Below are 54,664 nucleotides of genomic sequence, written 5' to 3'. Positions count from 1 at the left end.
AGCCGCCATGCGACTGGTCGATCTTCACGTCCTTGCCGGTGGTCTTCTTGTAGTTGGCCACGAACGCCGCGTTGTAGTCCTTGTAGAACTCGCGCGCCACGTCGTACGAGGCGTTCAGCAGCGTGGTGCCCTGGGCGAAGGCGCTGCTGCCGGCGAGTGCGGAAGACGCCAACGCGAGCACGGCGGCAAAGGTCTTGAATCTGGAAGTCATGTGGTTGCCAAGGTTTCTGAAAATTCACGGCCCGCTGGCCATGCAGCGGGCTCGTCGGTCAACGACTGGAGCAAGGCGAGGCCGAGCGGCCAGTCTCCATGTCCCGAATCGATGTTGATATGGCCCGCATTCTGCATGCGGACAAACTCACTGCCCCAGGCGCGGGAATAGGCGCCGGCCAGGCGGATCGGGCAATACGGGTCGTTGCTGCTCGCCACCACGATGCTGCGGTACGGCAGCGCCGCATACGGCACGGGCGCGAAGTCCGACAGCACGGCCCGGCGCTCCGGATCGGCCGGCGCCACCAGAAGCGCCCCGCGGATGCGTGCCGCCGCCTCCGCCGGCAGGTGCGCCGTGGCAATGCAGCCCAGGCTGTGCGCGGCAATCACCACCGGCCCGGGGCTTTCGAGCACCAGCCTGGCCAGCGTGGCCACCCAGGCCTCGCGCTTGGGCGATGCCCAGTCGTCCTGCACCACCCGCGCGGCACCCGGAATGCGCTCTTCCCACAGGCTCTGCCAATGGCCGGGCCCGGAGTCGCGCCAGCCGGGCACGATGATCACGCGAGTCTGCATGGCGACGCTGCCCTGCCCGCTTCTTACCTGTTCGGCTGCGGCGTGATGCGCAGGTAGGGCTTCACGGCCTTGAAGCCCTTGGGGAAGCGCTCGGCGAGCTCGGCCGGGTCCTGGATGCTCGGGATGATGACCACGTCGTCGCCGTCCTTCCAGTTCACGGGCGTGGCCACCTTGTGGCTGTCGGTGAGCTGCAGCGAGTCGATCACGCGCAGGATCTCGTCGAAATTGCGGCCGGTCGACGCCGGGTAAGTGATGGTCGCGCGGATCGCCTTCTTCGGATCGATGATGAAGACGCTGCGCACCGTGGCCGTGGCCGACGCGTTCGGGTGGATCAGGTCGTACAGGTCGGCCACCTTGCGGTCGTGGTCCGCAATGATCGGAAAGTTGACGGTGGTGTTCTGCGTCTCGTTGATGTCGCCGATCCACTCCTTGTGCCTGGTGGCCGGGTCGACGCTCAGCGCGATGGGCTTCACGCCGCGCTTGGCGAATTCGCCCGACAGCGCCGCCGTCTTGCCGAGCTCGGTGGTGCATACGGGCGTGAAATCGGCCGGGTGCGAGAAGAACACCACCCATGAATCGCCGGCCCATTGGTAGAAGTCGAGGGGACCTTCGCTGGAGTCCTGGGTGAAATTGGGGGCAGTGTCGCCGAGTCGCAGGGTCGCCATGGTCGCTCCTTGAATGGATGAGAGCCTGGGATTGTGCGAAGTGCGACTTCAATGCCAAACGAATATCTACTTGTTTGGTTATGGCATTTTTCGCATAAGGAGCAGCCAATCCATCCAGTCAGTACATGCCCGATTGGCTCCCGCTCATGTGCTCGGCCAGGAAGTCGATCAGCTGGCGAACCGCCGGCACCAGGGCGCGGCGCTGCGGAAAGACCATGTGCGCGATCACCGGCGCCGGCCCCCAGCCGGGCAGCACCTGCACGAGTCGGCCCGCCTCCACGTCGGCGCGGCACATGTAGCCCGGCAGCAGCGTCACGCCCACGCCCTCGAGCGCGACCAGCTGCAGCGTCGCCAGGTCGTCCGCCACGCAGCGCGGCGTGTGGACATGCACGTGGATCTCGCCGTTCGGCCCCTCGAGCCGCCATTCGCTGCGGCCTTCGCCGTTGGCCGACATGGCCGTCGTCGGCAGCCGCTCGAGGTCGGCCGGCGTGCGGACCGGGCCCAGGCGCTGCAGCAGTTCCGGCCGGGCCACGAGCACGGCGCGGCTGGTGCCCAGCACCTTGGCCACCAGCGTGGTGCTGTCCTCGATGGCGGGCCGCACGCGCAGCGCGATGTCGATCCCCTCTTCGATCAGGTCCACGGGCCGGTTCATGACGCGCAGGTCGACGCGCACCGCCGGGTAGCGCTCCATGAAGCGCGGCAGCAACTGCGCGAGCCCGCTGTGGGCGATGGTGATCGGGCAGCTCAGGCGGACCGTGCCGCAGGGATCGGTGTGCACCTGAGCCACCGCCTCGGTCGCAGCCTGGGCCGCGTCGCGCACGGCGGCCGAATGCCGCAGGAAGATCTCGCCCGCCGGCGTGAGCGACAGGCGCCGCGTGCTGCGCTGCATCAGCTGCACGCCGAGCCGCTCCTCCAGTTCGGCCACCCGGCGCGACAGGCGCGACTTGGGAATGCCGAGCGCGCGGCTGGCCGCGGCAAAGCCGCCGCGCTCTGCCACTTCGGCGAAGAAAACCATGTCGTTGAGGTCTTGCATGCGGCGATTGTCCCGCACATGGAACGATGTAGTCAAAATTTGGCTACTTATCGCTCACTCGCATCAAAAATAGAATTACGCCATCGCCGGCCACCTTTGAGCGCCGACCTCCACACGAAAGTGATCGACCATGAAGCTGCTCCACATCGACTCCAGCATCCTGAGTGCCAATTCGACCTCGCGCCTCCTCACGGCCGAGATCGTGGCGGCCTGGAAGGCCGCGCATCCCGACACCACGGTCGAGTACCTCGACCTCGCCGCCAACGCCCCGTCGCACTTCGGCGCCGATGCCCTGGGCATCAAGACCGGCGTGCAGGCCCAGCCGACCGAAGCCCAGCAGCGCGAAAACGCGCTCTCGGAAGCGCTCGTGAGCCAGTTCCTCGCTGCCGACGTCGTCGTGGTGGGCGCGCCGCTGTACAACTTCTCGGTCCCGACCCAGCTGAAGGCCTGGATCGACCGGCTCGCGCAGATCGGCCGCACCTTCAAGTACACCGACAAGGGCCCCGTGGGTCTGGCCGGCGGCAAGACCGTGATCGTGGCGTCCAGCCGCGGCGGCATCTACTCGACCACCGAAGGCGGCCAGGCCGCGGAACATCAGGAGAGCTACCTGAAGGTGGTTTTCGGCTTCTTCGGCATCACCGACGTGCGCTTCGTGCGTGCGGAAGGCCTTGCCATGGGCGACGCGCCCAAGGCCGCCGCGCTGGCCACGGCACGCGCCGACATCCGGGCGGCAACGGCCGAAGCCGCCAACCAGCAGGACGTGGCCCGGGCCGCCTGAGCCTCGGTTTCAGCCAAAAGAAATGCCGCCCCCCAGGGCGGCATTTTTCATGGGATTCGGCAGCCCCCCGGCGCGTCAGGCGGCCGCGTGGCTCTTGACCCAAGCCACGTACTTGTCCATCCACCCCTGCAGGAACTTCTTCGTGCCTTCAATGCCGATGTGGCCCTTGTCGTCGAACAGGCCATCCTTGGCCTGAAGGAACGCCTCCGGCTGCCCGAGCGTGGGGACATCGAGATACGCCAGCACAGTGCGCAGATGCTGCTGCGCCACCGCGGTACCGATGGCGCCCACCGAAATGCCCAGCACGCCCGCCGGCTTGCCAGCCCAGGCGTTCTGGCCATAGGGACGCGAAGCGTGATCGATGGCATTCTTCAGTACGCCGGGGAACGAACGGTTGTATTCGGGCGTGACGAACAACAAACCCTGGGCGGCCGCGATCTCGGTCTTGAGCCGCTTCACCGAAGGCGCCTGGTTGCCGTCGTCGTCCTGGTTGTACAGGGGCAGATCGTCGATGCGCAAATGCTCGAACGTGAAGTCCGACGGCGCGAGGTGGGCCAGCGCAAGGGCCAGCTTCTGGTTGTACGAATCCTTGCGAAGGCTGCCGACGATCACGGCAATTCGGGTCTGGCTCATGGGTGAAGCTCCTTTGAAGTAGGGAAACATGAACGGAAAGGAATGACCGGGACGATTATGCGAAGCGACCAAGACCTTTTCCCCAAAAGCTCTTCCGCCCCGCCCGCATTTTCGGCACGCCCAGCAGGTCAGCGCAATCGCGGGCATCATCGCCCGAGTCCTTTAGTCTCAGGAGCAATTCACAATGCGATTTCTGATGGTGGGTGCCGGTGCACTCGGTGGTTATTTCGGCGGTCGGCTGCTGGAGGCGGGACGCGACGTGACCTTTCTGCTGCGAGCGCGGCGCGCGGCACAGATCGCGACGACCGGACTGGTGGTGCAGAGCCCGTTCGGCAACCTGCAGCTGCCCTCGCCGCCCCACGTGCTGGCCGAGGACATCCAGGCGCCCTTCGACGTGGTCGTGGTCGGCAGCAAGGCCTACGACCTCGACTCGACCATGGATTCGTTCGCGCCGGCCGTCGGCCCGGACACGGTCATTCTTCCCCTGCTCAACGGCATGAAGCACATCGACCGCCTGGTCGATCGCTTTGGCAGCGAATGCGTTCTGGGCGGCCTGTGCATGATCTCCGCCACGCTGGACGACGAAGGCCGCGTGCTGCGCCTCAACGACATGCACGGCCTGAGCTTCGGCGAGCGCGCGGGCGGACGCTCGGCACGCGTCGATGCCATTGCCGCCCAGTTCGCCGGTGCAAAGTTCGACGCCACGCAGAGCGAGAACATCTCGCAGGACATGTGGGAGAAGTGGGTCTTCATCGCCTCGGCGGCGGGCCTCACGAGCCTGATGCGCGCGTCCATCGGCGACATCGCAAGCGCGGGCGGACAGGACGTGGCGCTCGCGATCTTCGACGAATGCTGCGCCATTGCCGCGCACAACGGCTTCGCGCCGCGACCGGCAGCCGTCGAGCGTGGCCGCGCCATCATGACGGCCGCAGGCTCCACGATGACGGCCTCCATGTACAAGGACATCGTGCGCGGGGCGCCGGTCGAGGCCGACCACATCGTCGGCGACCTGCTGGGCCGCGCGCCCACCGCCCCTTCGCCCGTGCCTTCGGTGCTGCGCACGGCCTACGTCCACCTGAAGGCCTACGAGGCGCGGCGCGCCCGCGAAGCGGCCTGAGGCCTTCTTCTCGATGACTGACGCCATCGCCTTCCTCCACACGGCGCAGGTTCATGTGCCGACCTTCGAGCGCCTCACCCGCGAGATCGCGCCGGAACTGGAGGTGCGCCACCTGGTGATGGAGGAACTGCTGCACGAAGCCCGCGCCGTGGGCATCGACAACCCGATGTTTGCAGCGCGTGTGCACGAGGCCATGCGCGAGGCCGCATCCGACGGTGCCGCCGTGGTGGCGTGCACCTGCTCGACCATCGGCGGCATCGCGGAAAAAACCGCCACGGGTGGCGCCTTCACGGCCCAGCGCATCGACCGCGCGATGGCCGACCGCGCCGTGCGCGCCGGCCCGCGCGTGCGGATTGCAGCGGCGCTCGAAAGCACGCTGGAGCCGACCACCGCGCTGGTTCTTTCGGCCGCCGCGCAGGCCGGCGTCGGTGTCAGGCCGAGCGTGCTTCTGGTCGCCGAGGCCTGGGCGCACTTCGAGGCCGGCGACACCGACCGCTACATCGAGATGCTGGCAAGCGCGATTCGCAGCGCCGCCATCGGGGCCGACGTGGTGGTTCTGGCACAGGCCTCGATGGCACCTGTTGCGGGCGAACTGGCGGACCTTGGCATCGAGGTGCTCGGCAGTCCGGGCCCGGGCGTTGCGCATGCCGTGGCCACGCTGCGCGCCTCGCGCTCGGCGTGGGGCCCGCGGGCGGCTACTCCGACTTGAGGACCGTCTCGCCCTTCAATGCACCCATGTCGCGGATGTTGAAGCGGTGCCGCTTCCAGCCGGCCCACGTGCGGCGCATGTGGGTGATGGAGATGAAGTAGTAGAGAAACTTGAACATGCCGAGCGCCCGCCACATCGGCGTGCCCCGGTAGATGTCGCCGGCCAGCAGCGACATCAGCCCTTCCTTCACGCGGAACGGATTGCCCGGGTGCATGAACATGTCGCGGATCGTCGGATTGGTCACGCGGTAGATGAACCACGAATACTCCCGCGGTCCCTTGCGCATCATGGCCTCGAAGCTCTCGCGCACGGGCGCCAGTTCGGCCGGCCGGTCGAGCGCGGTGGCCACCAGCGCGGCGCCGTCGAAGGCGCTGTGCATCGCAAGGTAAACGCCCGACGAGAACATCGGGTCGATGAAGGTGAAGGCGTCGCCCAGCATCAGGTAGCGGTCGCCCGTCGCGTGGGTGCTCGAATACGAGAAATTGCCGGTGGCGTGCACCGCGTCGTCGACCAGCGTGGCGTGCTTCAGGCGGTCCACCAGCACCGGACAGAGCGCGATGGTGTCGTGGAAGAAGTCCTTCAGCGGCTTCTCGCGCGTCTTCAGGTAGTACGGCCAGCAGACCGCGCCCACACTGGTGGTTCCGTCCGCCAGCGGAATGAACCAGAACCAGCCGTGCGCAAACCAGCAGATGCTGATGTTGCCTTCCTTCTTGCCCTCGAGCCGCTCGGCGTTGGTGAAGTGACCGAACAGCGCGGTGCTGTTGTGGTCGGGGTTCTTTTCCTTGCAGCGGAATTTGTTGGCCAGCAGCGTGTCGCGCCCCGTGGCATCGACCACGAAGCGGGCGCGCCAGCTGCGCCTGGCTCCGTCGTCCATCTCGGCCCGCACCGTGGCACCGTCGGCATCGAAGGCCACGTCGCGCACCTTGCAGCCTTCGAGCGTCTGCGCGCCGCGCGTGGCGGCATTGCGGAACAACAGCTCGTCGAGTTCCGAGCGGCGCACCTGCCAGGCGGAATCGAGCGACTTGTCCCAGCCCTCGGCAAAGTCCACGTAGCTGCGGTGCTCGTGTTCCGGCGAGACGAACTCGATGCCGAACTTGGGCATGCCGATCTTCTCGACCTGGTCGCGCACGCCAAGCTTGTCGAAGAGTTCCACGTTGGCCGGCAGCAGCGATTCGCCGATGTGAAAGCGCGGGTGATGCTCCTTTTCGAGCAGCACCACCTTGCGGCCCTGCTGCGCGAGCAGCGCCGAGATCGTGGAGCCCGCAGGTCCGCCGCCGATCACGAGTACGTCGCAGGAATCGTCGGCCGCGGGGGGCATGGAAGAAGCGGAGGAAGTGGCTTGAGGCAAGGACATGCGGAGGCAAGCTACAGAGTTGACAACGGGGAAGCATAGCGCGGCCGCCGATGCCCGGCCTCCGGGGGATTCCTATGGCGCGCTGGCCTTGGGCGCGTTCTGCAGGCTGGCCTGCGTCACGCTCGCGCCCGCGGGCACGTCGTCGGTGATCCACACGTTGCCGCCGATGACTGCGCCCTTGCCCAGCGTCACGCGCCCGAGGATGGTGGCGCCGGCATAGATCACCACGTCGTCCTCCACCACCGGGTGGCGCGGCAGGCCCTTCTGCAGATTGCCCTCGGCATCGGTCGGAAAGCGCTTGGCACCCAGCGTCACGGCCTGGTACAGGCGCACGCGCTTGCCGATGACCGCCGTCTCGCCGATCACCACGCCCGTGCCATGGTCCATGAAGAAGCCCGCATCGATCTGCGCACCGGGGTGGATGTCGATGCCGGTCTGCGCATGCGCGAGCTCGGCCACGATGCGTGCCAACAGCGGCAGCCCGAGCTTGTAGAGCTCGTGCGCCAGCCGGTGGTGGATCATCGCGAGCACGCCCGGGTAGCACAGCAGCACCTCGTCCACGCTGCGTGCCGCCGGGTCGCCCTGGTAGGCGGCGAGCACGTCGGTGTCGAGCAGGCGGCGCAGCTGCGGCAGCGCGCTCGCGAACCGGCGGATGGCCTCGGCGGCAACACCGTCGATCTCGCTCGAGGGGCGTGGCTCGTGGCGGGCGTTGTAGCCGAGCTCCAGCCGCGCCTGCACCAGCAGCGCCTGCAAGGCAGTGTTCAGTGAGTGGCCGACGTAGAAATCCTCGCTCTCATGGCGCAGTTCCGGCGGCCCGAGCCGCATCGGAAAGAGCGCGCCCTTGAGCGACTCCACGATTTGCGCAAGCGCGTCGCGCGACGGAAACTCGCGCGTGCCGGGCTCGCGCGAGCGGCGCTGGGAGTCGCGCCACTCTTCGCGCGCGGCATGCAGCGCGCGCACGATGTCGCCTACTTCGAAATTGGCCATGGCTTTCTCTCCGGGCGTTTTGTACACCACACTGTAGAAGCCCGCGGCTGATGTGCCAAGAACTGAAAACCCGGCTCCTGCAACTGGAAAAAAACCCGGCGCCAACGCGGCGCCGGGTTGTTCGCGAGCCCGAGGGTCCGTCAGAGCTTGGCGATCGAAACCTCCGTGGACTTCACGAGCGCGACCACGTCGGAGCCCACCTTGAGCTGCAGCTCGTCGACCGAGCGCGTGGTGATGACCGAGGTCACGATGCCCCAGGCGGTTTCGACATCGACCTCGGAGACGACGTCGCCGCGGATGATCTCGCGGACCTTGCCCTTGAACTGGTTGCGGACGTTGATGGCTTGAATGGACATGATGTTTCTTTCTCTTTGGGGTTGAAGGAAGGGTTCGGGCAGGAGAAACAAGGGCAAGGCGGTCATCCGGCGGCGGCAGCCAGCGCCTGGTCGAGGTCGGCGACCAGGTCGTCGATGTGCTCGATGCCGACCGACAGGCGCACGGTGTCTTCCGTGACGCCGGCCCGAGCCAGCTCTTCGGGCGAGAGCTGCCGGTGCGTGGTGGAGGCCGGGTGCGTCGCCAGCGAGCGCACGTCGCCGATGTTCACGAGCCGCGTGAAGAGCTTCAGCGCATCGAGGAACTTCGCCCCGCCCTCGCGGCCGCTTCCGATGCCGAAGGTCAGCACGCCGCTGGACCTGCCGCCGAAGTACTTCTTCGCCAATGCATGGTCGGGATGGTCTTCGAGCGCCGCGTAGTTGACCCAGTTGACGGCCTTGTGCGTCTTCAAGTGCTGGGCCACAGAGAGCGCATTGCTGCTGATGCGGTCCATGCGCAGTGCCAGCGTCTCGATGCCCTGCAGGATCAGGAAGGCGTTGAACGGCGAGATGGCCGCTCCCGTGTTGCGCAGCGGCACCACGCGCGCGCGGCCGATGTAGGCGGCAGGGCCCAGCGCTTCGGTGTAGACCACACCGTGGTAGCTCACGTCGGGTTCGTTCAGGCGCCTGAAGCGCTCCTTGTGCCGGGCCCACGGGAACTTGCCCGAATCGACGATGGCGCCGCCAATGCTGGTGCCGTGGCCACCCAGGTACTTGGTGAGCGAATGCACCACGATGTCGGCGCCATGTTCGATGGGCCGGCTCAGGTACGGCGAAGGCACGGTGTTGTCCACGATCAGCGGCACGCCGTGGCGGTGCGCGATGTCGGCGATGGCCGCGATGTCGGTCACGTTGCCGGCCGGGTTGCCGAGGGATTCGACGAACACCGCCTTGGTCTTCTCGTCGAACAGCTTCTCGAAGCTGCCCGGGTCGCGGTGGTCCGCGAAGCGCGTGGTGATGCCGAACTGCGGCAGCGTGTGCGCGAACAGGTTGTAGGTGCCGCCATACAGCGCGGTGCTGCTGACGATGTTGTCGCCCGCCTCGGCGATGGTCTGGATCGCATAGGTCACTGCCGCCTGGCCCGATGCCAGCGCGAGCGCCGCGATGCCGCCTTCGAGCGCCGCCACGCGCTGCTCGAGCACGTCCTGCGTCGGGTTGTTGATGCGGGTGTAGATGTTGCCCTGCACCTTTAGGTCGAACAGGTCGGCGCCGTGCTGCGCGCTGTCGAACGCATAGGCCACCGTTTGATAGATGGGCGGCGCCACGGCGCGCGTGGTCGGCTCGGGCGAGTAGCCGGCGTGCACCGACAGAGTCTCGAATTTCCAGTTCTGCGACATGCAACTGCCTTTCTTTTCTGTGGATGAACGACGGGTTCAGATCGCCCAGCGCAGCGTGTGCGCCGAGGGCTGCAGCCAGCTTGCGTCCGTGCCGGCGGGCTCGGCCTCGCCGGCCTTCTGCAGCACGCGGTCGAGAATCCGCTTCTCGATGGCCGCGAACGCCGGGTCGCCCTGCGAGCGCGGCCTGGCGAGCGCAATGTTCTCGTCGAGCGCGATACGCCCGTCCTCGATCAGGATCACGCGGTCCGCGAGCGCCACGGCCTCCTGCACGTCATGCGTCACCAGCAGCGCGGTGAAGCGGTGTCGCTGCCAGAGGTTCTCGATGAGGCGATGCATCTCGATGTGCGTGAGCGCGTCGAGCGCGCCCAGCGGCTCGTCGAGCAGCAGCAGGCGCGGGTGATGCACCAGCGCCCTTGCGAGCGACACCCGCTGGCGCTGGCCGCCCGACAGGCGCGCTGGCCATTCGTTCTCGCGGTCGGCCAGGCCCACCTGCGCGAGCACCTCCTTGCCGCGCGCCCTGGCCTCGGCGGGCAAGCCGAGTGTCACGTTGTCGAGCACCCGGCGCCAGGGCAGGAGGCGCGCTTCCTGGAACATGATCCGGGTGTCGTCGTGCAGGCCGTCGATGGCCTTGCCGTCCGTGAAGAGCCCCCCGGACGTGGCCTTCTCGAGTCCGGCGATGAGCCGCAGCAGGGTGCTCTTGCCGCAGCCGCTGCGCCCGACGATGGCGATGAACTGCCCCGGCTCGATGGCGAGCTGGGTGTTGCGCAGCACCTCGCGCTCGCCATAGCGCATGTGCAGGCCGCGCGCCTCCAGGCGCACGCCGCCCGAGATGGCCAGCGGCCGTGTGTCTTTCAGAACGGCATTCATGATGTTTGTGTCCTCCTCACTTCGACGTCTTCTTCTGGTAGCCGGGGTGCCAGCGAAGCCACCATTGCTCCAGGCCGCGCGCGAACAGGTCGGCCAGCTTGCCGAGCAGCGCATACAGCAGGATGCCCACGAGCACGATGTCGGTCTGCAGGAATTCGCGGGCGTTCATCGTGAGATAGCCGATGCCGGCCTGTGCCGAGATGGTTTCGGCCACGATCAGGATCACCCACATCAGCCCCAGCGAAAAGCGCAGGCCCACGAGGATGGACGACAGCGCGCCGGGCAGGATCACCTCGCGGTACAGCTGCCAGCGCGAGAGTCCATAGGTGCGCCCCATCTCGATCAGCTGCGGATCGACGTTGCGGATGCCGTGGAAGGTGTTCAGGTAGATCGGAAAGAACACCGACACCGAGATCAGGAACAGCTTGGCCGACTCGTCGATGCCGAACCACAGGATGACGAGCGGAATGAGCGCCAGCGCGGGAATGTTGCGCACCATCTGGATGGTCGAATCGAGCAGCGTCTCGAAGAACTTCACCGAGCCGGTCAAGAGGCCCAGCACCAGCCCCGTTCCCCCGCCGATGGCGAGGCCCGCCAGCGCACGGCCCGCGCTCACCTTGACGTGCGTCCAGAGTTCGCCCGACACGGCGAGCGCCCAGGCGGCCTTGACCACGTCCACGGGTGCCGGCAGCACCCGCGTGGAGAGCCAGCCCAGCGATGAAGCGATCTGCCAGAAGACGATCAGCCCCACCGGCACCAGCCACGGCACCAGCCGCCCCGCCACGTTGGCGCCGAAGGCCTTGAGCGCGCCGCCGGCGTTTTCTTCCGAAGGCGCGACCGCCGGCAGTTCCTGCACTTGTTCCGTCATGGGAGATCCTTCTTAGCTTTGGGAAATGATGCGCGAAGGCGCGTCGAGATTGGCCACGACTTCGCCGAACGGCCCACTCAGCGATCCGCCCGCGAGCCGTGCCTGCGCCTTGCACGAGAGCAGCGGGAACACCAGCTCGGCGAAGCGGTAGGCCTCTTCGAGATGCGGGTAGCCCGAGAGAATGAACTTGTCGAGGCCGAGCGCCGCGTATTCCTCGATGCGCGCCGCCACGGTCTTGGGGTCGCCGACCAGCGCCGTGCCCGCGCCGCCGCGCACCAGGCCGACTCCGGCCCAGAGGTTGGGCGAAATCTCCAGCTCGGCGCGCGATCGCCTGGCGCCGCCCGCATGCAGCGCAGCCATGCGGCGCTGGCCTTCGGAGTCCATGCGGGCAAATGCGGCCTGGGCGCGGATCACGGTCTCGTCGTCGACACGGCTGATCAGTTCCTCCGCGGCTTTCCATGCGGCGTCTTCGGTCTCGCGCACGATCACGTGCAGCCGGATCCCGAACTCCACCGTGCGGCCTTTGCGCGCGGCGCGGTTGCGCACGTCGGCGATCTTCCTGGCCACCTCGGCGGGCGGTTCGCCCCATGTGAGGTAGGCATCGACCTGCTCGGCCGCAAGCTCGTGCGCGGCGGCCGACGAGCCGCCGAACCACACCGGCGGATAGGGGTCCTGCACCGGCGGATAGAGCAGCTTCGCGCCCTTCACGCTCAAGTGCCGGCCCTCGTAGTCGAAGGCCTGGCCGCCATGGCTGCGCGCAAGAATCTCGCGCCAGATGCGGATGAACTCGGCCGATTGCTCGTAGCGCGCCGCATGGTCGAGATACACGCCGTCGCCTTCGAGTTCGGCCTGGTCGCCGCCGGTGACCAGGTTCACCAGCAGGCGGCCGCCCGACAGGCGATCGAAGGTCGCGGCCATGCGCGCGGCCAGGCTGGGCTGGTGGAGGCCGGGCCGCACCGCCACCAGGAACTTGAGCTTCTTCGTCGCGCCGATCAGGCTCGAGGCGATCACCCACGGGTCTTCGCACGAGCGGCCGGTGGGAATCAGCACGCCTTCGTAGCCAAGGCTGTCGGCCGCGCCCGCGATCTGCTGCAGGTAGGCCAGGTCGATCGGTCGCGCGCCTTCGCTCGTGCCGAGATAGCGGCTGTCGCCATGGGTGGGGAGAAACCAGAATATCTGCATGTCGTCCTTCCGTCGGTGGGGCCTGGCGTCAGATGGCAAAGAAGAAGCCGCGCACGCGGGGCGGCGCGCAGCGCGCGCGCGGCAATGCGGCCCGCAAGCGCCGCGGCTGGGGAATGCCCCAGGCGCGCGTGGTCGTGGCAAGCACGCAGGCGGCACGATGGCGCAAGGCTTCGTGCATCACGCGATGCCCGCCGCGGCGGCCTCGAGCACGCTGATCCTTCGGGGGATCAGCTTCAGGTCGAAGAAGGTGTCGGCGATCTTCTGCTGCTCGGCGAGCACAGCCTTGCTGATGGGACCGGTGCCGTAGGCCGCGCGCGCCACCGTCAGGTCGGCCACCGGCTTCGGCAGGCCCCACAGGGCAGCAAACTCGGCGGCAAGATCGTTCCTGTGGGCGGCACCCCAGACGTCGACCTTGTTGATCTCCTCGATCGCGATGGCCAGCACGTCGGCGTTCTTTGCCGCATAGCCGAGCGACGAGAAGTAGTAGCCGCGGTTGCCCACCACGCCGGTCGCGTCGGCCAGGACGCGGGCTTCGAGCGATTTTTCAGCCGCGGCAAGGAACGGATCCCAGATCACCCATGCATCGACCGAGCCCTTTTCGAACGCCGCGCGTGCGTCGGCCGGCGGCAGGTAGACGAGGTTCAGGTCGGTGTACGGCAAGCCGTGCTTCTCGAACAGCTTGACGATGAGGTAGTGGACGTTCGAGCCCTTGTTGAGCGCAATCTTCTTTCCCTTCAGCTCGGCCACGGTCTTGATGGCCGAGCCCCTGGGCACCAGCACGGCTTCGGACTGCGGGCGCTGCAGCGTGGCCGCCACGTAGGCCAGCGGCGCGCCGGCGGCCTGCGCGAAGATCGGTGGCGCCTCGCCCACGTCGCCGAAGTCGATGGAGCCGACGTTCAGTGCTTCGAGCTGCACCGGGCCGGCGGTGAACTCGGTCCACTTCACGGCCACGCCGAGCGGCGCCAGCCGCTTCTCGAGCGTGCCGCGGCCCTTGAGGATGCTCAGCGCGCCCTTCTGGTGGCCGATGCGCAGCTGCCGTGCCGGCGCCTGGGCCAGTGCGGCGAAGGAAGGCAATGCGATTGCGGCGGCAGCGGCGCCCTGCAGCAGGCGGCGGCGTGGAATGGAGATGGAAGTCATGGGCTCGTCCTTTTCGAATGCGGATGCAGGTGGCCTCAGGCCGAGATGAAGCCGACGATGAGCGCGATGGCGGTTACCACGATCGTGCTGATGGCCAGGTCCCGCAACGCCTTCCAGATGGAGCGGGGCTGCGCGTCGAGTGCGGAGTCTTCGGTGGCAACGGGGTTCATGCGTGGATTCCTTGTGCAAAAACTTCAGGCAAAGCTGTGCCCTCGCCGCGCAGCGGCGACTTCAAAAAACGGGAACAGGAATGGGGCTGGCTGGACTCGGGTTCGAGGAAGAACCCGTTCTAGACGCTACATCGCACCTTGGAGAACGGCACCGGTTCGAAGCCGTGTGTTGCCGGCAGCTTCAGCCCTTCGGTCGCGAGCACCTCGACGGCCTCGTTGAGCCGCTCGGCCAGGTCGGGATGCACCTGGTAGGCGTTCTCGGGCGTGAGCGTGATCTGCGAATCGGTCGCGTAGACGCCCGGCAGGATGTGGCGCGCCGAGAGCGCATGCAGCACCGGCCGCAATGCGTAGTCGAGCGCGAGCATGTGGTGCGGGCTGCCACCGGTGGCCAGCGGCAGCACGGTCTTGCCCTTGAGCGCGTTCTGCGCCAGCAGGTCGAGAAAAACCTTCAGCACGCCGCTGTAGGCGGCCTTGTAGACCGGCGTCGCCACCACGACCACGCGCGCATGCGCCACCTGCGCAATCGCGCGCTCGATGGCCGGATGGCTCCAGTCGGCCAGCAGCAGCGCCTGGGCCGGCAGGTCGCGGATCGCGAGCCGCTCGATGTGGGCGCTGCGGCCGGCCAGCCGCTCGCCCACGGCCTCGAGCAAGGCGGTGGAACGCGAAGGTGCCGAGGGGCTGCCGGCAATCAGGAGAACGGACACAGGGGACTTTCTTTCGGTTTTCTTCGGGCGTTCGAGGCGGCCTACTTCTGCTTTGCCGTGTAGATCTGGTCGAAGGAAGCGCCATCCGCAAAGTGCGCCTTGTCGGCCTTCGCCCAGCCGCCGAAGGCCTGGTCGATGGTCACCAGCGTGAGCTTGGGGAACTGCTTGTCGTACTTGGCCCTGGCTTTTTCCGAGGTCGGGCGGTAGAAGTTGCGGCCCGCAATGTCCTGGCCTTCGTCCGAATACAGGTACTTGAGGTATTCCTCGGCCACCGCGCGGGAGCCCTTCTTGTCGACCACCTTGTCGACCACCGCCACCGTGGGCTCGGCCAGGATCGAGATCGACGGCACCACGATCTCGAACTTCTCGGCGCCGAATTCCTTGAGGGCCAGGAAGGCTTCGTTCTCCCAGGCCAGCAGCACGTCGCCCACGCCGCGCTGCACGAAGGTGATGGTCGCGCCGCGCGCGCCAGCGTCGAGTACGGGCACGTTCCTGAACAGGTTGCCGATGTATTCCCTGGCCTTGGCGTCGCTGCCGTACTTGCGCTTGGCAAACTCCCAGGCGGCCAGGTAGTTCCAGCGCGCGCCGCCGGAGGTCTTGGGGTTGGGCGTGATCACCTGCACGCCGGGCTTGACGAGGTCGTCCCAGTCCTTCAGGCCCTTGGGGTTGCCCTTCTTCACCAGGAACACGATGGTCGAGGTGTAGGGCGCCGAGTTCTGCGGCAGGCGTTTCTGCCAGTCGGCCTTGACGAGGCCGCCGTGCGTGGCGAGCGCGTCGATGTCGCCGCCGAGCGCCAGCGTGGCGACGTCGGCATCGATGCCGTCGATGATCGAGCGGGCCTGCTTGCCCGAACCGCCGTGCGACTGCTTGACGGTCACGTCCTGGCCGGTCTTGCCCTTCCAGTATTTCGCGAACGCGCGGTTGTAGTCGACGTAGAGCTCGCGCGTCGGGTCGTACGACACGTTGAGCAGCGTCACGGGAGCCGCGCCCTGCGCGAACGACGGCAATGCCGTCAGGGCCATGGCACCGGCCACGCCGGCACCCAGGGAAAGCTTGATAAAGTCGCGGCGAAGGCTCATGGTGTCTTGCTCAAAAAGGCATATCAATGAAGCCGCGTATTCTCAATACGACATATAGAAACTGGAACGACCGAGTTTTCAGTTCTAAATAGCCAAATCAACTAAGCAACCGCTTTCCCCACCAGAGGCAATCAAAAATGGCACGCATGGTTCAGTGCATCAAGCTCGGCAAAGAAGCCGAAGGGCTCGACTTCCCGCCCTACCCCGGGGAACTGGGCAAGCGCCTGTGGGAGAACGTCAGCAAGGAAGCCTGGGCCGCCTGGCTCAAGCAGCAGACCATGCTGGTCAACGAGAACCGGCTGAATCTGGCCGATCTGCGCGCCCGCCAATACCTGGCCCGGCAGATGGAAAAGCACTTTTTCGGCGAAGGCGCCGACGTGGCCCAGGGCTACGTGCCTCCTCCGGGCACCTGAACACCACCGCCGGCCGTGACCGCTGAGCCGGTGGCCTGGCGCGCCGACGGCGTGCCGCACAGCGAACGCTTCGACGACATCTATCACACCGAAACCGGGGCGCTGGCGCAGTCGCGCCATGTGTTCCTGGGCGGCTGCGGCCTGCCTGGGGCCTGGTCCGGACGGCCGCAATGGCGGATTCTCGAAACCGGATTCGGGCTGGGGCTCAATTTCCTGACAAGCTGGCAGGCGTGGCGTGCGGACGCGAACCGGCCGCGAATGCTGCACTTCGTCTCGGTGGAGGCGCACCCGGTCGGGCCTGGCGACCTGCTGCGCGCCGCCGAAGCCTACCCCGAGCTGATGCCGCTGGCCCGGGAACTGGCCGCGCAGTGGCACGGGCTGCTGCCGGGCTTTCACCGTCTGGCCTTCGACGCCGGCCGCGTGCTGCTCACCCTGTGCATCGGCGACGTGCAGCCGATGCTGCGCGCGCAGCGCTTCGAGGCCGACAGCATCTTTCTCGACGGCTTCAGCCCGCAGCAGAACCCCGCCATGTGGTCGCCCGACACGCTGAAGGCCGTGTCGCGCTTTGCGCGCCAAGGCACCGGCCTTGCCACCTGGACCTATGCCCGTGCGGTGCGCGATGCGCTCGCGCAGAACGGCTTCCAGCTCGAAAGGCGCCCAGGCCTGCCGCCCAAGCGCGACTGCCTGGGCGGGGTGTTCGCGCCGGCCTGGACGGTTCGCCGCCGCGGCCCCGCGCCCGAGCGGATCGACACCCCGGGCCGCTGCGCCGTGATCGGCGCCGGGCTGGCCGGTGCGGCGGTGGCCGCCAGCCTGGCGCGCCGCGGATGGCAGGTCACGGTGCTCGATGCGGCCGACCGCTTCGCCGCCGGTGCTTCCGGCCTGCCCTTCGGCCTGATGGCGCCGCATGTCTCGCCCGACGACGCCCTGCTCTCGCGGCTCACGCGCGCCGGCATCCGCGCGACGTGGCATGAACTGGAACGCCTGCTGGAAGAAGGCCGCGACTGGCGCGCCAGCGGCGTGCTGGAGCGCCGGCCCGAGGGCGACACACGCGTCCCCGACGGGTGGAGCGATGGCGGCCCCAACGAGTCGTGGCCCGCAAGCGCCGCGCAATTGGCGCAGGCCCGCTTGCCGGCCGATGCGCCGGCCCTCTGGCACGCGCGCGCGGGCTGGGTCCGGCCGCAGCGGCTGATCACGGCCTGGCTGCGCGGGCCGGGCATCGAGTTCCGCGGCAACGCACCGGTGGCACGCACGGTGCACGGCGACGGCGCATGGCAGCTGTTCGATGCGGCGGACCGGCTGCTGGCCGAGGCGGAGCGCGTGGTGGTCGCCGCGGGCTTCGAATCCGGCCGCTTCGCTCCGGGGCTTCCGCTGCAGCCCGTGCGCGGCCAGGTCATGTGGGGCGCCATGGCGGCCGATCCCGGGCTTCCCGCGACACCCGTCAATGGCGACGGCCACCTGATCGCGCATGTACCCGCCGACGACGGCACCCAACTCTGGCTGGCCGGCGCCACCTTCGACCGCGACAGCACCGACCTGGAGCCGAGCGATGCCGATGCCGCCGCCAACCGCGAGCGCCTGGAGCGTCTGCTTCCCGCCGCCGCCGCCGCACTGGCCGCGAGCTTCGATCGCGGCCAGGTCAACGCCTGGGTCGGCGTGCGCTGCGCATCGGGCGATCGCCGGCCGCTGGTCGGCCCGCTCGATGCCGATGCGGCCGGCCTCTGGGCCTGCACCGCGCTGGGCTCGCGCGGTCTCAGCTTCGCGGCCCTGTGCGCGGAACTGCTGGCCGCGCAATGGCACGGCGAGCCGCTGCCGTTGCCGGCCAACCTGGCCAAGGCGCTTGCCACTCAGCGAACGCAAGCGTAGGCGCCAGCCCGCCAAGGGCCGAGAATGCACCGCATGGCCATCCAATACGACATCATCCACACCACCGTCTACCGCTACAGGAAGCCGGTCACCTTCGGTCTGCACCGGGTGATGTTCCGCCCGCGCGACAGCCATGACCTGCGCGTGCTCGCCACCGACCTGCAGGTGAGCCCCCAGTCGTTCACGCGGCTGATCCAGGACCCGCATTCGAACTCGGTCGCGCTGGTGCAGCCCATGGGCGAGGCCACGGAGCTGCGCATCGTGTGCTCCTTCACCATCGAGCACGTGCCGGCGCAGCAGGACCAGCTTGCGCTCGATCCGGCCGCCGAGTTCCTGCCCTTTGCCTACTCGGTGCAGGAGCGCCTCGATCTCGAGCACTACCTGCGCCCGCATCACGACGATGATGCGAGTGGAACGCTGATCCGCTGGGCCCACCAGTTCCTGCACACCGACCAGCCCAACAGCACGCGCGAAGTGCTCGCGCGCATGAACGCGCACATCGGCCAGAGCCTCGAATACAGGGCGCGCGACGAGGAAGGCACGCAGACGCCGCTGCAGACGCTGGCGCTCGGCAGCGGCAGCTGCCGCGACTACGCACTGCTGATGATGGAGGCCGCGCGGCGGCTGGGCATTGCCACCCGTTTCGTCTCCGGCTACCTCTACGACGCCGCGCTCGACCGCGCGGCCCAGGAGCCTGGCGAATCGATGACCGGCGCCGGCACCACGCACGCCTGGCTGCAGGCCTACCTGCCGGGCATCGGCTGGCTTGCCTTCGACCCCACCAACAACCTCATGGGCAGCGGCCAGCTGATCCGCGTCGGCGTCACGCGCGACCCGGCGCAGGCCGCGCCGATCTCGGGCAGCTGGTACGGCGATGCCGAGGCCTACGAGGGCCTCGAAGCCACGGTGGTCGTCACCAAGCGACGCGAAGGATCCGGCGGGTCGTGACGGCGCCCAGCTCGGCGCCCGTCGAGCCTGCACGGTCGAAGCCTCGGGCGAGGAGCAGGCTGTGCCGTGATCGCGCCGCCACCGCCAGGTGCAGGCGCGATCTGGGCCCTGGATCACCGGTGGGTGGTTCCGCGCCGCATGGGCAGCGGCCGCAGCTGCAGATCACGACCGGCTGACCTGTACCGCCGCCCGCGCCGCTGCGAGCTTCGCCTCGAGTTCCGCGACCAACGCCCTCGCCTCGTCGCCTTCCGGGATGTTGCGGCCGCTGTCGCGCCATGCGACGGCGCTTTTGAAGCCCTCGGCTTCGGCCTGCTTGCGAAACCACATCCCTTCGGGGTTGTGGCGCGTGATGCCGTCGAACACCGTGGCGAACATCTGGCTCTGCTCCAGGCCCATCGAATGCCACACCTGGTTCACCACGAGCTTGTGCATCATCAGGTGCGAGCGCGGCACGCCCGCGATGCGCTGTGCGAGTTCCAGCGTCGCATCGTCGAGTTGTTCGGCCGGCACCGAGAAATTGGCGAGGCCCCATTCGGCGGCCCGCGTTCCGGGGATGGTGTCGCCCGTGAACATCAGCTGCTTCGCGCGCATCGCGCCGAGCCGGTAGGTCCACATCGCCGTCGTCGGGCAGCCCCACACGCGCGTGGGCATGTAGCCGATGCGCGCGTCGTCGGCCATGGTGAGCAGGTCGCAGCACAGCGCGATGTCGCTGCCGCCCGCCACCGCGTAGCCGTGCACCTTGGCGATGGTGGGCTTGGTGCAGCGCCACAGGGCCATGAAGTCCTCGGTGTTGCGCTTCATGGCGGCGTAGTCGAGCATCGGATCCCACGGCGCCTTTTCCTGCCGGCAGGGGTGGTCGCCCTGCCCTTCGCGGCCGTGCCCCTCCGCGTAGTCGCCCAGGTCGTAGCCGGCGCAGAAGGCGCGGCCCGCGCCTTCGACCACGATCACGTGCACCTCGTCGTCGGCTTCCGCCCACTCCACCGCGCGGCGGATCTCCGAGGGCGTGGTGTCGCCGATGGCGTTGAGTTTCTCGGGGCGATTGAGCACGAGACGCGCGATGCGCGGATGCTGTGGGTCCTTGTCGATCAGGAGAGTGTCGAAGGCGGGCATGGTCTTTTGTCTCCTTGGGTTGCGCCGTGCCGCTCTTGTAGCATCGCCCCCACCCTCAGGCAAACCACGAGCGCTGCACAATGACCGCGATATTCAGGATTTCCGAAGACGACTATGTAGACGCCATGAAGCTCTACGCGCGGTTGCCGCGCCTGGCGCGATGGATCATCACTGCCATCGCCGTGCTGCTCGTGCTGGGCACTGTCTTCGGCACGCCGCAGATCCAGCCGAGTGCGCTCGGCGGTCTGATCGGCGGCGCGAGCGTTCTGCTGGCCATGCGCCTCCTGGTCATGCCGATGACGGCCCGGCGCCACTATCGCAAGTACAAGGCAATCCAGGAAGAGTTTGCAGTGGAGCTGCTGGACGATGCGCTGCGCCTTCGCGCCCCGCACGGCGAGAGCAGGATCGTCTGGGCGAACGTGCTCAAGTGGCGCCAGGACGATCGCTTCGTGCTCCTCTACCTGATGCCGCGCCTCTTCCATGCACTGCCCAAGTCGGTGGCTGCGCAGGGCTTCGACCTGCCCGGGCTCATCGAACGGCTGAACCGGCACGTCGGCCCTGAGCATTGACGGCCGCGGGATTCAGTTGCAATGTCGCTCCCATCGGCTGGCACCCAAGCCTCCCTCAAGGACTGCACATGAGATTCCCCGCACTCACCGCCGGCATGCTCGCCGCCGCGGCGCTGGCCTGGCATGCCGCGCCTTCGTTCGCAGAGCCGGCCCGGCGCGTGCCGGCGCCCGCGGTCGACCTGCCGGCCTCGCCCACCACCAAATACGACATCGCCGTGTTCGCCGGCGGTTGCTTCTGGGGCGTGCAAGGCGTGTTCCAGCGCGTCAAGGGCGTGAACAACGCCGTGTCCGGCTATGCCGGCGGCGAAGCGAAGACAGCACGCTACGACGACGTGGGCTCGGGCCGCACTGGCCATGCCGAATCGGTGCGCATCACCTACGACCCGCGGCAGATCAGCTACGGCAAGCTGCTGCAGATCTATTTCTCGGTGGCGCACGACCCGACCCAGCTGAACCGGCAAGGGCCGGACACAGGCCCTCAATACCGCTCCACCGTGTTTGCCGAGAACGCCGAACAGGCCCACATCGCGAAGGCATACATCGTGCAGCTGAACCAGGCCAGGACCTTCGGCAAGCCGCTGGCGACCACCATCGAAATGGCGAAGCCGTTCTATGCGGCCGAGCCCTATCACCAGGATTTCCTTACGCGCCATCCGAGACACGGATACATCGTGTTCAACGACCTGCCGAAGATCGAGGAACTGAAGAAGCTGTTTCCGGAGAGCTACCGGTCGACGCCCGTGCTGGTGAATCCGGCAAAGGGCGGCTGATGCTCAGCCGGATTTCGGCGCGTCCGCCAGCACGTCGTAGGCGCCGCGGCGCGCGGCCTGGTTGCAGCGGGCTCGGTGCACCAGCGCCTGCTGCGCCACGGCAACGTTGGCGGCGTCTCCCTTCCAGGCGTCCAGCGCCGGTTGCTGCACGGCGCGCGAGTATGAAAACGCCAGCGCCCACGGCAGGCGCGACCCGGCTCTCGCGTTCATGGCATTCAACCGGGCCGAAGCGAGCTGCGCCGATTGGCCGCCCGACAAAAAGGCGATGCCCGGCACGGCCGCGGGCACGGTACGCCGCAGGCACGACACCGTGGCGTCGGCGACTTCTTCCACGCTCTCCTGCTTCGGGCAGTCCTGCCCGGGCAGCACCATGTTCGGCTTCAGCAGCATGCCTTCGAGCAGCACGCCCTGCAGGCGCAGTTGAACGAACACCGCATGCAGGGTTTCCTCGGTGATTTCCGCGCAGCGTGCGAGGGAATGGTCGCCCTCCATCAGCACCTCGGGCTCGACGACCGGAACGAGTCCGGCCTCCTGGCACAAGGCCGCGTAGCGGGCCAGTGCGTGGGCGTTGACCTCGATGCACGCACGGCTGGGCAGGCCGGCACCGGGCGTGATGACGCCGCGCCATTTGGCGAAGCGCGCGCCCATGACTGCATATTCGGCCAACCGCTCGCGCAGGCCGTCCAGGCCTTCGGTGACCGTTTCCCCGGGATGGCCCGCCAGCGGCTTGGCGCCGGTGTCGACCTTGATACCGGGAATGATGCCCGCGCCGCTGAGCACCGAGACGAAGGACGCGCCCGAGTTCGTTCGCTGGCGGATGGTTTCATCGAAGAGGATCGCGCCGCTGATGGACGCGCCGAGGTTCGGCGCGGTGACGATCAGCTCGCGCCAGTCGCGCCGCGCGTCCTCGGTCTGGGGAATGCCCAGTTTCGCGAAGCGCTTGTGACAGGTGGCGTTGCTCTCGTCCATCGCGAGCAATCCCTTGTCGCCGGCGACCAGCGCCTGTGCGGTATCGATCAATGCCTGTGCAGTCATGATGCTGAGACCCTCGCTTGCGAGCGATCGTACGCCTCCACCGGGGCCGCGGCTAGATCACGTTCTTCTCGATCAGCGGCCGGTTCTCGAGAATCCGCGCGAATGACACCGGCGACAGGTCGAGGCTGCGGTATTCGCCATACCGGACGAGCTCCGCCACGCCGCGCCCCGCCGCCGGGCATTGCTGAAGCCCGTGCCCGGAGAATCCGTTGGCAAAGAACAGGTTGTCGCAGTCCGGATGCAGGCCGAGGATCGCGTTGTGGTCGAACAGGTTCATCTCGTAGTAGCCGGCCCATGCGCCGGTCATGCGGATGGCCTCGAAGGCGGGCACGCGCCTGGCCAATGCGGGCCAGATGAAATCGTCGAAGACGCGGTAGTCGACTTCGAGCGGCGCGTCGTCGCGGTCCCGGTCCTGGGGCGGCGCAAAGCCGCAGATGAAGCGGCGGCCTTCGGGGCGCAGCCAGATGCCCGAGGTGTCGATCACCAATGGGCAGCCCGGCAAGGTGTCGGGGCACGAAAAGCTGAACACCATGCGGCGGCGGCCCCGCACCGGCAGGTCGATGCCGGCCCAGCCCGCGACCCTCGCGGCCCAGGCGCCGGCGGCGTTGACCACCACGTCGGCCTGGAGCACGTTGCCGATGTCGAGCTCGACGCCCGCCACCACGCGACCGTTGCGCTGCAATCCCGTGGCCTGCGCCTGCACATAGCGCGCCCCCTGCGATATGGCTTTCTTGCGAAAGGCTTGCAACAGGCTGTAGCCGTCGTACCAGCCCTCGCCCGAGAGCCCCAGCGAGGCCAGCGCGATGCCCTCGGCCGACATCCATGGAAAGCGCGCCTGCAGCGCGTCGGGCGCCATCAGGATCACGTCGACGCCATGCGCCTTCTGCAGCGCATGGTTCTCGCGCAGCACGTCGGCGCCGTCCGGCGACGCCAGGTACAGATACCCGGGCTCGACCAGGCCGATGTCGGGCACGTTGTCGCCGACACGCAAGGTTTCGCCAAGGCCGCGGAAGAACTCGATGCCGTAGAGCGACATCTCGATGTTGATGGCGCTCGAAAACTGCTGCCGGATCGAACTGGCCGACAAGGCCGACGAGGCCTGCGTGTACGAGAAATCGCGCTCGACCACGGTGACGTCGAACGGTTCCTCCTGCGGGTCCCGGTTCAGGAAATAGGCGATGGCGGAGCCGATGGCGCCGCCGCCGATGATCACCACACGACGCATGAAATTCCTTTCTTGCTGTTCGCCGACAGGTCCAATCCACGCAAGCCGCCGCGAAAACCCGCGGGCCCGGCACGCAGAATAGCAATGATGAGAAAAGACATTCCCAACCTGGGTGCCTTGCAGGCCTTCGAGGCCTCGGCGCGCCTGGGGAGCTTCACCCGCGCGGCGGCCGAACTCGCGCTCACGCAAAGCGCCGTCGGGCGGCAGGTGGCCACGCTCGAGCAGCGGCTGGGCGTGGCGCTGTTCTCGCGCGTGCGAAGGCGCCTCACGCTCACCGACACCGGCCGCGAATATGCGGCGCGCATCCGCCGCCACCTCGACCAGATCCGGCGCGACACGCTGGAGATCAGCGCCGGCCACGACATGGGCTTTGTGCTCGAAGTCGCCGTGGTGCCCACCTTCGCCACGCAATGGCTGATCCCGCGGCTGCCCGATTTCAGCCGGCGGCACCCCAACATCACGGTCAATCTCTCGGCGCGCTCGCAGCCCTTCTCGTTCCAGGAGAACGCCTACGACGCGGCCATCTATTTCGGCGACCAGTTCTGGCCCGGCACCCAGGGCGGGTTGATCTTTTCCGAAGGCGAGATGGTGCCGGTCTGCAGCCCCGCGTTCCGCGACGCCCACGGCCCGTGGGACGAATCGGCCTTCGAGCGCTGCCGCCACGTGCACCTGGGCACGCGCGCGCATGCGTGGCGCGACTGGTATGCGCAGCAGGGCTGGGACTACACGGTGCACGCCTCGCGCGGGCCGCGCTACGAGCTCTTCACCATGGTGACCGCCGCTGCGGCCGCCGGCATGGGCGTGGGCCTGGCGCCGCGCATCCTGATCGAGCGCGAGCTGCGAACCGGCGAGCTCGTGATCCCGATCGACCGGCACCTGGACGTGCGCCAGGGCTACTACTTCGCCTACCCCGAGGGCCGCCTGGCTTCCGGGGCGCTGGAGCACTTCGAGCGCTGGGTGCTCGGGCTCGCGCCGTCCTAGACCGGATTGGGATTGCGCTCCAGAAAGCCCTGCTGGTGCCAGTACGGATAGGCCCGCGTCGTCGCGCTGGCCGCATCGAGTTCGGCCACCTGCGCGGGCGTGAGCTTCCAGCCCGTGGCGCCCAGGTTCTGGCGAAGCTGCGCCTCGTCGCGCGCGCCGATGACCACGCTCGACACGGTCGGCCGCTGCAGCAGCCAGTTCAGTGCCACCTGCGGCACGGTCTTGCCGACTTCGGCCCCGACCTTCTCGAGCGCATCGACCACGCGAAAAAGCAGCTCGTCAGGCACCGGCGGTCCCATGTCGGCCGTCACGTGCAGGCGGCTCGTGGCCGGCAGCGGCTGACCGCGGCGGATCTTGCCGGTGAGCCGGCCCCAGCCCAGCGGGCTCCAGACCACGGCGCCCACGCCCTGGTCCTGCGCGAGCGGCATCAGCTCCCATTCATAGTCGCGCCCGACCAGCGAGTAGTAGGCCTGGTGCGCCACGTAGCGCGCGTAGCCGTAGCGCTCGGCCACCGCCAGCGACTTCATCAGGTGCCAGCCCGAGAAGTTCGACGCGCCCACATAGCGCAGCTTGCCCGCGCGCACCAGGTCGTCGAGCGTGGACAGCGTTTCCTCCACCGGCGTGCTCGCGTCGAAGCCATGCAGCTGGAACAGGTCGATGTAGTCGGTGCCCAGCCGCTTGAGTGCGCCATCGACCGCGCGCACCAGGTGGTAGCGCGACGAACCCACCTCGTTCGGCCCTTCCCCGCTGCGAAAGGTGGCCTTGGTCGAGATGAGGAGCTGGTCGCGCGGGCGGCCCTTGATCGCCTCGCCGAGCACCGACTCGGCCGCGCCGGCCGAATAGATGTCCGCGCTGTCGAACATGTTGACGCCCGCCTCCAGGCAGATGTCGATCAGCTTGCGGGCCTCGGCCACGTCGGTCTGGCCCCAGGCGCTGAAAAGCTCGCCTTTGCCGCCGAAAGTGCCGGTGCCGAAACTCAATACGGGGACCTTGAGGCCAGATTTGCCGAGGTGACGGTATTCCAAGGTGCTGCTCCTTCAGTCGAATGAACCAACGAACAAGATGAATGACGCATCCATTGTTGGCCGCTGCATGGAACCACGTCGCGCGCCGGGCTTTGCGCCCCATCGGCTCGATACGATCGAGCGATGCAGATCGCGATCGAAAACCCCGACCAACCCGACGTCATCCAGCTCATCGCCGACCTCGATGCGTACCAGAAGCCGCTGTACCCGCCCGAGAGCCACTACGGCATCGGCATTGCGGCGCTGTCGGCGGCTCACGTGCTGTTCGCGGTCGCGCGCGACGAGGCGGGCACGGCCATCGGCTGTGGTGCCCTGGTCATGAGCCCCGGCTACGGCGAACTCAAGCGCATGTACGTGCGGCCGCAGAACCGCGGGCGAGGCGTCGCCGCGAAGGTGCTGGGTTTTCTCGAGGGCGAAGCGGCGGCGCGCGGATGCGCCGTGTTCCGGCTGGAGACGGGCGTGAGCCAGCCCGAGGCGCTCGCGTTCTATGCGCGCGCGGGGTACGCCCGGCGCGAGCGGTTCGGCGACTACCCCGACGATCCGTTGAGCGTTTTCATGCAGAAGGAAAAGGCGGCGCCGTAGACCTACCCACGCCGCGCTTCGCAGCCGGCGAACCCCTCAAGCCCGACCAGCTCATCCAGGATGGGACATTCCGGGCGATCGTCACCCTCGCAGCAATGGGCCAGGCGCTCCAGCAGGCGCTTCATGTGCGCGAACTCCTCGATCCGCTGGGCCAGGTCGTCGGCCCGTTCGAGTGCGACGCGCTTCACGTCGAAGCTCGCGCGATGCCCGTCGCGCCACAGTGCGTGCAGCTCGACGACTTCCGGTGTTTCGAAACCCATCGCGTGCGCCCTTCGCACGAAGCGCAGCGTCGACACGGCGCGTTCGTCATAGCGACAGCCGTCCTCTTCGGTGCACGCCATGCCGTCGAGCAGCCCGAGCGACTCGCAATCGCGCAGCAATTGCGCGGATGCGCCAGACCGCGCAACAACGTCGGCAAGGGACAAGCGCGACGCAGCAGCCGGTGCCGTGGGATGTTCCATGGAGTTCTCCTTTCAGCCAAAGAACAAAGTCTCGGCCTTCACACCATGGGAGAGTCAAGCCGGCAGCGCCTACTTGTAGGTTCGCACGACCGCGTCTTCGAACGCGAGCACGTCGGCACCCACGTGCGTGGTGCTGAACTCCGTGTTGAGCAGCAGCAGCCCCGCGTAGTTTCGCGCGGCCATCCGCTGGTACAGCTGCTTCACGTAGGGTTGATTGCAGCCGTCGGAGCAGCTGGCCAGTATCAACGTGACAGGCAGCGGCCTGCCCGCCAGCGCATCGAACATCTTCTGTTCCAGATCGTTGTTCTGGGCTTCCTGTTGCCAGAAAGCGCCTTCGATGGACACGAAGGTGGAAAACACCAGGTTGTCCGGCGCCTCGAGAAAGAGTGCCGTGGCCGCCAGGTTGCCACTGGTCGACAAGCCCGCGAGCATCCGGTTCCTGGGATTGGTCCTGTACTTCGAATCGATGAAAGGAATCAGCTCCTTTGCGAGGAAATCCGTGGTATTTGAAGGCACCGGGAAAGTTGCAGTCTTCCTGGCGCCGCGCGGTGTTGCCGATGCCGACGAAGATGGCTTTCGTTCCGCGTTTCACCAGGATGTCCTTGAGATTCGCGAACCGCGTTTGCGGCAGGCCGTTGGTGGCATCTCCGTCGAGGGCATAGATGACGGGGTAAGCGTCGATGCCCTGGTCGCAGCCGCCGGGCAGGTAGATGGCAAGGGGGTAAGGCGCGCCGGTAGACGCCGATTGGATGGATTCGGACACCACGCGATCGGTGGGTGTCGGCGTCGGTGCCGGCTGCTGGGGCGTTGGTCCCGCGGTCGGCGGGAGTATCGGCAGGCCACCGCCACCTCCGCCCCCTCCGCCACCGCAGGCGGACACACCCGCGAACATCACGCAGCAGCCCATCACCGCGAGCGCGCGGCGAAGCCATTCCAGCCTCGTGTTGTGGTTCCTCGTTCCCCGGCGCAAGACACGCCGCCCGGGATACTCACCGCGCGCGGCAAGGCCGTCAATGTCGCGATGCGATTGGGGCACTGCGGTTAATTCGTTCGGCTTCATTGCGCCCGGTTTCGTGGGGCCGCAGCGACCATTCCCCGAAATTCCCCGTCTGCGGGAATGAAAAGACAACATCAGGGTAATCCCTGAAAGCCGCGCATCGACGGACCCGAACCCGCTGCCCCGCAAGGGAAACACGCCCCGCCTCCCCATGCCAAAGCCGCTCACTCCTGGCCCGCTACTTGCAATATTGTTCGAAAATGACAGAAAATTTTCTTATCTGTCATATATTTGTAAATCTATTTTCATGACCTGTACCCATCCAGGTGCATCGCCCGCCCCATGAGCACCCACGTCGACACCCCAGGCACCACCGTGGCCCAGCGCATTGCGCAGGCGCTGCCGCGGCTGACGCGCTCGCACCGCCAGGTGGCCGACTTCGTGCTGGAGCACCCGCTGCAGGTCGCCACGCTGCCCATCGACGAGCTCGCGGCCGCGGTGGGCGTATCGGTGGCCACGGCCAACCGTTTCGCGCGCGCGCTGGACTTCGACGGCTACGCCACCTTTCGCGCCGAGCTCGTGCGCGGCTTCGAATCGCTGGTGGCGCCGGTGGAACGGCTGCGCGGCAACCTGGAGCATCCGACCACGGTGGCCGAAGTGTTCGCCACGGCGCTCGACGAGAGCCGCCGCAACATCGAAGCCACGCGCCAGTCGCTGGACTACGCCGCCTGCGAAGCCGCGGTGCAGCGCATCCTGAAGGCGCGCTCGATTTACATCGGTGGCTTCGGCGCCAGCGCCTGGCTCGCGGGGCTGTTGCAGCACGGGCTCGACGGCAGCTGCAACGACGTGCGGATGCTGTCGAGCGTCAGCGGCGTCACGCATGCGGCGCGCACGCTGATGCATGCCGGCCCGCAGGACCTGTTCATCGGCTTGACCTTTCCGCGCTACCTCACCGATACGGTGGCGCTGGCGCAGATCGCCAAGGGCCAGGGCTGCGCCGTGCTGGCGCTGACCGACCGCCCGAGTTCGCCGCTGGCGCCGCTGGCCGACGTGGTGCTCTATTGCCAGACCGAAACCAGCTACCGGCCGAACTGCGAAACCAGCGTGCTGGCCTTGATCGAGGCGCTGACCAGCGCGGTGGCGCTGCGTGCGCCCCGCGCGGTGCAGTCCGCGAGCCGCATCCTGCAGGCGGTTCGGCCGTGGCTGCATGGCGCGCAGGGCCTGCCGCGGGCGGAAGTCTCCTCGGCACTGCCCGCTGGCGCGGCACCGGCCGGCGCCGCCAAGAAAAAGAAGAAAGCCTCCTCATGAAGAACAACAGCATCACGCCCGTCATCGCCATCCACGGTGGCGCCGGCACCATCAGCGCCACCACCACCAGCGCGACGCAGGCGCAGGCCTACCACGACGCCTTGCGCAAAATCGTGCAGGCCGCGCAGGCGCAATTGCTCAAGGGCGCATCCGCGCTCGACGCGACCTGCCTCGCGGTCGAGCTGCTCGAAGAGTGCCCGCTCTTCAACGCGGGCCACGGGGCAGTGTTCACGCACGAGGAAACCCACGAACTCGATGCCGCCGTGATGGACGGCGCCACGCTCGCGGCCGGCGCCATTGCCGGCGTCTGCCACGTCCGCCGCCCGGTGCGCGCCGCGCGGGCCGTGCTGGAAGACGGCGCTCACGTGCTGCTGGCCGGCGCCGGCGCCGAAGCCTTCGCGCGCGAGCACGGCCTGGAAATGGTCGAGCCCTTCTTCTTCTCCACCGAGGCGCGGCGCCAGCAGCTCTACCGCGTGCGCGACACCGGCCGCGTGGTGACCGATCACGAAGGCGCGGCCATGACGCCGCCGCTCGACGAAGGCAAGAAGTTCGGCACCGTGGGTGCGGTCGCACTCGACATGCACGGCCATCTTGCGGCGGCCACTTCGACCGGCGGCATGACCAACAAGCGCGTCGGCCGCATCGGCGATTCGCCGCTGATCGGCGCCGGCACCTATGCCGACGACCGCACGGCTGCCGTTTCTTGCACCGGCAGCGGCGAAATGTTCATCCGCGTGGCGGCCGCCCACGACGTCTGCGCCCGCATGGCCTACGGCGGCGCCACGCTCGAAGCCGCCACGCACGCCGTGGTGCACCAGTCGCTGCCCGCCATCGGCGGCACCGGCGGGCTGATTGCCATCGACCGCCACGGCAACCTGAGCCTCGCCTTCAACACCGAAGGCATGTACCGCGGCCACGCGCGCGGCGACGAAGCACCCGCAACAGCCATCTTCGCCTGACGCGCACGCGCCCCTCTTCCTTTCGCACTCCCATGTCCTCCCCCGCCCTCGCCCTGCCAAACGGCCGCGTTCTCGCCGTCGACGACCTCACCGTCCGCTTCTCGACCTCCGAGCGCACCGTCGATGCCGTCAAGAACCTTTCCTTCCACGTCGACCATGGCGAAACGCTCGCGGTGGTGGGCGAGTCGGGCTCGGGCAAGTCGGTGACTTCGCTCGCGCTGATGCGGCTGGTGGAGCATGGCGGCGGCCGCATCCTCGGCGGAAGCATGGCCTTTCGCCGCCGCAGCGGCGAAGTGCTCGACCTCGCCCAGGCGCGCGACGCCGAGATGCGCAACATCCGCGGCGCGGACATCGCGATGATCTTCCAGGAGCCGATGACCTCGCTCAACCCGGTGTTCACCGCCGGCGAGCAGATCGCCGAGGCCATCCGCATCCACCAGGGCAAGAGCAACGCGGCCGCGCGCGCCGAGGCGCTGCGCATGCTGGAGCTGGTGCGCATCCCAGAAGCGCGCAACGTGCTCGACCGCTTTCCGCACCAGCTTTCGGGCGGCATGCGCCAGCGCGTGATGATCGCGATGGCGCTCTCGTGCAGGCCGCAGCTGCTGATTGCCGACGAACCCACCACAGCGCTCGACGTGACCATCCAGGCGCAGATCCTCCAGCTCATCCGCGAGCTGCAGAAGGAGATGCACATGGGCGTGCTCTTCATCACGCACGACATGGGCGTGGTGGCCGAGATTGCCGACCGCGTGCTCGTGATGTACCGCGGCGACAAGGTGGAAGCAGGCAGCTCCGATACCGTGTTTGCCGCGCCGCAGCACCCCTACACCAAGGCGCTGCTGTCGGCCGTGCCGAAGCTCGGCGCGATGCAGGGCACCGACCTGCCCGCCAAGTTCGAGCTGCTGCGCACCGAGGGCAGCCCCGAGACCGTGCCCTGCACCCACACCACGCCGCAGACCACCGTTCGCGAAGACGCCGGCCCGATCCTGCGCGTGCGCGACCTCGTCACGCGCTTCGACGTGCGCAGCGGCCTGTTCGGCCGTGTGAAGCGCCGCGTGCATGCGGTGGAAAAGATCAGCTTCGACCTCTACCCCGGCGAGACGCTGGCGCTGGTCGGCGAATCGGGCTGCGGCAAGTCGACCACCGGCCGCTCGCTGCTGCGCCTGGTCGAGAGCCAGAGCGGCGCCATCGAGTTCGGCGGCCAGAACATCCGCGAGCTGCCCACGCGCGAGCTGCAAGCGCTGCGCCGCAACATCCAGTTCATCTTCCAGGACCCGTTCGCTTCGCTCGATCCGCGCGTGACGGTCGGCTTCTCGATCATGGAGCCGCTGCTCATCCACAACATCGCCAAGGGTGCCGAGGCGCAGCAGCGCGTCGATTGGCTGCTGCAGAAAGTCGGCCTGCCGCCCGAGGTGGCGCAGCGCTATCCGCACGAGTTCTCGGGCGGCCAGCGGCAGCGCATCGCCATCGCGCGCGCCCTCGCGCTCAACCCCAAGGTGGTGGTGGCGGACGAATCGGTGTCGGCGCTGGACGTGTCGATCCAGGCGCAGATCGTCAACCTCATGCTCGACCTGCAGCGCGAGCTGGGCGTGGCTTTTCTCTTCATCTCGCACGACATGGCGGTGGTCGAGCGCATCAGCCACCGCGTGGCCGTGATGTACCTCGGACAGATCGTCGAGATCGGTCCGCGCCGCGCCGTGTTCGAAGCGCCGCAGCATGCCTACACCCGCAAGCTGATGGCCGCGGTGCCGGTGGCCGACCCGTCGCGCCGCCACAAGCCGCGCGCGCTGCTCGAAGGCGAAATCCCGAGCCCCATTCGCGCGGTGGGCGACGAGCCCGACGTGCCGCCGCTGGTGCAGGTCGCGCCGGGCCACTTCGTTGCACGGCACGCCATTGGCGGGGCCTTCTGATCCTTCACGCCATCGTCGGCGCCAACTGATTTTTCAACCCGCAGGCCCTCCTGCTTTTTTCTCGAACCGACCGGAGTTTCTTTTCATGAAGCAATCTTCTTCCTCCCTGCGATGGGCATCGGCACTGCTGGGCCTGGCCGCGCTGGCTGCATCGGGCACGGCATTGGCCGCAAAAGACGTGGTGCTGTCGATCGGCTACCAGCCCGAAACGCTGGACCCGTACAACACCAACACCACCATCACCACGGCCGTGACCAAGACCTTCTATGAAGGCCTGTTCCAGTTCGACAAGGACCTGAAGGTCCAGAACGTGCTGGCCGAAGGCTATGAGGTGTCGAAGGACGGCCTGGTCTACACCATCAAGCTGCGCACCGGCGTGAAATTCCACGACGGCACCGACTTCAACGCCGAGGCGGTGAAGGTGTCGCTCGACCGCGTGCTGAACCAGGACAACAAGCTGCTGCGCTACAACCAGTTCAACCGCGTGGGCAAGGTCGAGGCGCTGAACCCCACCACCGTGCGCATCACGCTGAAGGAGCCCTTCGGTCCCTTCATCAACTCGCTGGCCCACGCCTCGGCCGCGATGATCTCGCCCACCGCGCTGAAGAAGTGGGGCAGCAAGGACATCGCCTTCCATCCCGTGGGCACCGGCCCCTTCGAGTTCGTCGAGTGGAAGCAGACCGAAGCCGTCAAGGCCAAGAAGTTCGACGGCTACTGGAAGAAGGGCTATCCGAAGATCGACAACCTGCAGTGGAAGCCGGTGCTCGAGAACAACACGCGCGCCGCCATGCTGCAGACCGGCGAGGCCGACTTTGCCTTCCCCATTCCCTACGAGCAGGCCGACTTGCTGAAGAAGAGCGAGAAGCTCGAAGTGGTGGCCATCCCTTCGATCATCACGCGCTTCCTGGCTTTCAACATGCTGCAGAAGCCCTACGACAACCCGAAGGTGCGTGAAGCCATCGGCTACGCCATCAACAAGGAAGCGCTGGCCAAGGTCGCGTTCGGCGGCTATGCCTTCCCCGCGCAGGGCGTGGTGCCGCAGGGCGTGAAGTACGCCGAGAAGATGGCGCCCATTCCCTACGATGTGAAGAAGGCCAAGGAGCTGCTGAAGGAAGCCGGCTATCCGGACGGCTTCGAGTCGGTGCTGTGGAGCGCCTACAACAACACGACCAGCCAGAAGACCATCCAGTTCGTGCAGCAGCAGCTCGCGCAAGTGGGCATCAAGCTGCAGGTGCAGGCGCTCGAAGTGGGCCAACGCACCGAGATGGTCGACGCATGGCCAGATGCCAAGACGGCCAAGGTTCGCATGTACTACACGGGCTGGTCGTCGTCCACGGGTGAAGCCGACTGGGGCCTGCGTCCGCTGTTCGCCTCGGAAGCCTGGGCGCCGAAGCTCAACAACATGTCGTTCTACAAGAGCGAAGTGGTGGACAACGCGCTCGCCAAGGCGCTGATCACCGTGGACGACAAGGAAAAGGCCGCGCTCTACAAGACCGCGCAGGAAGAAATCCGCAAGGACCTGCCGCGCGTGCCGCTGGTTACCGAGCAAAACCTGTCGGCACACGCCAAGCGCCTGTCGGGTGTGTTCGTGATGCCTGACGGCAACATCAACATCGACGCTATTGCAGTGTCGAATTGATCGCCAGCTCCCTGTTTTCCTGACTGACTGTCCGACGGGCGATGGCATGCCGCCATCGCCCGCTCGCGACAACCGCACCCCATGCTGAATTACTTCCTCAAACGACTGTTGGGCCTGATCCCCACGCTGCTTATCGTGGCAGTGGTGGTGTTCCTGTTCGTCCACATGCTGCCCGGCGATCCGGCGCGCCTTGCCGCGGGTCAGGACGCCGACGAACAGACCATCGCCATGGTTCGCGCAGAACTCGGGCTCGACAAGCCGCTGCCGCAGCAGTTCGTGAGCTTCTTCACCCACATGCTGCAAGGCGACTTCGGCACCTCGATCCGCACGCGGCGGCCGGTGTCGATGGAGATCGGCGAGCGCTTCTTCCCGACGGTGATGCTGACCATCACCAGCATGGTGTGGGCCGTGATCTTCGGCATGGGCATCGGCATCGTCTCCGCCGTGTTCCGCAACCAATGGCCCGACCGGCTCGGCATGACGCTGGCCGTGTCGGGCATCTCCTTTCCGGCATTTGCCCTGGGCATGCTGCTGATGCAGATCTTCTCGGTCCAGCTCGGCTGGCTACCCACGGTGGGCGCGAGCAGCTGGAAGCACTACATCCTGCCTTCGATTACGCTGGGTGCCGCAGTGGCCGCGGTGATGGCGCGCTTCACGCGCGCATCGTTCGTCGAGGTGATCCAGGAAGATTTCGTTCGCACCGCGCGTGCCAAGGGCGTGCGCGAGCGCACCGTCATCATCAAGCACTGCCTGCGCAACGCGCTGATCCCGGTGGTCACGATGATGGGCCTGCAGTTCGGCTTCCTGCTGGGCGGCTCGATCCTGGTCGAGGCCGTCTTCAACTGGCCGGGCCTCGGCCGCCTCCTGGTCGATGCCGTGCAGATGCGCGACTACCCCGTGATCCAGACGCTGGTGCTGCTGTTCTCGCTCGAATTCATCCTGATCAATCTGGTGGTGGACGTGCTGTACGGCTACATCAACCCCACCATCCGCTACAAGTAAGGCAGCCGACATGACGCAAGCCACCGGCGTGACTGCCGAATCGATCGCTCCGCCCATCGTGGCGGTTCAAACCGCGGGCAAGGTCCGCACGCCCTGGGGCGAATGCTGGCGCCGCTTCAAGAAGCAGCCCGTGGGCATCGTCGCGGCGCTGTTCGTGCTGCTGCTGGTGTTCGTCGCGGTGTTCGCGCCGTGGATCGTGCCCTTCGACGCGGAGAACTTCTTCGACTACGACATGCTGAACACGGGGCCTTCGGCCACGCACTGGTTCGGCGTCGATCCGCTGGGCCGCGACATCTTCAGCCGCATCCTGATGGGTGCACGCATTTCGCTGATGGCCGGCTTCCTGTCGGTGCTGGTGGGCGGCTTCGTCGGCACGGCCTTCGGCCTGCTCGCGGGCTACTACGAAGGCTGGTGGGACCGCATCGTGATGCGGATCTCCGACGTGCTCTTTGCCTTCCCCGGCATTCTTCTGGCGCTCGGCGTGGTCGCCATTCTCGGCAGCAGCATGACCAATGTGGTGGTGGCGGTGTCGGTGTTCAGCGTGCCGGCCTTCGCGCGCCTGGTGCGCGGCAACACGCTGGTACTCAAGCAGCAGACCTACATCGAGGCCGAACGCAGCATCGGCGCGTCGGACTGGACCATCATCGTGCGGCACATCCTGCCGGGCACCATCTCGTCCATCGTCGTGTACTTCTCGATGCGCGTGGGCACCTCGATCATCACGGCCGCCAGCCTCTCGTTCCTCGGCATGGGCGCGCAGCCGCCAACGCCCGAATGGGGCGCCATGCTCAGCGAAGCCCGCGCCGACATGGTGACCTCGCCGCACGTGGCGCTGTTCCCGAGCCTGGCCATCTTCTTCACCGTGCTGGCGTTCAACCTGCTCGGCGATGCACTGCGCGACGCGCTCGATCCGAAGATCGACCGCGAATAATCCCATCTTCATGCCAGCGAACACCCTGCCCCACATCGGCCTCCTGCTCCAAGGCACGCGCAATGCCATCACCGACGTCGAAGGCGTCGCGGTCGGCCACCAGACGCTCGACGACGCAGGCGTGCAGACGGGCGTGACGGTGATCCGTCCGCATGCGGGTGATCCGTTCCGCGACAAGGTACCGGCCGCCGCCGTGGTGCTCAACGGCTTCGGCAAGAGCGTGGGGCTGATGCAGCTCGAAGAGCTCGGTGTGCTGGAGACGCCGATTGCGCTGACCAACACTTTCTCGGTCGGCACAGTGGCGACGGCGCAGATCCGCCATTGCGTTGCGGCCAACCCCGAGAGCGGCCGATCGCTGCCGACGGTGAATCCGCTGGTCTTCGAGTGCAACGACGGCTTTCTCAACGACATCCAGCGGCTGGCGGTCACGGAAGCGGACTACCTGCGCGCGCTCGAGAGTGCCGGCGCCGGCTTCGCGCAGGGCTCGGTCGGCGCGGGCCGCGGCATGTCGAGCTTCCAGCTCAAGGGCGGCATCGGCAGCGCATCGCGCCGCGTGCCGGCGCCCGAGGACAAACTGCACACCGTGGGCACGCTGGTGCTGGCGAACTACGGGCGCCAGCCGCAACTGGTGCTGGCCGGGCACCCGGTCGGCGAACGGCTGGCCGCGCAAGACACGCCCGAGTGCAAGGAGCCCGAGAAGGGCTCGATCATCATCGTCGTTGCCACCGATGCGCCGCTCGACGCGCGCCAGCTACGCCGGCTCGCGCTGCGCGCAGCCGCGGGGCTGGCCCGCACCGGCTCGGTCTTCGGCCATGGCAGCGGCGACATCGTGCTGGCCTTTTCAACCGCCTACACCGTGCCCGATCGCGTCGACCGCCCGATGCCGGCCTTCGCCATGGTGCATGACGGATTGCTCGACGGCCTCTTCCAGGCCGCAGCCGACAGCACCGAGCAGGCGATCCTGCATGCGCTCTGGCGCGCCACGGCCGTGACGGGCCGCGATGGCAATCACCGGGCAGCGCTATCGGAACTGCTGCCGCCCTCTTCCCTTTCTTCTTTCGCGCAACCGCACCCCCTCCCATGAAAGTCCTGATCTCCACCGACATCGAAGGCGTTGCGGGCGTCTACCACCACGAGCAGGCCCGGCCGGGCAACCCCGAGTACGAACGCGCCCGCCTGCTGATGGCGCAGGAGGCCAACGCGGCCATTGCCGGCGCCTTCGAGGCCGGCGCCACCGAGGTGCTGGTCAACGATTCGCATGGCGGCTTTCGCAACATGCCGCCCGACGCGCTCGATGCGCGCGCCCGCGTGGTGCAGGGCAAGCCGCGCTACCTGAGCATGGTGGCCGGCGTCGAGGAAGGCGTGGACGCCGTCTGCATGGTGGGCTACCACTCACGCGCCCAGGGACGTGGCATCCTCGCCCACACCATCAACAGCTTTGCCTTTGCCGGCATCCGGCTCGGCGAGCAGGAACTGGGCGAGGCCGGGCTCTACGGCGCGCTGGCGGGCGAATACGGCGCGCCGGTGGTCATGGCCAGCGGGGACGATGTGTTCATCGCGGAGAACCGTCCGATCTTTCCGCATGCCACCTTCGTTCAGACCAAGCGCGCCACCGGGTTCAGCAGCGGCGTGTCGCTCTCGCCCGAGCAGTCGCGCGCGGCCATCCGGGCTGGCGTGGTGCAAGGGCTGGCCGGCAGGGACAACGCCGCTGCGCTGGTCTTCAAGGGGCCGCAGGTGGTGACGCTGCGCACCCAGTCGCCGGCCATGGCCGATCTGTTCTGCCAGTGGCCGTCGTTCGAACGCATCGACGGCGTGACCTTGCGTTTCACCGCGGACACGGTAGAGGCCGCGGTGCGCATGCTGAACTGCTGTTCGGCGATGTCTTCCATGCTGCGCTGAACCGTTCGAGGCGCCCGCCGCCTCGTTCCGCACCCGCCAGCCGGGTCATCCATCTCTTCCTAGAATTCCTGGGTCAGGCGACTCCGATGGGCTCGCGCCTTATCCGGAATAAGCATTCAACCGCCCGGAAACCCGCATGGGCATTGAAGAATAAGCTTATCCGCATAAAGCGCGAACCAAAAAATAGTTTGCTTCCATAAGGCCGGGTTTCAGAATCTCGGCTTCTTGCTGGGGCGCCCCGTTGTACGTGCGGCACCGCACTTCTTCAAGAATCACACGATGTACCAATACACAGAATTCGATCGCCAGTTCGTCCATCAGCGAGCCGCCCAGTTCAGAGACCAGCTCGAGCGCTGGCAAAAGGGCCGCCTCCACGAAGACGAATTCCGTCCCCTGCGACTGCAAAACGGCTGGTATGTGCAGCGCTATGCGCCGATGCTGCGCGTGGCCGTGCCCTACGGTGAGCTTTCCAGCCGCCAGCTGCGCGTGCTGGCCCGCATCGCCCGCGAATACGACGAGCCCGAAGCCGAGGTCTACCGCAAGGCCATCGAGACGCAGGGCCTGCTCGGCAGCCACAAGCTCCCCACGCACTACGCCCACTTCTCGACACGCCAGAACGTCCAGTACAACTGGATTCCGCTGTCCAAGTCGGCCGACGTGATGGACCTGCTGGCTTCGGTCGACATGCATGGCATCCAGACCAGCGGCAACTGCATCCGCAACATCACGAGCGACGAGCGCGCCGGCATCGCGGTCGACGAAATCGCCGATCCGCGCCCCTACGCCGAAATCATGCGGCAGTGGAGCACGCTGCACCCTGAATTCGCCTTCCTGCCACGCAAGTTCAAGATCGCGATCTCCGGCGCCACCGAAGACCGCGCAGCCACCGGCTGGCACGACGTGGGCCTGAAGCTCGTGAAGAACGAGGCGGGCGATATCGGTTTTCGCGTGCAGGTGGGCGGCGGCATGGGCCGCACGCCCATCATCGGCACCGTGCTGCGCGAGTTCCTGCCGTGGCAGCAGATCATGAATTACCTCGAAGCGGTGATCCGGGTCTACAACCGCTATGGCCGCCGCGACAACATCTACAAGGCGCGCATCAAGATTCTGGTGAAGGCCGAAGGCCAGCGCTACATTGACGATGTCGAGGCCGAGTACAAGCAGATCATCGAGCACGACGGCGCGCCGCACACCATCACGCAGGAAGAGTTCGACCGCGTGGCCGCCTCCTTCGTGCCGCCGACGCTCGCCACCCGCGTGCTGCAAAGCGCCGAGAAGACCGACGCCGAGCTGCGTGCCCACGCCGCCGACGACGTGATGTTCGCGCGCTGGCTGGCCCGCAACGTGGCCGCGCACAAGAACCCCGCGCTGCGCGCCGTGACGCTCTCTTTCAAGCGCCTGAAGCAGGCGCCCGGCGACGCCTCCGCCGATCAGCTCGACACGCTCGCCGAACTGGCCGACCGCTTCTCGGCCGGCGAAGCCCGCGTCACGCACGACCAGAACATCGTGCTGCCCTGGGTGCATGCCGAAGACCTGCATGCGCTGTGGCTCGCCGCCCGCGCGGCCGGCTTTGCCAGCGCCAACGTGCACCTGCTGACCGACATGATCGCCTGCCCCGGCGGCGACTTCTGCGCGCTGGCCAATGCGCGCTCCATCCCCATTGCCGAAGCCATCACCGAGCGTTATCAAGACCTCGACGAGCTCGACGACCTGGGCGAGATCGACCTGCACATCAGCGGCTGCATCAACTCCTGCGGGCACCACCACAGCGGCCACATCGGCATCCTGGGCGTCGACAAGGACGGCAAGGAGTGGTACCAGGTCACCCTCGGCGGCTCCGACGGTTCCGCGCTCAGCGGTACGCCGCAGGCCGGCAAGGCGGTCGGCCCCTCGTTCTCGGCGGCCGAAGTGCCGGGCGTGATCGAGGCCGTGCTCACCACCTACCGCGACACCCGCGAAGGCGGAGAGACCTTCATCGACACCCTGCGCCGCGTCGGCCACGACCCGTTCAAGGCCGCGGCCAACGGTGCGCGCTTCAAGGTGGAGGAAGCAGCATGAACAGACGTCTCAACATCCTCGCTGCCGAAGAGCACGTCGATGACGGCGACCCGAAGGTCCTGCAGCTGCCCAACGATGCCGATCCGCTCGCCATCGAGGTGTGCCTGGAAGACATCGAGCGCATCGACCTGAACTTTCCGAAGTTCACCGATGGCCGTGCCTACAGCCAGGCCTTCCTGCTGCGCCGCCGGCTCGGCTTCAAGGGCGACATCCGCGCCACCGGCGACGTGCTGATCGACCAGCTGGTGCAGATGGAACGCACCGGCTTCTCGAGCGCCGTGCTGAAGGAAGGCGTGGACGCCACCGACGCACAGCGCCAGTTCGACCGCTTCGCCGCCTTCTACCAGGGCGATGCGGTGCAGACCGCGCCGCACTTCGCGGCCGGCACCTGAGCCCGCATGGGAACCATCGACATGAGCATCGCTACGGACATCGACTTCGCACGCATCAACACCGAACTCGGCCGCAACGCCGAGGGCCTGGTGGACTGGGCCGTCGGCCTGGGCCAGCGCGCGATCGTCACCACCAATTTCCGCCCGTTCGAGGCCGTGATCCTGCACATGGTCACGCGCGCCAAGCGCGACGTTCCCGTGGTCTGGATGGACAACGGCTACAACACCGAGGCCACCTACCGCTTTGCCGACGAGGTGACGAAGCAGTTGGGCCTGGATCTGCACATCTACCTGCCGCGCCGTTCGCGTGCGCATCGCGAAGCCGTGGAAGGCCCGACCCCGGCGCTCGACGATCCGCGCCATGCCGCTTTCACGGAAGAAGTGAAGCTGGAGCCCTTTGCCCGCGCGCTGCGCGAGACGGCGCCGAAGGTCTGGTTCACCGCGCTTCGGGCCACCGACACGGCCGTGCGCGCACAGATGGACCCGGTCAGCGTCAATCCGGATGGGCTGATCAAGGTCGCGCCGCTCCTGCACTGGTCGTCCAAGGATCTGTACGCGTACTGCGAAGCGCATGGCCTGCCCAACAACTTCGACTACGTGGACCCGACCAAGGGCGAAGACAACCGCGAGTGCGGATTGCACCTCTCTCACTGAGAGCCATCGCCGCATCGACCATCCGCATTCAGCACCCCACCCGATGAACGCCCGTACCGAAACCGAACTGCTGCTGCCGCCCATGCACTCTCCCGCGCGCCTGTCCAACACCCATCTCGATGCGCTGGAAGAGGAAACCGTCTTCATCCTGCGCGAAGTGGCGGCGGCCTTCGAGCGCCCGACCCTGCTGTTCTCGGGCGGCAAGGATTCGCTGGTGCTGCTGAAGTGTGCCGAAAAGGCCTTCGGCGCCGGCCGCATCCCCTACCCGCTGCTGATGATCGACACGGGCCACAACTTCCCCGAAGTGACGGCCTACCGCGACCAGCGCGCCGAGGAACTGGGTGCCGACTTGATCGTGCGCAGCGTCGAGGATTCGATGGCGCGCGGTACCGTGCGCCTTGCGCACCCCGGCGAATCGCGCAATGCGCACCAGTCGGTCACGCTGCTCGAAGCCATTGAAGAATTCCGCTTCGACGCGCTGATCGGCGGCGCCCGCCGCGACGAGGAAAAGGCGCGCGCCAAGGAACGCATCTTTTCGCACCGCGACAGCTTCGGCCAATGGCAGCCCAAGGACCAGCGCCCCGAGTTGTGGACGCTGTTCAACACCCGCCTCGCCCCGGGTGAGCACTTCCGCGTGTTCCCGATATCGAACTGGACCGAGCTCGACGTGTGGCAATACATCGAGCGCGAACACGTAGGCCTGCCGTCGATCTACTACACGCACAAGCGCGAGGTGGTCGAACGCCGCGGCCTGCTGGTGCCGGTGACCGAACTGACCCCGCCGCGCGACGGCGAAACCGTGCAGGTGCGCGATGTGCGCTTTCGCACCGTGGGCGACATCACGACCACCTGCCCGGTCGAAAGCCTTGCGGCCGATGCGGGCGACGTGGTGCTCGAAACGCTGTCGGTCGACGTCAGCGAGCGCGGCGCGACGCGCATGGACGACATGACTTCGGAAGCTTCGATGGAGAAGCGCAAAAAAGACGGGTATTTCTGATGAGCACCATAACGGCAACCCTCGACAACACCGCCCTCCACGGCGACACCGGCACCGCCCTGCGCTTCATCACCTGCGGCTCGGTCGACGACGGCAAGAGCACGCTGATCGGCCGCCTGCTGGTCGACAGCAAGACGGTTCTGCAGGACCAGCTCGCCGGTGTGCAGCGCGGCGGCGAAACCGACCTTGCCCTCTTGACCGACGGCCTCTCGGCCGAGCGCGAACAGGGCATCACGATCGACGTGGCCTACCGCTACTTCTCGACCGCCAGGCGCAAGTTCATCATCGGCGACGCGCCGGGCCACGAGCAGTACACCCGCAACATGGTCACGGCCGCCTCGGCCGCCGATGCCGCAGTGGTGCTGGTCGATGCCACCAAGCTGGCCTGGGCCGCCGAGGTGGAAGACGGCACCGTGGTCAAGCGCGAGCTCCTGCCTCAGACGCGCCGCCACACGCTGCTGGCGCACCTGCTGCGCGTGCAGTCGGTGGTGTTCGCAGTCAACAAGCTCGACGCCATCGGCGACGCCGGCCTGGCCTTCGAACGCATCTCGACCGCGCTGAACGCCTTTGCCGAAGCGGCGGGCGTGCAGGTGGCCGCCATCGTGCCGATCTCCGCCCTCAAGGGCTGGAACGTGGCCACGCGCCATGCCGACTGGGTCGGCTACGAGGGCCCTAGCCTGCTCGAGCTGCTCGAGGAACTGCCGGTCACCGTGCAGGACGAGGCCGTGCCCTTCGCCTTCCCGGTGCAGTGGGTCGAAAAGTTCTCGGCCTCGGCCGACACCTCGCAGGGCCGCCGCGTGTTCTGGGGCCGCGTGGCTTCCGGCCACGTCGAACCCGGCCAGCGCGTGACCGTGCTGCCCAGCAACCAGACGGCCACGGTCGCGCAGGTGCTGAGCCACACGCGGCAACCGAAGGTGGTGCATGCGGGCCACAGCGCCGGCATCGTGCTCGACCGCGAAGTGGACGTGTCGCGCGGCGACTGGCTGCTGGCGCCCGGCGCCTTCGAGCCGGTGCGCGAGATCACCGCCACCGTGGCCTGGCTCGACGACGAGCCGCTGGTTGCCGGCCGCGTCTACTGGGCGCTGCAGGGCCACCGCTGGGTCAAGGCCAAGGTGGCGCGCATCGTCGACCGGGTGAACATCACCACGCTCGAATCCGAGCCCGCAACTCAGCTGGAAGCCAATTCCATTGGCGACGTGGTGCTTTCGCTCCAGCAGCCGCTGGCGGTGCTGCCCTTCACGCAATCGCGGACCCTGGGCTCGCTGGTGCTGGTCGATACGGCCTCCCACAAGACCGCTGCTGCCGTGCTCGTGCAGCCTGCCGCCGCAAAGGCCTAAAATCCGGGGTTTTCCCGACCTCACACTGACGTTAGAAGACAAATGACCCACGTCGTCTCCGAAGCCTGCATCCGCTGCAAATACACCGACTGCGTGGACGTATGCCCCGTGGATTGCTTCCGCGAAGGCCCCAACATGCTGGTGATCGACCCGGACGAATGCATCGACTGCGCGGTCTGCATCCCCGAGTGCCCGGTCAATGCGATCTATGCCGAGGAAGACCTCCCGGCCAACCAGATCGCATTCATCAAGCTCAACGCAGAGCTCTCGCTGGCCGACGGCTGGAAGAGCATCACCAAGCGCAAGCCCGCGCTGCCCGACGCCGAAGAGTGGAAAGACAAGACCGACAAGATCGGCGAACTGGTCCGTTGAACCCCGAAGGCCGAGCCCCCATCGAAACCGACGCGCTGATCATCGGCGCCGGTCCGGTCGGACTGTTCCAGGCCTTCCAGCTCGGCCTGCTCGAGATCTCCTGCCACATCGTCGATGCGCTGCCCGCCGCGGGCGGCCAGTGCGTGGCGCTCTACGGCGACAAGCCGATCTACGACATTCCGGGCACGCCGGTCACCAGCGGACGCGGCCTCGCGCAATCGCTGCTCGAGCAGGTCGCGCCCTTCAAGCCGCAATTCCATTTCGGCGAGCAGGTGGCCACGCTCGTCCGGCAGGCCGATGAGCGCCTGCTGCTGACCACCTCGGCCGGCACCGCTTTCCTCGCCAAGACCGTGTTCATCGCGGCCGGCGTCGGCGCCTTCGTGCCCAAGCGCATCGCGGTCGAAGGCATTGCGCAGTTCGAAGGCAGCTCCCTTTTCTATCACCCCGATTCGCTGGCCCGCTTCGCCGGGCAGGCGGTGGCGGTGAATGGCGGCGACGACGTTGCGCTGGCAACCGCCGTCGCGCTCACGGCTGTGGCAAGGCAGGTCACGCTGGTCCACCGGCGCGACGGCTTCCAGGCCGACGAAGGCCTCGTCGCTTCGATGCGTGCGCTGGTCGCTGAAGGCAAGCTCGCGTTCAAGGTCGGCCAGCCCACCGCTTTCGACGGCAGGCAACTGCAGATCACCACGCCCGATGCAACCACTGCCGATCTGCCGCTCGACGCGCTGATCGCCTGCCTGGGCATCTCCCCGCGCCTCGGCCCCATTGCCGACTGGGGCCTGGAACTGGAGCGCAAGCAGGTGCCGGTCGACACCGAGAAGTACGAAACCCGCGAGCGCGGCGTGTTCGCAGTGGGCGACATCAACACCTACCCGGGTAAGAAGAAGCTCATCGTCTGCGGCTTCCACGAGGCCACGCTGGCGGCCTGGGGCGCCACCGCCATCGTGTTCCCAGGCAAGGCGATCCCGCTCCAGTACACGACCACCAGCACGCGGCTCCACGAGCTGCTGGGCGTGGCTGGCACTACGTCCCGCTAGGCAGCAGCGCGCGGTATTCGCCGATGAAGCTGCCGATGGCGGCGATGAATCGGTCGATGTCCGCATTGGTCAGCGGCAGCGACAGCACGACGAAGCCGCGCGGCGAGGCGTAGATGCCCTCGCTCAGCAAGTGGAAGAACAGCAGCTGGCGAAGGCGTCCGTCGACCGCCGCCAGGTCGTCCACGCGCCGCACTTCCCCGCGCACGAAATGCGCATTCATCAGCGACCCGACACCGGTGAACTGCATGGCCACGCCCTCCTTCGTGCACAGCGCGTTGAGCCGCGCACGCATCGCCTCGCCGCGCTCGGCCAGCGCGCCGGCCGCCTCGGGCGTGAACAGCTTCGTGAGGCCGGCATATCCGGCCGCCATGGTCATCACGTTGTTGTTGAAGGTGCCCGAATGCGCAAGCGACCCTGTGCGCGGATCGAACTGCGCCATCACGTCGCTGCGCCCGCCAAAGGCCCCGAACGACATGCCGCCGCCGATGTACTTGCCCAGCGTGGTCAGGTCGGACCGGATGCCGAGCCTGTTGGCCAGGCCCTGCGGCCCCAGGCGAGAGGTCATGACCTCGTCGAAGACCAGCAGCGCACCGACCCGGGTGGCCGCTTCGCGCAATGCCTGCAGAAATTCGGGGCTGCCCGGAATGCAGCCGCTCGCGCCCTGCATCGGTTCGACGAGGATCGCGGCGATTTCCGGCCCATGCTTGGCGATCTGCTCGCTCGCGGCCTGCGCGTCGTTGTAGGGCAGCACCAGAAAGTCGAAGGGCACGGTGGTCGGCAAGGGCTTGGCGCCGAAGCCGAGCACGCCGCCGTGGTAGCCGCCCGAGAACACCACGATCTTTCGCCGCCCCGTGAAATGCAGCGCGGCCGTGAGCGCCATCAGGTTGGCCTCGGTGCCCGAGTTGGTGAAGCGCAATTGCTCGATCTGCGGAAAGCGCTCGCAGATGGTCTTGGCGAGCCGGCCTTCGAGCAGGTTGTGGCCCGTGAGGTTGATGCCGCCCTGCATCGCCTCGACGACGGCATCGCGGATCTCGGGTGCCGAGTGGCCGTAGACGCCGGCCGTGTACTCGGCGATGAAGTCGGCATAGCGGTGGCCGTCGGCATCCCAGAGCGCGGCGCCCTCGCCCTTGGCGATGGTGAGCGGAAACGGCGCGTAGAACAGCACCGAGCGGCTGTTGGCGCCCGGCATGTAGCGCGCCTGCGCCTCGAACTGGCGCCGGCTGGCCGGGTTGGCCTCGATGAAGCGCTGGAGGGCCTGGTCAAGGGACTGGTCGATTGCGGAATCGCTCATGGGGACACATCCTCGAAGTGGCGGCATGTGGATTGCCATATCCGGGCCATCATCCATGGTTTGGAGGCGGGACGCACAGGCTCGTACAATAGTTTCCGCTTTGCGCTACGGCGCGGAGCACTACCGCTAGGGGTGTCGAACCGGGATCCGTTCCGGGGCTGACTGAGAGAGTCCCTTTGAACCTGACTGAGGTAAGACGAGGTCAGGGGCTCTTGGGCCGTCAACGGAAGACCGCTAAGGGCCCAAAGCGGTACTACGAAATTTCACGAAGCAGTCATTCGCAACTGGGCCGGCAACGCTCTTACTCAGCGCAGTTCAGCATCCACTGAACACCGAACCGGTCGGTCAATTTGCCGTAGTAGTCCCCCCACGGCTGAATGCCCAAGGGGGTCGTGACCGTTCCACCTGCAGCCAAAGCTCGGAAGAGATTGTTCGTTGAATCTCGACCGTTCATCGCAAGCAAATGCGCGGAGCCTCGCATCGGCTCAGCATCATCGTTGTCGGAGGCATAGAAGAGCAAGCCTGGTCCCTCGAACTTGGCATGCATGACCTGGCCGCGCATGGCCTCGTTCTTCACGGGCATGCCATCGACCCCGTAGCGAAGCACCTCGACGACACGACCAAGACCACATTGAGTATAGAAAGCCAGGGCGTCATCACAGGTCGTGGTGAAAAACAAATAGTTCGAGAGTTGCATGTTGGTATTCCCAGACGTAGATGGGGCGTCAGGCCGAGGCGGCTCCTTCGCCAAGCTGCGCATTGGTGAGAGCCATCCCGGCGATGCCCCAGGCCCCGTCTACCGCGTGCACGACGTTGACCCATATACGCTCCTTCGGGTGCTGCGCGCCTGACAGCTCATGAATGATGTTCGTGGCTTCTTCTATGTAGCCAACTTGAACCTCCCGACTGGCGAACGCGAAGGACGGGACCTTCCATTCGACGAACGCCACGGAGGCCTCCTTTGATCCGGAGTACGTGTGCTCCGTTGGCAAGACGTGGATCGAGCCCACGATGTTGGGCGTCATCGCCTTGTTTCCTGCCAAGCCATGCCATCTAAGCATGGCATCTGACAGGCGGCTGAAGGCGATTTTTTCCTGGCCCTTCGGAAGAACGCCCTCGGTGAGGGTGAGAGTAAGTGGCATGGGTACTCCAAACAGAAAGAACGGCGTCGCTCATGCGCTGCGAACCGCAGAGCATTTCAAGTAACGACCGTTATTCGATAATACATAACGATCGTGTTTTGAACAACTACAATCGTCAGCTTCACATGTTGAAGGAGCCGCTCGTGTCAAGGTCCGAACAGAAGGTGCAGACGCGGCAACGCATACTGGACGGCGCAGGGCGCGGGTTTCGCAAGGCAGGATTTGGCGGGATTGGGGTTGACGGCCTGGCGAAGGAAGCAGGCCTGACATCGGGTGCCTTCTACGTTCATTTCGACTCAAAGGCCCACGCATTCCGGGAGTCGGTCGCACAGGGCATGGCCGAATTGCGCGGCGGCGTGCTGCACTTCCAGGAAAAGCACGGAAGCACGTGGTGGCCGGAGTTTGTGCGCTTCTACCTCAGTGCCAAGCGGACCTGTGACTTGTCAGAGAGTTGCACGCTTCAGACGATGCCGGCAGAAGTCGCGCGATCGGATGAAGGTTCCCGTGAGACGTTTGAAAAGGCTTTGCGCGACGTTGCGCAGGTGATCGTCGACGGTCCAGCCTCGCCAAATGCACCACGAGACATTGGAGCCGCTTGCGCCGCCCTCTCTTCGCTTGCGGGAGCGGTTACGCTTGCACGTTCCGTAGGAAGTAACTTTGCAGACCAGATAGCCGCAGCAACAGAACACGCGCTGCTAGGGTCGCTGGGCGGAAAGAGTCGATCAACGCCATCAGAACGCGACCGGTAGGTTCAGCTTCCAAGCGAAATGGGCGAGGGTACCGGACGTCGGCTCATGGCCGGATTCTGCCGTACGCCAACTACTTTTCGCTGAGCGCGCCGATGCGCGCCTAAAATGGCGACTCGCTAGGGGTGCTGGCCCGACTCGTCGGACCGGCTGAGAAAACACCCTTTGAACCTGTTCTGCCGTGTTTATTTGCATGGCTTGAGGTAATCCTCGCGCAGGGAAGCTGGTCCGGCGGCCTGTCGCGTTGTCTCGCGCGATGGCCCCACCGCCGGAGCCTCGCCCACCTGCCAAACCTTTTGCACTGGAGCAACTGGATGGCACACGACGACGAACTTTCTTCCGCCAACGAGGCGCTGGCGCCGCTGCCCGCGTCGCAGCGCGTGTTCGGCTGGCACGACCACGCATCGCTCTGGTTCAGCCTGGGCGTCGGGCTGCTGGTGATGCAGATCGGCGCCTACCTGGTGCCGGCGGTGGGCACGCGCGACGCGGCCATCGCGATCGTGCTGGGCTCGCTGCTTGGCGCGGGCCTCCTGGCCTGGACCGCGCGGCTCGGCTGCGAGAGCGGCCTGGCGAGCGCCGGGCTGATGCACGCCACCTACGGCAGCGCCTTCGCGCGGCTGCCGGTGCTGCTCAACATCGTGCAGCTGGTGGGCTGGACCACCTTCGAGCTCGTGATCATGCGCGAGGGCACGCAGGCCATCGGCCAACAGGCCTTCGGCCTGGCACTCGGCGGGCCACTGGGCGGCGCCCTCACCACGCTGCTCTGGGGCGCAGTGCTGCTGGCGCTTCTGGCCGGCTCCATGGTCAAGCTGGTGCGGCGCTTCGTGAGCCGCTTCGGCCTGCCGCTGGTGGTGCTTTCTCTGCTCTGGCTGACCTGGCAGTTCGCGACGCGCCTGCAAGCCAAGGGCCTCGACGCCTTCTGGACGCGCCCCGGCGACGGCAGCATGGGCATGTTCGGCGCGCTCGACCTGGTGATTGCCATGCCGGTCTCGTGGCTGCCGCTGGTGGCCGACTACGCGCGCCACGGCAAGCGCAGCCCGGGCGGCCTCGGCAGCGCGTTCAGCGGCACTTGGATCGGCTATGCGCTGGCCAACGTCTGGTGCTATGCGCTCGGCGTGATGGTGGTGAGCGTGGCGGAGCCGGGCACCGGCCTGGTCACCGCGCTGCTGCTCGCCCAAGGCGGGCTGGTGGCGCTGGGCTTGATCCTGATCGACGAACTCGACAACGCCTATGGCGATGTGTATTCGGGCTCGGTGTCCACCCACAGCCTGCTGCCGCGCTGGAGCGTGCGGCGCTGGGGCCTCCTGCTCGCGGCGCTGTGCACCGCGCTGGCGCTGGTGCTGCCGATGCACACGCTCGAACCGTTCCTGCTGATGCTGAGTTCGGTGTTCGTTCCGCTCTACGGCGTGATCCTGGGGCGGCTGGGCACGGGGCAGGCCATCTCGTCGGTTGGCAGCCGCCGGGTCGACCTGGGTGCGGCGCTGATCTGGATTGCGGGCATCGCGGCCTATCACGCCTGTGCCAGATGGGCGCCGCAGTTCGGCTCGGCGCTGCCAACGCTCGCGGCAACTTTCGTGCTGGCCTGGATCAGCCGGCCCAAGCCCACATCTACGACGGCAGGCGGTGCGTCGGCACTGGTGCAAAGCCGTGGTTGAGCGGACCGTGTCCCGCACCGATGCGGACATCCGCACCGGCCGCCATGGCGCCGAGCACGAACGCGCGCGCGCGCTCCACAGCCTCGGGCAAGGCCGCGCCCAGCGCCAGGTGCGCAGCAATCGCGGACGACAGCGTGCAGCCCGTGCCGTGCAGGTTGCGGCTTGCAATGCGGGCCGAGGCCAGGCGCTTGCGCGCGCCGCCACGCGCCAGCAGCACATCGACCACTTCGTCGCCCGGCAGATGGCCGCCCTTGAGCAGCACGGCCTGTGCGCCGAGCGCCAGCAACTCGCTGGCCGCATCGTCGAGCGCATCGATGCCGTCGATGGCATGGCCGATGAGCAAGGCCGCTTCATCGAGGTTGGGCGTCACCACCACGGCGCGCGGGAACAGCTCGCGCACCAGCACCTGCACGGTATCGGCCGCGATCAGCCGGTCGCCGCTGGTGGCGACCATCACCGGGTCGAGCACCACGTTGGGCAGCCGGTAGTGATCGATGGCCCAGGCCACCACCTCGACCACCTCGGGCGCATGCAGCATGCCGAGCTTGACCGCGTCCACGCCGATGTCCTCGACCACCGCCTGGATCTGCGCCTTGAGAAAGGCCGGTGGCACGCCATGGATGCCCGACACGCCGAGCGTGTTCTGCGCGGTGAGCGCCGTGATGGCCGTCATGCCATAGCAGCCGAGCGCCGCGAAGGTCTTCAGGTCGGCCTGGATGCCGGCACCGCCGCCGCTGTCGGAGCCGGCGATCGAGAGCACGCGTGCATAGCGCAGGGGCGCCTGGGGCGCGTCGGAAAGTGCTTGGGTCATGCTGAAAATTATCGGCGACCGGCCCTGCCTTGCTCCCTCCCCTTCCGGGGGAAGGCCGGGGTGAGGGCGCGCGGCGCATCCATCGGGCGCTCTGCCCGCCCCCATCCCAACCTTCCCCCGGCGGGGGAAGGAGCAAAACCATGAGCCTCCCATTCCAATCCGCCGCCATCCTCGGTGCAGGCCTCATGGGCCGGCTGCTCGCGGTCACGCTGGCGCGGGCCGGCTGCGAGGTCGAGCTGTTCGAAGCGGGCAGCCCCGAGGCCGAAGGCGCCGCCGCACGCGTGGCGGCCGCCATGCTCGCGCCGCTGGCCGAATCGGCCGTGGCGCCAGTGCCGGTCGTGCGCATGGGGCAGTACGCGCTGAGCCGCTGGCCCAAGCTGCTGGCACCGCTGGTGCAGCCCGTGTTCTTCCAGCGTGAAGGCACGCTGGTGCTGTGGCACCGGCAGGACGCCGCCGAAGCCGCGCGGCTCGCGCGCGTGCTGGCGCGCACCGGCACGCAGGTGCCCGAGCTCGCCCCGATGCGCACGCTCGACGGCACCGGCATTGCCACGCTGGAGCCTTCGCTCGGCCAGCGCTTCGCACAGGGCTTGTTCCTTCCGGGTGAAGGCCAGCTCGACAACCGCGCGCTGCTGGCTTCGCTGCTTGCCACGCTGCAAGCCAGCCCCGGCGTGAAGCTGCATTGGCAGTCGCCGCGCGCACCCGGCGATTTCGCCCCCGGCACGCCGGGCCAGCCCGACTGGGTGATCGACTGCCGCGGCCTCGGTGCCAAGCCGCAGTGGAACGCGCTGCGCGGCGTGCGCGGCGAGGTCATCCGCGTGCATGCGCCCGAGGTGGCGCTGCAGCGGCCCACGCGGCTGGTGCATCCGCGCTATCCGCTCTACGTCGCACCCAAGCCCGGCAGCGTGTTCGTGATCGGTGCGACCGAAATCGAATCCGACGACATGTCGCCCGCCAGCGTGCGCTCCACGCTCGAGCTGCTGAGTGCAGCCTACGCCGTGCACAGTGGCTTCGCCGAAGCCCGCATCCTCGAGATCGCGACCCAATGCCGCCCCACGCTGCCCGACAACCTGCCCGCCATCCGGCAACCGCAGCCGCGCGTGCTGCAGATCAACGGCCTGTACCGCCACGGTTTCATGATCGCACCCGCCGTGCTCGACGCCGCCATGGAGCTGCTCGTGCACGGCCGCTCTGCGCTCGCGCAGAACCTCGGCCTGGAGACATCCGAAGCATGACGATGAATGTCATGATCAACGACAAGCCTTACACGCTGCCGGACGGCGCCACCGTGATCGACGCGCTGGCCGCGCTGAACGCCGTGCCGCCGTTCGCAGTGGCCGTGAACCGCGAGTTCGTGCCGCGCTCGGCCCATGCGGCGCGCGCGCTGCAGCCCGAAGACCGCATCGAAGTGATACGCCCCGTGACGGGCGGTTGAATGATGGAGACAAAACCCATGAACACGAACGACCCGCTGGTTCTGTACGGCCAGACCTTCCAGAGCCGCCTGCTGCTGGGCACCGCGCGCTATCCCTCGCCCGATCTGCTCGAAGCCGCCGTGAAGCGCGCGAAGCCCGCGATGCTGACGGCTTCGCTGCGGCGTCAGACCGCCAACCAGGGCTCGGGCGGCAACGACACGAGCAACGGCTTCTGGGAACTGCTGCGCCGCCTCGATGTGCCCGTGCTTCCCAACACCGCCGGCTGCCACAGCGTGCAGGAAGTGATTGCCACCGCGCAGATGGCGCGCGAGCTGTTCGATACGCCGTGGATCAAGCTCGAACTCATCGGCGACGACTACACGCTGCAGCCCGACACGCTGAACCTCGTCGATGCCGCATCGCAGCTGATCCGCGACGGGTTCCAGGTGCTGCCCTACTGCACCGAGGACCTCGTGCTGTGCCAGCGGCTGGTCGACGTCGGCTGCCAGGCCGTGATGCCCTGGGCAGCGCCCATCGGCACCGGCCGCGGGCCGGTCAATCCCTATGCGCTGCAGCTGCTGCGCGAACGACTCAGCGTGCCGATGCTGGTCGATGCGGGACTGGGCCTGCCCTCGCATGCCTGCCAGGTGATGGAATGGGGCTACGACGGTGTGCTGCTCAACACCGCAGTGGCGCTGGCGCAGGATCCGGTGTCGATGGCTGGCGCCTTCGCGGACGCCGTGCAGGCCGGCCGCGCCGCCCACCGCGCTGGCGCCATGGCCGCGCAGGAATCCGCGCAGCCCAGCACGCCGGTGCTCGGCACGCCCTTCTGGCATCACGCACCATGAGCGCCGCGCCGGGCCGCCCCAAGCAAGCTCGCACCGCAGTGCGAAGCACGAAGGTCATTCAATGAGCGCTTCGACCGACGCCCGCGCCATCTCCCACGCCATCGTCGCGGCGCACGGGCTGCGCTTCGGCGCCGCCACGGCCGCAGCCATTTCGGCGGGCCGCTTCTCCTCGGAAGACCCCGTGTATCGCGGCGCGAAGCAGGCCTGCACGGCACTCGGCTTCATCGAGATCGATGCCGAGTGCCTGGCGCGAGCGTGGCAGGCACAGGCGGTGCGTACCGGCGCGTTCGATGCGAACCAATGGCCCGAGACGCCCGCCGATTTCGGCCTGCGCGCGTTTCCGCCCACCGAACGCGGCGACGCCTTCGCGCCCTGCCCCGAACGGCTCGGCCTCTACGCCGTGCTGCCCGACGCGCAATGGGTCGGCCGCATGGCGCGCGCTGGTGTCCCCACGGTGCAGTTGCGCTTCAAGTCGGACGATGCGGCAACCATCGAACGCGAAGTACATGCGGCCGTCGATGCCGTGCGCGGCACGGACGCGCTGCTCTTCATCAACGATCATTGGCAGGCGGCCATCGCCGCCGGCGCCTACGGTGTGCACCTTGGGCAGGAAGACCTCGACGCGCTCGCGCCCGCGCAGGTGCAGCAGATCCGCGATGCGGGCCTGCGGCTCGGCGTCAGCACCCACGGCTATGCCGAGATGGTGCGCGCCGATGCAGTGAGCCCGAGCTACATCGCGATGGGTGCGGTGTATCCGACCACCCTCAAGAGGATGGCCACGGCCCCGCAAGGCGTGGCGCGGCTCGCGGCCTATGCGGGCCTGTTGCGCGGCTATCCGCAGGTGGGCATCGGCGGCATCGATGCGATGCGCCTGCCCGAGGTGCTGGCCACGGGCGTCGGCTCGGTCGCCGTGGTGCGCGCGCTTGTCGCCGCAGAAGATCCCGAGGCCACTGCCGCGCAATGGATGGCGGCCATGAGCGCCGCCTCCGCATGAACGAACAAATGACACAAAAGCAATTCCGATCCTGGCCGCTGACGCCGGTCTCGCGTGCAATGGCTGCCGCTTTCCTGCTGGCCGCCGGCGGCGCGCAGGCCCAGCAGCAAACCGAGCTGCCTGCCGTCACGGTGAACGAAAGCAATGCCGCACCGCAAGCCGACGTGAGCGGCTTCGGCGACGTGCCGCTGCGCGAGCTGCCGCTCTCGGCCACGGTGATCGACAGCATGCAGCTTCGCACGAGCGGTGCGCGCCGCCTCGCGGACCTCACGCAGTTCGACTCCTCGGTGACCGATGCCTACAACTCGGCCGGCTACTGGGACTACCTGACCGTGCGCGGCTTCGTGCTGGACAACCGCTTCAACTACCGGCGCGAGGGCTTGCCGATCAGCGCCGAGACATCGATCCCGCTCGACAACAAGGAACGCATCGAGATCCTGCGCGGCACCAGCGGCATCCAGGCCGGCACCAGTGCACCGGGCGGGCTGGTCAACTACGTGGTCAAGCGGCCCACCGAGCAGGACCTGCGCACGCTGCGCATCGAAACCACCAGCCGCGGCAGCGTGCTCGGCGCGCTCGACCTCGGCGGGCGCTTCGGTGCAAACCACGAGTTCGGCTATCGGCTCAACGTGGCGAACGAAAACCTCAAGCCGCTGACGCACAACCTCGACGGCAACCGCAACATGTTCTCGCTGGCGGGCGACTGGCGCATCACGCGCGATTCGGTGCTCGAATTCGAAATCGAGCGCAGCCACAAGACGCAGCCGAGCCAGAACGGCTTCAGCCTGCTGGGCAGCACGCTGCCCGCGCCGGTCGATCCAAGGATCAACCTCAACAACCAGCCATGGTCGCAGCCTTCGGAGTTCAACGCGCTCACCGGCAGCGTGCGCTTCAGCCAGGCGCTCGATGCCGACTGGCGCTGGAGCGCACAGATCGGCCAGCAAAGGCTCAAGACCGATGACCGCCTGGCCTACGCCTTCGGCTGCGGCGCCGAAGGCAACTATGACCGCTATTGCTCCGACGGCACCTTCGACTTCTACGACTTCCGCAGCGAGAACGAGCGGCGCACGCAAACAGCCGGCAGCCTGAACCTCAAGGGCAACGTGATGACCGGCAGCGTGCGGCACGAGCTCGGCTTCGGCCTGCTCGCGAGCCGCGTGCGCAACCGCTTCCAGGACCAGGCCTACAACTACGTCGGCACCGGCAACGTCTGGGCCACGGCCATCGTGCCGCCGGACCCCACGCTGACCGACGCCAACACCAACCGCGACGAACGCTCCACCGAGCTCTCGGTGCAGGACGCGATCCGCTGGAACAGCCGCTTCACCACCTGGCTCGGCGTGCGCCACACGCGGCTCGATCGCGACAGCATCCGCACCGATGGCTCGCGCCCCACCGGCTACAAGGACGGCATCACCACGCCATGGATCGCCGCCAGCTACGCCATCCAGCCGGGCCTCCTGGCCTATGCGAGCTGGGGCAAGGGCATCGAGTCGCAGGTGGTACCGAACAAGAGT

General features: G+C 67.3%; 59 protein-coding genes (2 of these 59 cut by a window edge). 32 read left to right on the top strand and 27 right to left on the bottom strand.

Features of this window, described 5'->3' with window-relative positions; genetic code table 11:
• The 4 genes from VAPA_RS12745 to VAPA_RS12730 form a co-directional block, all read right to left on the bottom strand.
• A protein-coding gene (locus VAPA_RS12745; protein ID WP_021007182.1) for a sulfate ABC transporter substrate-binding protein crosses the window boundary here: on the bottom strand, positions 1–211 show its beginning. It extends 806 nt beyond the left edge of the window; 211 of the gene's 1,017 nt are visible here — the first part of the coding sequence; it begins with the start codon at positions 209–211; its stop codon lies off the left edge, out of view.
• Positions 208–783: an RBBP9/YdeN family alpha/beta hydrolase gene (locus VAPA_RS12740; RefSeq protein ID WP_021007181.1), complete on the bottom strand. Its 576-nt coding sequence runs from the start codon at positions 781–783 to the stop codon at positions 208–210. Before VAPA_RS12740 ends, VAPA_RS12745 begins: the two co-directional genes overlap by 4 nt.
• A gap of 23 nt (positions 784–806) precedes the next feature.
• Positions 807–1,448, bottom strand: coding sequence for a peroxiredoxin (locus VAPA_RS12735; RefSeq protein ID WP_021007180.1), 642 nt, complete (start codon positions 1,446–1,448; stop codon positions 807–809).
• A 118-nt stretch (positions 1,449–1,566) separates the two neighbouring features.
• Positions 1,567–2,481, bottom strand: coding sequence for a LysR family transcriptional regulator (locus VAPA_RS12730; RefSeq protein WP_021007179.1), 915 nt, complete (start codon positions 2,479–2,481; stop codon positions 1,567–1,569).
• A gap of 130 nt (positions 2,482–2,611) precedes the next feature.
• On the opposite strand from VAPA_RS12730, the gene VAPA_RS12725 reads away from it, so the two are divergent.
• Positions 2,612–3,259, top strand: coding sequence for an FMN-dependent NADH-azoreductase (locus VAPA_RS12725; protein ID WP_021007178.1), 648 nt, complete (start codon positions 2,612–2,614; stop codon positions 3,257–3,259).
• A 75-nt stretch (positions 3,260–3,334) separates the two neighbouring features.
• Here VAPA_RS12725 and VAPA_RS12720 read toward each other — a convergent pair whose 3' ends face one another.
• A complete protein-coding gene (locus tag VAPA_RS12720) occupies positions 3,335–3,892 on the bottom strand; it encodes an NADPH-dependent FMN reductase (RefSeq protein WP_021007177.1) in 558 nt (185 codons plus the stop codon).
• Between the two features lie 184 nt (positions 3,893–4,076).
• Between VAPA_RS12720 and panE the strand changes: the two genes are divergently transcribed.
• A complete protein-coding gene (gene panE / locus VAPA_RS12715; protein WP_021007176.1) occupies positions 4,077–5,009 on the top strand; it encodes a 2-dehydropantoate 2-reductase in 933 nt (310 codons plus the stop codon).
• Between the two features lie 13 nt (positions 5,010–5,022).
• On the top strand, positions 5,023–5,718 hold the full coding sequence (locus tag VAPA_RS12710) for a hypothetical protein (RefSeq protein ID WP_021007175.1): 696 nt from the start codon (positions 5,023–5,025) through the stop codon (positions 5,716–5,718).
• Here VAPA_RS12710 and VAPA_RS12705 read toward each other — a convergent pair.
• From VAPA_RS12705 to VAPA_RS12660, 12 genes are all read right to left on the bottom strand, one after another.
• Positions 5,705–7,072, bottom strand: a complete 1,368-nt coding sequence (locus VAPA_RS12705; protein ID WP_021007174.1) for an NAD(P)/FAD-dependent oxidoreductase — start codon at positions 7,070–7,072, stop codon at positions 5,705–5,707. The two genes, VAPA_RS12710 and VAPA_RS12705, sit on opposite strands and share 14 nt — an antisense overlap.
• Before the next feature lie 72 nt (positions 7,073–7,144).
• Positions 7,145–8,059: a serine O-acetyltransferase EpsC gene (gene epsC, locus VAPA_RS12700; RefSeq protein WP_021007173.1), complete on the bottom strand. Its 915-nt coding sequence runs from the start codon at positions 8,057–8,059 to the stop codon at positions 7,145–7,147.
• Positions 8,060–8,199: 140 nt separating this feature from the next.
• The gene (locus VAPA_RS12695) at positions 8,200–8,415 is read right to left on the bottom strand and encodes a TOBE domain-containing protein (RefSeq protein WP_007829250.1); all 216 of its coding nucleotides are present in this window, start codon (positions 8,413–8,415) and stop codon (positions 8,200–8,202) included.
• Between the two features lie 62 nt (positions 8,416–8,477).
• Complete coding sequence (locus tag VAPA_RS12690) at positions 8,478–9,767, bottom strand: O-acetylhomoserine aminocarboxypropyltransferase/cysteine synthase family protein (protein ID WP_021007172.1); 1,290 nt, start codon at positions 9,765–9,767, stop codon at positions 8,478–8,480.
• Between the two features lie 36 nt (positions 9,768–9,803).
• The gene (locus VAPA_RS12685) at positions 9,804–10,634 is read right to left on the bottom strand and encodes an ATP-binding cassette domain-containing protein (protein ID WP_021007171.1); all 831 of its coding nucleotides are present in this window, start codon (positions 10,632–10,634) and stop codon (positions 9,804–9,806) included.
• A gap of 16 nt (positions 10,635–10,650) precedes the next feature.
• Positions 10,651–11,502: an aliphatic sulfonate ABC transporter permease SsuC gene (ssuC, locus tag VAPA_RS12680; RefSeq protein WP_021007170.1), complete on the bottom strand. Its 852-nt coding sequence runs from the start codon at positions 11,500–11,502 to the stop codon at positions 10,651–10,653.
• A 12-nt stretch (positions 11,503–11,514) separates the two neighbouring features.
• Complete coding sequence (gene ssuD, locus VAPA_RS12675) at positions 11,515–12,684, bottom strand: FMNH2-dependent alkanesulfonate monooxygenase (protein WP_021007169.1); 1,170 nt, start codon at positions 12,682–12,684, stop codon at positions 11,515–11,517.
• A 28-nt stretch (positions 12,685–12,712) separates the two neighbouring features.
• Positions 12,713–12,862 carry a hypothetical protein gene (locus VAPA_RS34860; protein ID WP_021007168.1) on the bottom strand — a complete coding sequence of 50 codons (150 nt, stop codon included), beginning with the start codon at positions 12,860–12,862 and terminating at the stop codon, positions 12,713–12,715.
• Entirely contained in the window at positions 12,862–13,821 is a 960-nt protein-coding gene (locus tag VAPA_RS12670; RefSeq protein WP_021007167.1) for a sulfonate ABC transporter substrate-binding protein, read from the bottom strand. Before VAPA_RS12670 ends, VAPA_RS34860 begins: the two co-directional genes overlap by 1 nt.
• A 35-nt stretch (positions 13,822–13,856) precedes the next feature.
• Positions 13,857–13,991, bottom strand: a complete 135-nt coding sequence (locus tag VAPA_RS35420) for a hypothetical protein (RefSeq protein WP_012748080.1) — start codon at positions 13,989–13,991, stop codon at positions 13,857–13,859.
• Between the two features lie 119 nt (positions 13,992–14,110).
• Entirely contained in the window at positions 14,111–14,695 is a 585-nt protein-coding gene (ssuE, locus tag VAPA_RS12665) for an NADPH-dependent FMN reductase (RefSeq protein WP_021007166.1), read from the bottom strand.
• Positions 14,696–14,736: 41 nt separating this feature from the next.
• Positions 14,737–15,774 carry a sulfate ABC transporter substrate-binding protein gene (locus VAPA_RS12660; RefSeq protein WP_021007165.1) on the bottom strand — a complete coding sequence of 346 codons (1,038 nt, stop codon included), beginning with the start codon at positions 15,772–15,774 and terminating at the stop codon, positions 14,737–14,739.
• 137 nt (positions 15,775–15,911) lie between these two features.
• On the opposite strand from VAPA_RS12660, the gene VAPA_RS12655 reads away from it, so the two are divergent.
• The 3 genes from VAPA_RS12655 to VAPA_RS12645 are packed head-to-tail and all read left to right on the top strand — an operon-like array spanning position 15,912 to position 18,998.
• Positions 15,912–16,187, top strand: a complete 276-nt coding sequence (locus tag VAPA_RS12655; protein ID WP_021007164.1) for an oxidative damage protection protein — start codon at positions 15,912–15,914, stop codon at positions 16,185–16,187.
• Positions 16,188–16,202: 15 nt separating this feature from the next.
• On the top strand, positions 16,203–18,050 hold the full coding sequence (mnmC, locus tag VAPA_RS12650) for a bifunctional tRNA (5-methylaminomethyl-2-thiouridine)(34)-methyltransferase MnmC2/FAD-dependent 5-carboxymethylaminomethyl-2-thiouridine(34) oxidoreductase MnmC1 (protein ID WP_021007163.1): 1,848 nt from the start codon (positions 16,203–16,205) through the stop codon (positions 18,048–18,050).
• Between the two features lie 33 nt (positions 18,051–18,083).
• Complete coding sequence (locus VAPA_RS12645) at positions 18,084–18,998, top strand: transglutaminase family protein (protein WP_021007162.1); 915 nt, start codon at positions 18,084–18,086, stop codon at positions 18,996–18,998.
• Between the two features lie 162 nt (positions 18,999–19,160).
• Here VAPA_RS12645 and VAPA_RS12640 read toward each other — a convergent pair whose 3' ends face one another.
• Positions 19,161–20,108, bottom strand: coding sequence for a crotonase/enoyl-CoA hydratase family protein (locus tag VAPA_RS12640; RefSeq protein ID WP_021007161.1), 948 nt, complete (start codon positions 20,106–20,108; stop codon positions 19,161–19,163).
• An 80-nt stretch (positions 20,109–20,188) separates the two neighbouring features.
• On the opposite strand from VAPA_RS12640, the gene VAPA_RS12635 reads away from it, so the two are divergent.
• Complete coding sequence (locus tag VAPA_RS12635; RefSeq protein WP_021007160.1) at positions 20,189–20,677, top strand: YcxB family protein; 489 nt, start codon at positions 20,189–20,191, stop codon at positions 20,675–20,677.
• Between the two features lie 68 nt (positions 20,678–20,745).
• Positions 20,746–21,447 carry a peptide-methionine (S)-S-oxide reductase MsrA gene (gene msrA, locus VAPA_RS12630; protein ID WP_021007159.1) on the top strand — a complete coding sequence of 234 codons (702 nt, stop codon included), beginning with the start codon at positions 20,746–20,748 and terminating at the stop codon, positions 21,445–21,447.
• Between the two features lie 3 nt (positions 21,448–21,450).
• Here msrA and VAPA_RS12625 read toward each other — a convergent pair whose 3' ends face one another.
• Both VAPA_RS12625 and VAPA_RS12620 read right to left on the bottom strand, forming a co-directional pair.
• Positions 21,451–22,482, bottom strand: a complete 1,032-nt coding sequence (locus VAPA_RS12625) for a class I fructose-bisphosphate aldolase (protein ID WP_021007158.1) — start codon at positions 22,480–22,482, stop codon at positions 21,451–21,453.
• Between the two features lie 52 nt (positions 22,483–22,534).
• Positions 22,535–23,707 (bottom strand): NAD(P)/FAD-dependent oxidoreductase, encoded by a 1,173-nt coding sequence (locus tag VAPA_RS12620; RefSeq protein WP_021007157.1) that lies wholly within the window; start codon positions 23,705–23,707, stop codon positions 22,535–22,537.
• An 87-nt stretch (positions 23,708–23,794) separates the two neighbouring features.
• Here VAPA_RS12620 and VAPA_RS12615 point away from each other — a divergent pair, with 87 nt between their 5' ends.
• Positions 23,795–24,688, top strand: coding sequence for a LysR substrate-binding domain-containing protein (locus VAPA_RS12615; RefSeq protein WP_021007156.1), 894 nt, complete (start codon positions 23,795–23,797; stop codon positions 24,686–24,688).
• Here the strand turns inward: VAPA_RS12615 and VAPA_RS12610 are convergent.
• On the bottom strand, positions 24,685–25,713 hold the full coding sequence (locus VAPA_RS12610) for an aldo/keto reductase (protein WP_021007155.1): 1,029 nt from the start codon (positions 25,711–25,713) through the stop codon (positions 24,685–24,687). The genes VAPA_RS12615 and VAPA_RS12610 overlap by 4 nt on opposite strands.
• Before the next feature lie 123 nt (positions 25,714–25,836).
• Between VAPA_RS12610 and VAPA_RS12605 the strand changes: the two genes are divergently transcribed.
• Positions 25,837–26,295: a GNAT family N-acetyltransferase gene (locus VAPA_RS12605; RefSeq protein ID WP_021007154.1), complete on the top strand. Its 459-nt coding sequence runs from the start codon at positions 25,837–25,839 to the stop codon at positions 26,293–26,295.
• Positions 26,296–26,297: 2 nt separating this feature from the next.
• On the opposite strand, the gene VAPA_RS12600 is transcribed toward VAPA_RS12605, so the two are convergent.
• Positions 26,298–26,756 carry a MerR family DNA-binding protein gene (locus VAPA_RS12600; RefSeq protein WP_021007153.1) on the bottom strand — a complete coding sequence of 153 codons (459 nt, stop codon included), beginning with the start codon at positions 26,754–26,756 and terminating at the stop codon, positions 26,298–26,300.
• Positions 26,757–26,825: 69 nt separating this feature from the next.
• Entirely contained in the window at positions 26,826–27,272 is a 447-nt protein-coding gene (locus VAPA_RS35155; RefSeq protein WP_230558997.1) for an alpha/beta hydrolase-fold protein, read from the bottom strand.
• 823 nt (positions 27,273–28,095) lie between these two features.
• Between VAPA_RS35155 and VAPA_RS12590 the strand changes: the two genes are divergently transcribed.
• From VAPA_RS12590 to VAPA_RS12520, 15 genes are all read left to right on the top strand, one after another.
• Entirely contained in the window at positions 28,096–29,061 is a 966-nt protein-coding gene (locus tag VAPA_RS12590; RefSeq protein WP_021007152.1) for a MurR/RpiR family transcriptional regulator, read from the top strand.
• Positions 29,058–30,020 (top strand): isoaspartyl peptidase/L-asparaginase family protein, encoded by a 963-nt coding sequence (locus VAPA_RS12585; RefSeq protein ID WP_021007151.1) that lies wholly within the window; start codon positions 29,058–29,060, stop codon positions 30,018–30,020. The genes VAPA_RS12590 and VAPA_RS12585 overlap by 4 nt, the downstream gene beginning before the upstream one ends.
• 32 nt (positions 30,021–30,052) lie before the next feature.
• Positions 30,053–31,930, top strand: coding sequence for a dipeptide ABC transporter ATP-binding protein (locus VAPA_RS12580; protein WP_021007150.1), 1,878 nt, complete (start codon positions 30,053–30,055; stop codon positions 31,928–31,930).
• An 85-nt stretch (positions 31,931–32,015) separates the two neighbouring features.
• Positions 32,016–33,569 (top strand): glutathione ABC transporter substrate-binding protein GsiB, encoded by a 1,554-nt coding sequence (gene gsiB / locus VAPA_RS12575; protein ID WP_021007149.1) that lies wholly within the window; start codon positions 32,016–32,018, stop codon positions 33,567–33,569.
• An 81-nt stretch (positions 33,570–33,650) separates the two neighbouring features.
• Entirely contained in the window at positions 33,651–34,571 is a 921-nt protein-coding gene (gene gsiC, locus VAPA_RS12570; protein WP_021007148.1) for a glutathione ABC transporter permease GsiC, read from the top strand.
• Between the two features lie 10 nt (positions 34,572–34,581).
• Positions 34,582–35,502, top strand: a complete 921-nt coding sequence (gene gsiD, locus VAPA_RS12565) for a glutathione ABC transporter permease GsiD (RefSeq protein WP_021007147.1) — start codon at positions 34,582–34,584, stop codon at positions 35,500–35,502.
• A 10-nt stretch (positions 35,503–35,512) separates the two neighbouring features.
• A complete protein-coding gene (locus VAPA_RS12560; protein WP_021007146.1) occupies positions 35,513–36,586 on the top strand; it encodes a P1 family peptidase in 1,074 nt (357 codons plus the stop codon).
• Entirely contained in the window at positions 36,583–37,401 is an 819-nt protein-coding gene (locus VAPA_RS12555) for a M55 family metallopeptidase (protein ID WP_021007145.1), read from the top strand. Before VAPA_RS12560 ends, VAPA_RS12555 begins: the two co-directional genes overlap by 4 nt.
• Positions 37,402–37,680: 279 nt before the next feature.
• The gene (locus VAPA_RS12550; RefSeq protein ID WP_021007144.1) at positions 37,681–39,459 is read left to right on the top strand and encodes a nitrite/sulfite reductase; all 1,779 of its coding nucleotides are present in this window, start codon (positions 37,681–37,683) and stop codon (positions 39,457–39,459) included.
• Positions 39,456–39,851 (top strand): DUF934 domain-containing protein, encoded by a 396-nt coding sequence (locus VAPA_RS12545; protein ID WP_021007143.1) that lies wholly within the window; start codon positions 39,456–39,458, stop codon positions 39,849–39,851. Before VAPA_RS12550 ends, VAPA_RS12545 begins: the two co-directional genes overlap by 4 nt.
• Before the next feature lie 21 nt (positions 39,852–39,872).
• Positions 39,873–40,505 (top strand): phosphoadenosine phosphosulfate reductase domain-containing protein, encoded by a 633-nt coding sequence (locus VAPA_RS12540; RefSeq protein WP_021007142.1) that lies wholly within the window; start codon positions 39,873–39,875, stop codon positions 40,503–40,505.
• A gap of 43 nt (positions 40,506–40,548) precedes the next feature.
• Complete coding sequence (cysD, locus tag VAPA_RS12535; protein WP_021007141.1) at positions 40,549–41,502, top strand: sulfate adenylyltransferase subunit CysD; 954 nt, start codon at positions 40,549–40,551, stop codon at positions 41,500–41,502.
• Positions 41,502–42,839 (top strand): sulfate adenylyltransferase subunit 1, encoded by a 1,338-nt coding sequence (locus VAPA_RS12530; RefSeq protein ID WP_021007140.1) that lies wholly within the window; start codon positions 41,502–41,504, stop codon positions 42,837–42,839. Before cysD ends, VAPA_RS12530 begins: the two co-directional genes overlap by 1 nt.
• A 42-nt stretch (positions 42,840–42,881) precedes the next feature.
• Positions 42,882–43,211, top strand: a complete 330-nt coding sequence (gene fdxA / locus VAPA_RS12525) for a ferredoxin FdxA (protein WP_021007139.1) — start codon at positions 42,882–42,884, stop codon at positions 43,209–43,211.
• On the top strand, positions 43,208–44,248 hold the full coding sequence (locus VAPA_RS12520) for an NAD(P)/FAD-dependent oxidoreductase (RefSeq protein WP_021007138.1): 1,041 nt from the start codon (positions 43,208–43,210) through the stop codon (positions 44,246–44,248). The genes fdxA and VAPA_RS12520 overlap by 4 nt, the downstream gene beginning before the upstream one ends.
• Here VAPA_RS12520 and VAPA_RS12515 read toward each other — a convergent pair.
• The 3 genes from VAPA_RS12515 to VAPA_RS12505 form a co-directional block, all read right to left on the bottom strand.
• Positions 44,235–45,539, bottom strand: coding sequence for an aspartate aminotransferase family protein (locus VAPA_RS12515; RefSeq protein WP_021007137.1), 1,305 nt, complete (start codon positions 45,537–45,539; stop codon positions 44,235–44,237). The two genes, VAPA_RS12520 and VAPA_RS12515, sit on opposite strands and share 14 nt — an antisense overlap.
• Before the next feature lie 301 nt (positions 45,540–45,840).
• Positions 45,841–46,236 carry a VOC family protein gene (locus VAPA_RS12510; protein ID WP_021007136.1) on the bottom strand — a complete coding sequence of 132 codons (396 nt, stop codon included), beginning with the start codon at positions 46,234–46,236 and terminating at the stop codon, positions 45,841–45,843.
• 28 nt (positions 46,237–46,264) lie between these two features.
• Positions 46,265–46,681, bottom strand: a complete 417-nt coding sequence (locus VAPA_RS12505; protein WP_021007135.1) for a hypothetical protein — start codon at positions 46,679–46,681, stop codon at positions 46,265–46,267.
• A 98-nt stretch (positions 46,682–46,779) separates the two neighbouring features.
• Here VAPA_RS12505 and VAPA_RS33890 point away from each other — a divergent pair, with 98 nt between their 5' ends.
• Both VAPA_RS33890 and VAPA_RS12500 read left to right on the top strand, forming a co-directional pair.
• On the top strand, positions 46,780–47,430 hold the full coding sequence (locus VAPA_RS33890) for a TetR/AcrR family transcriptional regulator (RefSeq protein ID WP_021007134.1): 651 nt from the start codon (positions 46,780–46,782) through the stop codon (positions 47,428–47,430).
• 311 nt (positions 47,431–47,741) lie between these two features.
• Positions 47,742–49,082 (top strand): purine-cytosine permease family protein, encoded by a 1,341-nt coding sequence (locus VAPA_RS12500; protein ID WP_021007133.1) that lies wholly within the window; start codon positions 47,742–47,744, stop codon positions 49,080–49,082.
• Here the strand turns inward: VAPA_RS12500 and thiD are convergent.
• Positions 49,036–49,893, bottom strand: coding sequence for a bifunctional hydroxymethylpyrimidine kinase/phosphomethylpyrimidine kinase (thiD, locus tag VAPA_RS12495; protein ID WP_021007132.1), 858 nt, complete (start codon positions 49,891–49,893; stop codon positions 49,036–49,038). The two genes, VAPA_RS12500 and thiD, sit on opposite strands and share 47 nt — an antisense overlap.
• 140 nt (positions 49,894–50,033) lie before the next feature.
• Here thiD and VAPA_RS12490 point away from each other — a divergent pair, with 140 nt between their 5' ends.
• The 5 genes from VAPA_RS12490 to VAPA_RS12470 form a co-directional block, all read left to right on the top strand.
• Complete coding sequence (locus VAPA_RS12490) at positions 50,034–51,125, top strand: FAD-dependent oxidoreductase (RefSeq protein ID WP_021007131.1); 1,092 nt, start codon at positions 50,034–50,036, stop codon at positions 51,123–51,125.
• Positions 51,122–51,325 carry a sulfur carrier protein ThiS gene (gene thiS / locus VAPA_RS12485; protein ID WP_041946102.1) on the top strand — a complete coding sequence of 68 codons (204 nt, stop codon included), beginning with the start codon at positions 51,122–51,124 and terminating at the stop codon, positions 51,323–51,325. Before VAPA_RS12490 ends, thiS begins: the two co-directional genes overlap by 4 nt.
• Positions 51,326–51,343: 18 nt before the next feature.
• Positions 51,344–52,153, top strand: coding sequence for a thiazole synthase (locus VAPA_RS12480; RefSeq protein ID WP_021007129.1), 810 nt, complete (start codon positions 51,344–51,346; stop codon positions 52,151–52,153).
• A gap of 61 nt (positions 52,154–52,214) precedes the next feature.
• Entirely contained in the window at positions 52,215–53,147 is a 933-nt protein-coding gene (locus VAPA_RS12475) for a thiamine phosphate synthase (protein ID WP_021007128.1), read from the top strand.
• Positions 53,144–54,664, top strand: the 5' portion of a protein-coding gene (locus tag VAPA_RS12470) for a TonB-dependent siderophore receptor (RefSeq protein ID WP_041946437.1). 648 nt of this gene lie beyond the right edge of the window; 1,521 of the gene's 2,169 nt are visible here — the first part of the coding sequence; its start codon is at positions 53,144–53,146; its stop codon lies beyond the right edge, outside the window. Before VAPA_RS12475 ends, VAPA_RS12470 begins: the two co-directional genes overlap by 4 nt.

The sequence above is a fragment of the Variovorax paradoxus B4 genome (genome assembly GCF_000463015.1).
GTDB lineage: Bacteria > Pseudomonadota > Gammaproteobacteria > Burkholderiales > Burkholderiaceae_C > Variovorax > Variovorax paradoxus_E.
The sequence above is the reverse complement of the archived record's forward strand: the minus strand, read 5'-3'. Positions and strand labels throughout refer to the sequence as shown.

Bases quoted from the DNA above. Each gene is read 5' to 3' on its own strand.
- VAPA_RS12740 (WP_021007181.1), bottom strand. From the start codon at position 783: ATGCAGACTCGCGTGATCATCGTGCCCGGCTGGCGCGACTCCGGGCCC.
- VAPA_RS12735 (WP_021007180.1), bottom strand. From the start codon at position 1,448: ATGGCGACCCTGCGACTCGGCGACACTGCCCCCAATTTCACCCAGGAC.
- VAPA_RS12730 (WP_021007179.1), bottom strand. From the start codon at position 2,481: ATGCAAGACCTCAACGACATGGTTTTCTTCGCCGAAGTGGCAGAGCGC.
- VAPA_RS12725 (WP_021007178.1), top strand. From the start codon at position 2,612: ATGAAGCTGCTCCACATCGACTCCAGCATCCTGAGTGCCAATTCGACC.
- VAPA_RS12720 (WP_021007177.1), bottom strand. From the start codon at position 3,892: ATGAGCCAGACCCGAATTGCCGTGATCGTCGGCAGCCTTCGCAAGGAT.
- panE (WP_021007176.1), top strand. From the start codon at position 4,077: ATGCGATTTCTGATGGTGGGTGCCGGTGCACTCGGTGGTTATTTCGGC.
- VAPA_RS12710 (WP_021007175.1), top strand. From the start codon at position 5,023: ATGACTGACGCCATCGCCTTCCTCCACACGGCGCAGGTTCATGTGCCG.
- VAPA_RS12705 (WP_021007174.1), bottom strand. From the start codon at position 7,072: ATGTCCTTGCCTCAAGCCACTTCCTCCGCTTCTTCCATGCCCCCCGCG.
- epsC (WP_021007173.1), bottom strand. From the start codon at position 8,059: ATGGCCAATTTCGAAGTAGGCGACATCGTGCGCGCGCTGCATGCCGCG.
- VAPA_RS12695 (WP_007829250.1), bottom strand. From the start codon at position 8,415: ATGTCCATTCAAGCCATCAACGTCCGCAACCAGTTCAAGGGCAAGGTC.
- VAPA_RS12690 (WP_021007172.1), bottom strand. From the start codon at position 9,767: ATGTCGCAGAACTGGAAATTCGAGACTCTGTCGGTGCACGCCGGCTAC.
- VAPA_RS12685 (WP_021007171.1), bottom strand. From the start codon at position 10,634: ATGAATGCCGTTCTGAAAGACACACGGCCGCTGGCCATCTCGGGCGGC.
- ssuC (WP_021007170.1), bottom strand. From the start codon at position 11,502: ATGACGGAACAAGTGCAGGAACTGCCGGCGGTCGCGCCTTCGGAAGAA.
- ssuD (WP_021007169.1), bottom strand. From the start codon at position 12,684: ATGCAGATATTCTGGTTTCTCCCCACCCATGGCGACAGCCGCTATCTC.
- VAPA_RS34860 (WP_021007168.1), bottom strand. From the start codon at position 12,862: ATGCACGAAGCCTTGCGCCATCGTGCCGCCTGCGTGCTTGCCACGACC.
- VAPA_RS12670 (WP_021007167.1), bottom strand. From the start codon at position 13,821: ATGACTTCCATCTCCATTCCACGCCGCCGCCTGCTGCAGGGCGCCGCT.
- VAPA_RS35420 (WP_012748080.1), bottom strand. From the start codon at position 13,991: ATGAACCCCGTTGCCACCGAAGACTCCGCACTCGACGCGCAGCCCCGC.
- VAPA_RS12660 (WP_021007165.1), bottom strand. From the start codon at position 15,774: ATGAGCCTTCGCCGCGACTTTATCAAGCTTTCCCTGGGTGCCGGCGTG.
- VAPA_RS12655 (WP_021007164.1), top strand. From the start codon at position 15,912: ATGGCACGCATGGTTCAGTGCATCAAGCTCGGCAAAGAAGCCGAAGGG.
- VAPA_RS12645 (WP_021007162.1), top strand. From the start codon at position 18,084: ATGGCCATCCAATACGACATCATCCACACCACCGTCTACCGCTACAGG.
- VAPA_RS12640 (WP_021007161.1), bottom strand. From the start codon at position 20,108: ATGCCCGCCTTCGACACTCTCCTGATCGACAAGGACCCACAGCATCCG.
- VAPA_RS12635 (WP_021007160.1), top strand. From the start codon at position 20,189: ATGACCGCGATATTCAGGATTTCCGAAGACGACTATGTAGACGCCATG.
- msrA (WP_021007159.1), top strand. From the start codon at position 20,746: ATGAGATTCCCCGCACTCACCGCCGGCATGCTCGCCGCCGCGGCGCTG.
- VAPA_RS12625 (WP_021007158.1), bottom strand. From the start codon at position 22,482: ATGACTGCACAGGCATTGATCGATACCGCACAGGCGCTGGTCGCCGGC.
- VAPA_RS12620 (WP_021007157.1), bottom strand. From the start codon at position 23,707: ATGCGTCGTGTGGTGATCATCGGCGGCGGCGCCATCGGCTCCGCCATC.
- VAPA_RS12615 (WP_021007156.1), top strand. From the start codon at position 23,795: ATGAGAAAAGACATTCCCAACCTGGGTGCCTTGCAGGCCTTCGAGGCC.
- VAPA_RS12605 (WP_021007154.1), top strand. From the start codon at position 25,837: ATGCAGATCGCGATCGAAAACCCCGACCAACCCGACGTCATCCAGCTC.
- VAPA_RS12600 (WP_021007153.1), bottom strand. From the start codon at position 26,756: ATGGAACATCCCACGGCACCGGCTGCTGCGTCGCGCTTGTCCCTTGCC.
- VAPA_RS12590 (WP_021007152.1), top strand. From the start codon at position 28,096: ATGAGCACCCACGTCGACACCCCAGGCACCACCGTGGCCCAGCGCATT.
- VAPA_RS12585 (WP_021007151.1), top strand. From the start codon at position 29,058: ATGAAGAACAACAGCATCACGCCCGTCATCGCCATCCACGGTGGCGCC.
- VAPA_RS12580 (WP_021007150.1), top strand. From the start codon at position 30,053: ATGTCCTCCCCCGCCCTCGCCCTGCCAAACGGCCGCGTTCTCGCCGTC.
- gsiB (WP_021007149.1), top strand. From the start codon at position 32,016: ATGAAGCAATCTTCTTCCTCCCTGCGATGGGCATCGGCACTGCTGGGC.
- gsiC (WP_021007148.1), top strand. From the start codon at position 33,651: ATGCTGAATTACTTCCTCAAACGACTGTTGGGCCTGATCCCCACGCTG.
- gsiD (WP_021007147.1), top strand. From the start codon at position 34,582: ATGACGCAAGCCACCGGCGTGACTGCCGAATCGATCGCTCCGCCCATC.
- VAPA_RS12560 (WP_021007146.1), top strand. From the start codon at position 35,513: ATGCCAGCGAACACCCTGCCCCACATCGGCCTCCTGCTCCAAGGCACG.
- VAPA_RS12555 (WP_021007145.1), top strand. From the start codon at position 36,583: ATGAAAGTCCTGATCTCCACCGACATCGAAGGCGTTGCGGGCGTCTAC.
- VAPA_RS12550 (WP_021007144.1), top strand. From the start codon at position 37,681: ATGTACCAATACACAGAATTCGATCGCCAGTTCGTCCATCAGCGAGCC.
- VAPA_RS12545 (WP_021007143.1), top strand. From the start codon at position 39,456: ATGAACAGACGTCTCAACATCCTCGCTGCCGAAGAGCACGTCGATGAC.
- VAPA_RS12540 (WP_021007142.1), top strand. From the start codon at position 39,873: ATGAGCATCGCTACGGACATCGACTTCGCACGCATCAACACCGAACTC.
- cysD (WP_021007141.1), top strand. From the start codon at position 40,549: ATGAACGCCCGTACCGAAACCGAACTGCTGCTGCCGCCCATGCACTCT.
- VAPA_RS12530 (WP_021007140.1), top strand. From the start codon at position 41,502: ATGAGCACCATAACGGCAACCCTCGACAACACCGCCCTCCACGGCGAC.
- fdxA (WP_021007139.1), top strand. From the start codon at position 42,882: ATGACCCACGTCGTCTCCGAAGCCTGCATCCGCTGCAAATACACCGAC.
- VAPA_RS12515 (WP_021007137.1), bottom strand. From the start codon at position 45,539: ATGAGCGATTCCGCAATCGACCAGTCCCTTGACCAGGCCCTCCAGCGC.
- VAPA_RS12510 (WP_021007136.1), bottom strand. From the start codon at position 46,236: ATGCAACTCTCGAACTATTTGTTTTTCACCACGACCTGTGATGACGCC.
- VAPA_RS12505 (WP_021007135.1), bottom strand. From the start codon at position 46,681: ATGCCACTTACTCTCACCCTCACCGAGGGCGTTCTTCCGAAGGGCCAG.
- VAPA_RS12500 (WP_021007133.1), top strand. From the start codon at position 47,742: ATGGCACACGACGACGAACTTTCTTCCGCCAACGAGGCGCTGGCGCCG.
- thiD (WP_021007132.1), bottom strand. From the start codon at position 49,893: ATGACCCAAGCACTTTCCGACGCGCCCCAGGCGCCCCTGCGCTATGCA.
- VAPA_RS12490 (WP_021007131.1), top strand. From the start codon at position 50,034: ATGAGCCTCCCATTCCAATCCGCCGCCATCCTCGGTGCAGGCCTCATG.
- thiS (WP_041946102.1), top strand. From the start codon at position 51,122: ATGACGATGAATGTCATGATCAACGACAAGCCTTACACGCTGCCGGAC.
- VAPA_RS12480 (WP_021007129.1), top strand. From the start codon at position 51,344: ATGAACACGAACGACCCGCTGGTTCTGTACGGCCAGACCTTCCAGAGC.
- VAPA_RS12475 (WP_021007128.1), top strand. From the start codon at position 52,215: ATGAGCGCTTCGACCGACGCCCGCGCCATCTCCCACGCCATCGTCGCG.